Source organism: Mesorhizobium sp. M8A.F.Ca.ET.165.01.1.1 (genome assembly GCF_004792065.1).
GTDB lineage: Bacteria > Pseudomonadota > Alphaproteobacteria > Rhizobiales > Rhizobiaceae > Mesorhizobium.
Genome location: NZ_SRTH01000018.1, coordinates 1 through 57,671 on the forward strand (window position 1 = coordinate 1; position 57,671 = coordinate 57,671).

Here is a 57,671-nt window from a genome sequence, read left to right on the forward strand (position 1 = left end):
CTCACGCACCCAGGCATGCTCGCAAAGCCGCGCCGCGATCTCGCCCGGCTCGATGCGGAAGCCGCGGATCTTCACCTGCTCGTCGTTGCGGCCCAAAAACTCCAGATTGCCGTCCGGCAGATAACGCCCCAGGTCGCCGGTCTTATACAGCCGATCGCCCTCCACAAAGGGACTGGCGATGAACCGCTCGGCCGTCAGCTCGGGCCGGTTCAGGTAGCCACGCGCAACGCCTGCGCCGCCAATGTAAAGCTCGCCCACCGCCCCGAACGGCACGGGCGCGCCATGGCCGTCAAGCAGGTACACCCGCGTGTTCGCAATCGGACGGCCGAGGGGAGGCAATTGGGGCCAACATGATGGGTCAGCCGCAAGCCGGTGCTCGGCAATGACGTTGATTTCTGTCGACCCGTATTGATTGATCAATCTCGCCTTTGGATGTGCTTCGAAGAACGCCTTAAGCCCTGGAGTAGCCTGCAGTTGCTCACCCGCTGTATAGATCTCACTTAGAGAGGGCAGTTGCACTTGCTGCCCGCCCCAGACCTCCGCAAAATGGTTCAATGCTACGAATGGAAGGAAAAGCCGCTCGATCGCCTCCCCCCTCACGAACTCGAGCAGGTCGGAGAAGCTCTTGCGGGTTTCTTCCCGCAAGAGCACGAGCAGTCCACCCTCCTTCCAGCAAATGAACAATTCCTGGGAGGACACATCGAAGTTCAGGGTCGCGAATTGAAGTGTGCAAAGTTTTGACGTGCCAACCCCCGCGAGCGAGTTCACAAGCGACCCGTGGGACATTTCGACGCCCTTTGGCGTTCCGGTAGAGCCTGAAGTGTAGATTACATAGGCGAGATGGCGTGATGTGAGGCCAAGCGTGCGCGGGTCCGGGTCCGAAGGCGCGCGCTCGGCCCAGGCCGGGGTGGCCGTATCCAGATCGACCACCGTCACATTGGTCAGCACCTCGGGGCCGAGTGCTGCCCGTCCGGCCCCATCGCAAACTAGCAGCCGCGGCGCTGCATCGTCCACAACCTGCCGCAGCCGCGCGCTGGGATAGGCCGGGTCCAGCGGTAGATAGGCGCCGCCCGCCTTCAGGATCGCCAAGACCCCCTCCACCATCGCCAGGCTGCGCTCCAGGCAGATCGCCACCGGCTGATCCGGCTTGACCCCAAGGGCGATCAGATGATGGGCCAGCCGGTTGGCCCGCGCATTGAGCTCGCCATAGCTCAGGCGCTCGTCGTCGCAGACCACCGCCACCGCCTCCGGCGCCTGGCGCACCTGCGCCTCGAACAGCTCGTGGATGCAAAGATCCGACGGATAGTCCGCGTCCGCCCGGTTCAGACCCTCCAGCAGATAGGTGCGCTCGGCGGCCGGCAGGATGTCAATGCGGCCGACCGGCTGCCCCGCATCGGCCATCACGCCACACAACAATGTTTGCAAATGCTGCGTCATACGGTCGATCTGCGTCGGTGCCAATCGACTTGCATCAAAATGCCATCGAAAGCTCCCATCCAGAGTGCAAGGCTCGAATGTCAGCAAATCACCGGACAGGGTTGTCTCAGAACTCGCGTTCGAAGCTAGATCGCTAGCGGCAGAACAGCTATCTGTAACCGTAATGCCAATCGACCAGGGCTGGTGTGATCGTAGTGCCTCCACACCTCGCAATGTCGGGCAGCGCGCGATAAGATCCCGCGCGAAGCTGCCGTGCTCCGTCAGCCGAGCGAATTCGGCCACCACCGCCCCGCGCACTTCCTCAAAATTATGTGCAAGATCAATGGTAACTTCGATCGGCACGACAGAGGCGATAAGCATCTCCACCGCTTTCGAACTGGCTTGCGATCTATCCCATGCAGGCGTGCATCCCAGTTGAAGCTCTGCTTCTCCCGTGATGCGGGCGAGATAGATCAGCCAAGCCGTTACCAAGTATTCCGTGCGATCGAATGGCGACAGCTTGGCCAAAGCACTTGGAATGACGCCCGAACTCGACTGCCATTTGGGCGCCGTCTTAGCCACGGACGACGACACGAAGGGAAGCTGCGATGTTTTAAACTGCTCTAGCCGCTGTCGCCAAAAATACTCTGAAGGGGCCAGCTTCTCATGGGCGGCAGTTATGCTCCGCACCTCATCATCGCTTAATATCGGAAGGCGACCACCTTCATCAAGATTGCAGTGTCCCGCCAAGCTCCCTCCTTCACCAATACCGTCGCCGACAGTATCGCAGTTGCCACCGTTCCCTCGTCTGAGTTTCCGGTGAGCGTGGTCAGCGGACGACTTCTCCTCAGTCCGTGCCCCTTGTTAGAGGATCACGCATGCATCGTGCCAAAGGCGAAATCGTTCGCAATGAACATGATAGCAAACACTGCTATGTGGCTTATCCGACATCGCCGGACATCGTACCTTTGAGCGCGCTTTCAATCGGCACAAGCCTTCCAAAATCTCCCCGATGTGTTCGCCGAAGCAAGCGGAGCTTGGAACATCTCACTGTCCACGCGGGCTGCGGCCGCGTAGGTAGGGACTCTTCGTGGAAAGCCCCCGTTTATCAATGAAGACCAACGAGAGGGGAGCCCATGTGAACGAGATAACAAACAATTTTTCCGCTGAGGTCGGCGGAATGCAGTGCGGATGGTGTTGGGTCGCTAAGGTGGATGTTCCTCGCATTGAGCGGCGGTTTGATATCTGTCGTTGGTTTATTTTGTTCAATATGCCGAGCCTGCCGGGTCGTTGAGACTGTGGCGCTCGGTTCCGTTGAGGGGCGGGTTGAAGATACTTACGAGGATCAGGTCCTTGTCTCGGCCCCCGCGCAGAAGATGCTTGTCATGCTTATCAAGTACATAGATGTCCCCCTTGCGAATGGGGAAGACATTCCCGTCCATGTCCTCGACCTCGCCCTCTCCGGCGATGCAGTAGCAGGCTTCGAGATGATTACGGTATTGCAGAAGCGAGACCGTGTTAGCGCGCACTACGGTGTGGCAGATGCTAAAGCCCATGCCGTCCTTGTCGGTCAGAAGGCGGTGGCTAGTACCATTGCCCCAATCGACGAAGTGATCGGTCGCTTCAACATCCTGCAGGCTACGCACAATCATAACACTATCCTTTCGTATTCCGCGGCCGAGTCGGAGGCGCGTACTACCGTGATGTTGCCACTTCTGCGCGGTACTGCCGCCTGCGTTGCATGTTCAGAATGCCCTACCGGCCCACATAAAGTGTTTTCGGTCGCAAATCTGGCAAGTTGTTTCCTTCCTTCGCTGTGCCTCGCGACACGAATACAACTCCGCAGCCTGTTAGCTATTGAAGCAAATCTCGTGCCACCCTGGTAGAGAAAGGGGAGAGAAGTTGGGGCTGTTTTTTCAGATAATTAGAGAGTGGAAGGATTAGCAGGGCAGTGAAGCCAATCTTACAAAGGACTTTGCGGCACATCGATTACGTTCAAATGAATAAGTTGCTGCCCTGCGAGGTCGTTTCAGCGCATCTCGACTGGTGGGTCGGCAAGACAATGGGGAACGGGAATGATCGCAGGCGTAAAGGGACGGCTTTGGGGCCGGAAGCTTCGGGCCGGGAAAACCGGACCCAAGTTGGGCGCAAGCATTGTTGGCCTCCGCTCGGTCAGGCATTCACCGGCTCGGAAAATGCCAATTGATTCTGCTCAACCGCGGCATGCCTAAACGGCCACCTGCGTCCCGATCTCGACGACACGTCCGGTTGGGATCTGGAAATACTCCGTCGCATCGGCCGCCGAGCGCGCCAGGCCGATGAACAGCTTGTCCTGCCAGACCGGCATTCCGGAATTGGGCGATGCCTTGAGCGAGCGCCGCGACAGGAAGAAGGATGTCGTCATGATGTCGAACTTCCAGCCCTGCTTGCGGCAGATCGCCAGCGCGCGCGGAATGTTAGGCTGCTCCATGTAGCCGAAGATCAGCGTCACCCGCATGAACAGCTCGTTGACCGTCTCCATCTTGACGCGCTCGCTGTCGGGCACGACCGGCTGCGGTGCCGTCACCACCGAAAGGATGACATTCTGCTCGTGCAGCACCTTGTAGTGCTTGAGGCTGTGCATCAGCGCGGTCGGCGCGCTCAGTGGATCGCTGGTCAGGAACACCGCGGTGCCCGACACCAGATGCGGCTTCTTCTTCAGCAGGTTGCCGGCAAGGAAATCCAGCGGGATCTCGTTCCGGCGCGTCTTTTCGAACAAATAGCGGGTGCCGCGGATCCAGGTCCACATGGTGAGCACAATAACTGCGGCAATGGCAAGCGAGGACCAGCCCCCTTCAAACACCTTGACTATGTTGGCGGCAAAGAAGCCGGTATCGACGAAGGCGAACACCGCCATCAAGGCGACCGCGACGCCGAGCGGCCACTTCCAGATGCGCGTCATCACAACAAAAAGCAGTATATTCGTCACCAGCATGTTGCCGGTCACCGAAATACCGTAGGCCGAGGCCAGTCTGCTCGATTCACCGAAGCCGACCACCAGCAGCATCACCACCAGCGCCAGCAGCAGGTTGACGCGCGGCAGGTAGATTTGGCCCGACTGTTTTTCCGACGTATGCAGGATCACGAAACGCGGCAGCATGTTGAGCTGCACCGCCTGTCTGGTCAGCGAGAAGGCGCCGGAGATCACCGCCTGGCTGGCGATCACGGTCGCCGCCGTCGCCAGCACGACCATCGGGATAAGCATCCAGCCTTCGTTCATCTCGAAGAAGGGATGACCGACGACACCGCCATTCGCCAGCACGAAGGCGCCTTGCCCGACATAGTTGAGCAACAGGCAAGGAAACACGATTGCCAGCCAGGCAAGCACGATCGGCTTGCGGCCGAAATGGCCGAGGTCGGCATAGAGCGCCTCAGCGCCGGTGACGGCGAGAAAAACCGCACCAACCGTGACGAAGGCGACATCGGGCGAGTTGACCAGGAACGACACGATGTAATGCGGGCTGATTGCCAGCAGGATTTCCGGGTCGTCCATGATGTGGTTGAAGCCGGAAAGGCCGATGGCCAGGAACCACAGCGCGGTAACGGGCCCGAACACCAATCCTACGCCGCCGGTGCCAAACCGCTGTACCGCAAACACGATCGCCAGGATGGCCAGTGTCAGCGGCACCACATAGGGCTGGAATGTCGGCGTGACGACATTCATACCTTCGACCGCCGACAGTACCGAGATTGCCGGCGTAATGACTGCGTCGCCGAAAAAAAGCGCCGCGCCGACGATGCCGATGCCGAGGATCACCGCCGAGCGGGTCGGGAAACGGTTGCGCGCCAGCGCCATAAGCGACAGCACTCCGCCCTCGCCTCGATTGTCGGCGCGGAGCACGAACATGATGTATTTGATCGTCACGGTGATCGTCAGCGACCAGATGATCAGCGACAGCACGCCGAGGATGTCGCCACGGTTGGCGACGTTGCCACCGGCTGATGCATGCAACGCCTCGCGGAATGCATAGATCGGGCTGGTGCCGATATCGCCGTAAACGACACCGAGTGCGCCCAGCATCAGCACCTTGGTGCTGTGCTGCTCGACCTCAGAATGGCTCGATTGTTCGACAGGTTCTGCCTCGTTACCAGCATTGGTAAGGGCCATGGACGACACTCCGATAAGCGCGCGGTGCTCTACGCTTGCTGCACTGCAATATCAAGTGCCGCAACGTAATGTCTGCCGGCATCGCCTGTCGTTGCTCGCCTTGGCAGACTCGCCAGCCCGAAGCCCTACCGACGAGCAATAGCGCACCGGCAAAACCCTCAGCGCCCAGATCAATGAATGGTTCTCGGCCACAGTGCCCCCCGCGATGCGACCGATGGCGACCAGGGTGTCGGGGCGCACAAGGATGGCGGTTTCCTGATGCCGTTGCTCCAGTGTGATCGCACCGTTGCTGCGCAAGCCATTTCCATTCTCGGGTCAAATTCCCCTGGGAATGCCGATCCGAACGCAGGTGGTTATTGGTAGAAGGCAGCGGTTTCACGGTGCCGTTTTGCGGGCGCGCTGCGCGCTCGGGCCCGTGGTACCGAAACGCGGCTCGAAAGCGATTAGACGCCAACCTGGTTTTTGCTGAGGTCATCCTTGAGTTCACGGCGATCGGCTACGCAGCGGGTGGCAAATGCGCAGCTCCTTTGTGATTCGGCAATTCGGATCGCCACGGGGCACGGCACGTGCTTCGATGCTCAGGGGCTGTCCCGGTCGCTGCAAGACCCATCGCTCAGCGGCGCTCAAGCCATCGGCTTTCGGAAAGACCGGCGACGCTTCGTCTCAACGACTATTCCGGTCGGGCGGTCGGCCGTCTTCTTCGCCTTGAGCACGGCCGTTCGCTTCGGTTTCGATTTGGGCGGGGCATCAGGCGCTGCCATTGGCTCAGGCGTTTTCTTGGAACCTTGCTTGTTCTTGCGGACGCACAGCAAAACCTTGGCGGTCGCCGCATCCGCATCCGAGACGACGCCGGCCGGCTCGCCATCAAGATCGACCCGCACAGCGCCGGCATCCAGCCTCGCCAAGTATCTGGGCATCGTGGCATAGGCGCGCAGGGCTCTCCTCAATTCATCCTCTGACAGTCTGCCGTCCAGCACGCGAATGTCATGATGGATGCCGATCTTAAGCGGCCTGGGCGCTTTCGTATTGAATGCCGCAGGCCACTTTGCCGACAGATGGCGGAAAAGCTGCGCGGGCGATTTCCCTCGGCTGGGGGTCGTCATGATCAAGCCTCGCCCGATTTGTTTTCGTTCCCAATTCGGATCCCTTGGTAGCGCCCATATATGCAATGATTATGGATGCCTGAAAAAAATGGGATTCGTCCGGCCGGGGCAAAGCAGCGCACCCTGGTTTCTAGATGAGTACCGTTGCCCTCCCTTTAGCCGTTCCGTTGCCGGCCGGCGGTAGGAGGCATGCTCTTCGGCAACTTTACTACGTCACGGTTGCTGTTCAGGGTGGGCAGCTTGCCCGCTCGGTAGCTGCTCTTTGAAGCGCGCGCGGGCGAGCTCAAGGAGCGCCTGGGCTATCTCGTCCTCGGTCCAGCCGGATTCCGCTGCGCGCTCAACCAATTGCTGGAGGGCCGGTTCCAAGGTGAGCTGGCACTGAAGGGAACGGTCCGGGTGGTCGACCGGGCAGCTTGGTTGCGCGACCGCAATGCTTGATCGCTTCATTGCAGGCCATGGGCTGTCGCCCCCCTCCTTTTGCCACACGAGGCGCGCCAGCTCACGTGTTGTTGTTGGTGTGCGCCACGGCATTCGCTTCATCTTGTCAACCAGCCGCTCCAGCGATCCCGCGCGCTCCAGCTCCGTGAAGAAATGATGGGGCGTGACGCTACCGAGCCGGTGCCGCTCGGCCAGCTTCCACACATACGGATAGTCGACCATGAAATCGGATCGAGGCGAGGCCTTGGACGGTTCAGCCTCGGTCACGATGCCGCCGCCCACGTGCCGATCGGCCCTCTCGATGATTTGGCGCACCCTCGTTATCGACAAGCCATGTTCCTGCGCCAGGTCGGCGAAGCGCTTGCCTTTCAGAAAGCCTTCGACCAGGGCGACGTTCCTATCGACGGTCGGGCTAAATCCCCAACAGGCACGCAGTTTTTCCAGCATCATTGCGTTCGTTCATCCGGTTTGTTCACGCCCCCCCACAAACCCTAGCCGGCCAAATCGGCGCTTGGAAGCCTCATCAGGCTCACCTCATGGCTCGCTGCGAAAGATGCGGGCGATCACCATGATCGTTGTCGACCGCCGACCTCGCGAATGTCGGCTTCGACCCTAGCGTCATGAGGCGCGGGGGGCTGGCGTTTCCGCAAGTCACGTTGCGAGCCGGTTCGGCGGCATTGATCCGTCGGATGGCGTCTGCAGTCCGCGAGGAACGCATGGCAAGGACCTTGCGACGTCGGTCGCTTATTGCGCCTTCGAAGCGTTTGGCAACCCTGACGATCCGGAATATCGATTCTGGGCTGTTTCTGAAACTTTCAAAAAAGAATCATGTCGGGTGGGCTTAGCCTATGGACGACCCTGTCGGACTTACGCGTATGACATTCAGATTCTCCTGACCGGCGAGGCAAGCGGCACGGCAAAACGCCTTATTCTTGGGCGTGAAGGTTGCCTGACAGGAGTCCATTGAAGTACGTTGCGCAACCCTCGTGGGGGCGCCTGCAGGGCAGGATGCCCCGAGATGGTAAGGTGATTTGGCAGTGACGGAACTCGCTGGCGTTGTTGACAAGGCCAATCTATCCGCATCGCACTAACTAATCGCCGATTATTGACATCCCACGGCGGGCGCTGCAATCGTCCTAGCATCGAAGCACACCTACGCGGGCGCGGCTGACCTGGACAACGACTGGCCTCAAGCCGGCCGTCTCACCCCTGTAGATCCGGCGGCGACAGGCCTCGCCCGCGCTTATTTCCTCAGGCGAAAGGTTCGCCTGCATTCCCGCCGATGTCGTATCAGCTATGTTTCGAATATCCGGTACCGTCGGTGAACTGCCGGATGAATATCATGCGAAATGGGCTTCAGGCGGACTATCCCAGGGTGGTGACCAAGCCTGAGTCAACTCACAATCGTTTCATTGATCCCGGATATGCTTGTTACAGTAACCCCGCCTGCTCGGCCTCCCGGCGCAGATTCTGGCGCGGGCGCGGGCCGATCTGCTGGATCACCAGCCCGGCGGCCAGTGAGCCGAGGTCGCCGCAATCCTTGAGGCTGCGTCCGGTGGTGTAGCCGAAAAGGAAGCCGGCGGCATAGAGATCGCCGGCTCCGGTCGTGTCGACCAGTTCCTTGATCTTCGTCGCCTCGATGGTGACGGTCTCGTCGCCACGCACGATGACCGAACCTTTCTCGGAACGGGTGACAGCGGCTATTCTGCAATCCTTGCGGATGGCGGCGAGCGCTTCCTCGAAGGAAGCGGTCTGGTAGAGCGATTTGATCTCGTGGCTGTTGGCAAAGACGATGTCGACGGTGCCCGAGCGCATCAGCTCGAGGAACTCGTCGCGGTAGCGGTCGACGCAGAAGGAATCCGACAGCGTCATCGACACTTCGCGCCCCGCCGCGTGCGCCAGCCTCGCGGTCTGCCGGATCGCTTCCTTGGCGCGCGGCGGATCCCACAGATAACCCTCGAAATAGGTCACCTTGGCGCCGGCCGCCTTGTCGGCCTCGACGTCTTCCGGCCCCAGCTCGACGCAGGCGCCGAGGTAGGTGTTCATCGAACGCTCGCCGTCCGGCGTGACGAAGATCATTGAGCGCGCCGTCGGCGGCTCTCCCTCGAGCGGCCTGGTGTCGAAGGCCACGCCCTGGGCCTGGATGTCGTGCGTGTAGATTTCGCCCAGCGCGTCGTTCGACACCTTGCCGAAGAAAGCGGCCCGTCCGCCGAGACTGGCGACGCCGGCGGCGGTGTTGCCGGCGCTGCCGCCGGAAGCCTCGATCGCCGGCCCATGCGGCTGTAAAGCAGTTCGGCGCGCTTGGCGTCGATGAGGTTCATCGCGCCCTTGATGATGCCGTTGGTCGCGAGGAAAGCCTCGTCGCATTGCGCGATGATGTCGACAATGGCATTGCCGATGCAAAGCACGTCATATTCCGGCATCAAAATCTCCGCCAAGAACCCACCCGGCTATCTGGCATGCCGGCCGCGCGCGGGTCTAGCGAGTTGAAATGCATTGCCGCATTCGCTTGAGCCAACGGCCCTCACGCAGCTGCCGGTCCTGCTTCACGCAGCAAGTCGTCGGCTCTGTCCGTCTTTTCCCAGGTGAACTCAGGCTCTTCACGGCCGAAGTGCCCGTATGTGGCGGTTTTGCGGTATATCGGGCGTAAGAGATCAAGCATCTTGATGATGCCTTTCGGTCGGAGATCGAAAAGCTCAAGAATAAGGCGCTCGATCTTTTTTTCCTCAATCCTTGCGGTTCCGAATGTGTTGACCATGACGGAAACCGGACTGGCCACGCCGATCGCGTAAGCAAGCTGAACCTCGCAAACCTCTGCAAGGCCGCTGGCAACGATATTCTTTGCGACGTACCGCGCCGCATAGGCGGCTGAGCGGTCAACCTTGGATGGGTCCTTGCCCGAAAAGGCGCCGCCGCCGTGACGCCCCGTTCCACCGTAGGAATCGACGATGATCTTGCGTCCAGTGAGGCCGCAGTCGCCGGCAGGCCCACCTACCACGAATCGCCCTGTTGGATTGACCAGAAATCTGATCCCCGTCGTATCCAGGTCGGGCGGCAAGAGCGGCTTAATGATCTCCTCAATGACGCCTTCGCGGACCGTGCCTTGTGAGACCGCTTCGTCATGCTGCGTCGACAGGACTATGGTGTCCAGCGCCACCGGGCGGAGACCCTCGTAGCGTACGGACACTTGAGATTTTACGTCCGGACGCAGCCAGCCAAGCTGTCCTGTTTTCCGGACCTCCGCCTGTCTTTTCGTCAAACGGTGGGCGAGCTGGATCGGCAAGGGCATCAATGTATCCGTCTCGTTGCATGCGAATCCAAACATGAGGCCCTGATCCCCCGCCCCCTGCTCGAGATCCTGCCCTCGTCCTTCGTCAACGCCCTGGCTGATGTCGGGCGACTGCTCGGTGAGAGCCAGAACGACGGCGCAACGTCGACCATCAAAGCCGATGGCATCGTCGTCGTAGCCAATATCAAGGATCGTATCGCGGGCGACTTGGCTGTAATCGATCTGCGCATGGGTGGTGATCTCGCCAGCCAGAACGACAATCCCTGTCTTCACCAACGTTTCACAGGCGACGCGCGCCTTCGGATCGGTATGCAGGACCGCATCGAGGATGGCATCTGAGATGTTGTCTGCCATCTTATCGGGGTGTCCCGCGCCGACGGATTCGGAAGAGAACACGAACTGCCTGGTCATGGATGCCCTCGCTTCAAGTGTTGGGGTTAGGTGAGGAGTTTGTGGACTGGCGTGGCTTATCGGTCGGTGATGCCGGGGACCTCGAACGCAGTGCAGAAGTTGGCAACGTCTCTGCGTACGCTCGCATGAACCTCCTGGTCATTGGGCCGGCGGCAGACCGAGTCGATGAAATCGGCGATCTGCACCATTTCCCCCTCGCGCATGCCCATGGAGGTCACTGCTGGGGTCCCCAAGCGGATTCCGCTTGTGACCGACGGGTCCCGCGTGTCGCCCGGCACCATGTTGAAGTTCGTAATGATGCCTGCCTTTGCGAGGCGCTCGGCATAGGCTTTGCCTGACAGCGGCCGGTTCCGAAGATCAAGGATCAGCATGTGATTGTCAGTGCCCCCGGTGACGAGTTCATAACCTCGCTCCACAAGCGCCTGGGCCAGAGCCTTGGCGTTGTTGACGATCTGTTGACCGTAGATACGAAAGGACGGGTTCGCTGCTTCCTGCAAAGCGACGGCAAGCGCGGCGATAGTATTCATATGCGGTCCGCCTTGCAGGAGAGGGAACACGGCGCGGTCTATGCGTTTGGCCAGATTGTATTGGCTGTTCGGATGATAAAGCGCCTGATAGCGATCTTCATTCTTCGACAGAATGAAGCCTCCACGGGGCCCGCGGATCGACTTATGAGACGTGCTGGTGACGACGTCGCAATGGGCCACGGGATTCGGATGCGCTCCGGCGACAATAAGGCCGCTGATGTGCGCAATGTCGGCCACGAGATAGGCGTTCGCCTCCGCAGCGATTTCGGCCATTGCCGCGTAATCAAAAATACGCGGATAAGAAGTTCCGCCGACCCAAATCAGCTTCGGGCGTTCCCGCCTGGCGGTCTCGCGCAATTGGTCATAGTCAATTTGCTGCGTCTTTTCGTGCAGCCTGTATGGAACTCGCTGATAATCGGTGCCGGAAAAGTTGACGGACCAACCGTGCGTCAGATGGCCGCCTTCGGGTAAAGGCAAACCCATGACTTTGTCACGGGGGCTCAAAAGCGCGCGATAGACAGCATGATTGGCGGGCGAGCCGGAATATGGCTGGACGTTCGCGTGTTCACAGCCGAATAGCGCCTTCAAGCGCTCGATAGCGACGTTTTCAAGCTCATCGACGATCTCATTTCCGGCGTAGTAGCGCGCGCCGGGGTATCCCTCGGCATACTTGTTGGTGAAAATCGACCCGGTCGCTTCCAACACCGCCGCGGAGGCAAAGTTCTCGGACGCGATGAGTTTGAGCGTCGTCCGCTCCTGGCGCTCCTGTCTTAGAAGCAGTTCATGAACGCGGTAATCGACGTGGACCAAGGAAGACCGTCCGAAAGTGTCGGGCTGCGCGATGGCACCCTCGGTGCAGTTGCTCATGGCAATTCGCGCTCCAATTGGATGGATCTATTCCCGAGCAAGCAGGCGGTCCCCTTGGACCGCCCGTCTTGTACCGCCTCGAGCCGCTCCAGGTCCCGCTTATGATGCCCATCCTCGTGAGGGAGGAGATCGACCAAGAATTGAACCAACCCCCCATCCTTGCCCCCTGCATTGAGATGATATGAGGACCAAGGACGTTGTCCGTTGCCGCAAAGAAAGTCGGCTCTGGCCAGCAGCCGGACGTGTCGCACGACGTGCTCGCGACGCAGACCCAGAATCTCTGCTAGCTCAGAGACAGTTAGGTCCGCATGCGCGCAAAGGCCCAGGATTCGAAGGCGATCAATATGCGCTACCGTCCTTAGGCGACTGACCAGTGTCATCATTGGACGGCACGACGCCAAATAGAAGAACCGAACCCTCGTCCTGCTGGCTTTGTCATTTCGGGCTCTCCGCAAAGGGTGTACTTATTATAAGCTGCGATAGCGGTGTTCTACACACTTGCCTTGAATGGGCCGTGAGGCGACGATCACCTCTTGGGTAGCGCCACCTCAGAGCCGAATGAGCGCTCCTCTTGCCCTTGGTGTTATTACCGATGTTGGGTTCCGTGCGGCGGTCCGGGGCGTACATCGGTATAAGCTCTTTCAGCCGTGCCTGACCTCAGACCTTACGTAAATCTATCATCGTCAGGGGTTTGCGTTCGCAAAGTTTTCGTAAAATTGGTTTGCAGGTTTTGTTGCAATGACCGAAATTTTCTCAAGATTGTTCGAGATGATATGGCTTGCAGGCATGCCATTCAGCCTGATCTGGGCATGCTATGGCACGCCTGCTTCACGCTCCATCCACCGGACGATCCGGCAGCGCGCGGGAAGCCTGCTTCCAACGCCGAGATGCGAGCGAGGTTGGCTTGCGGACAAGCGGGGCCAGTTCTTCACTGGCCCTGCGAGGGACACGCGGGCCAGCATTGCCGAGATCGGCGGGGTCCGGCCGCTCCGCGGCGCGATAACGGCCTTGAAGCGGACAGCCGCCAGGTCAGAATCGCCGGATTTCAGGTCGCGCCGTATTGGCGGCCGTCCCGGTGACGCCAACGGAGCTCGTCCAGAACGGTGTGATCGTCAAACCCCGAAACCATCGGCTAACGCTTTCCGCACCAGGTCTCGGGCGGCCAGCTGCGCGCGTGATGAGGGCGATGGCGCTGTGCTCCGAGCCGGACCTGATCGTCTTCGACGAGCCGACGACGGCGGTCGACGTGACGACGCAGATCGACGTGCTGGCGGCGATCAAGGATGCCATCCGCGACACCCATGTGGCGGCGCTCTACATCACCCACGACCTTGCCGTCGTCGCCCAAACGAGATCATGGTGCTGCGCCATGGCCGGCTGGTCGAATGGGGCGGCACAAGGCAGATCATCAAGGAGCCGCGCCAGGAATACACCAATGCGCTGGTCTCGGTGCATGAGATCGAACACTCCGAGCAGAAGCCCGGTGTCACGCCGTTCCTGTCGGTCAAGAACGTCACCGCCGCCTATGGCGGCGGCCAGGTCAAGGTGCTGAAGAACGTCTCGGTCGACATCTATGCCGGTCAGACGCTGGCGTGGTCGGCGAATCCGGCTCCGGCAAGTCGACGCTGGCGCGCGCCATCACCGGACTTTTGCCGCCTGAGCAAGGCACGGTGACTTTCGACGGGCGGCCGCTGGCCAACCTTGGCTTGCGGACCGACCGAAGGAAGATCTGCGCCAGTTGCAGATGGTCTACCAGATGGCCGACGTGGCGATGAACCCGCGCCAGACGTCGGCACCATCATCGGCCGGCCGCTCGAATTCTATTTCGGCATGCGCGGCAGGGAGCGCGACAAGCGCGTCGCCGAACTGCTCGACGAGATCGAGATGGGCAAGGGCTTTGTCGACCGTTACCAGGCCGAGCTTTCCGGCGGCCAGAAGCAGCGCGTCTGCATTGCCCGCTCGCTCGCGGCAAAACCAAAGCTGATCATTTGTGACGAGGTGACCTCGGCGCTTGACCCCTTGGTGGCGCACGGCATCCTGAAGCTGCTGCTCGAAACGCACAAGGAGGAGAGCGCCGCCTATCTGTTCATCACCCATGACATGGCGACGGTGAAGTCGATCGCCGACTCAATCGCCTTTTGTATCGAGGCGACATCGTCCGCTACGGGTCGAAAACTGCTGTGCTGCAACCGCCTTTCGATGCCTATACCGACCTCCTCCTTTCCTCGGTACCAAAAATGGGGAGGGCTCGGCTTGATTCACTTAGGCTGGCAAAGGGATGACGCCCCTCACGATACGAGGATCACGCAAGAGCTGACAACCAATCTGCGGATTTGGCCCGACTTTTGAACTCCCCCTCGTTGGGCGGCGGAAAGAATGCCGACCGATTGCGCACAAAACATCTTCCAGCGACCACTTTGTTGGCGTTGACAAAACATTACGACCTTTCCACCGAGAGTCGGTCGTTTGATCGCTGCAGGGAGCCACAACCAATGTAGTTGGAGCGCCGAAATAGAGTGCCCGAACGGTTTTCTTGTGCCTCAACAATGCCTTTACCGAACACCGCTAAAGAAGGTGCCGGGGTTGAATTCTGTCGATATCTCGCCTAATGGTGTTGCTCAACCTCAAGAGCAGCTCTGCCGCGATCCAACGACTATGCTAAATTACCCTAACGAATGGCAGAAACGATATTTCGATGGGTATTACAAGATAGATCCCATCATCAAGAAAATCCGACAGCGACTCGGTGCCGTTCATTGGAAGGACGTTGGCTTCTCAACGGCTTTGCCGCTGAGCTTTTTCTTGAAGTCGACCATTAGCCCGCCCCTATCCTCAACGTGAACCGATCTTCGTCAATTTGTCCTACCAAGGACGCCTTGCCAGATCATGAAAACGTGGAGCTTTCTGGGTCTGCCACAATTCTCCCGGGACCATTACACATCCGCTTACCGGGTAGTTTGCTAAAATGGGCCCTTCCGCTTTCAACTCCGATCAGGCCATCGGTATCTCACTGACACGGTACGACGGGAAAGGCAGTTCCAGGGCCGTCAGCAGGCCAGTCCGCTTTATCGGCGACAGCTCACAAAGTCGCTACCCTAAACCTCCACAGTCTGCTTACTCGCGCCCGAAGGTGGTAGGGCTGCCAGCAGCGATAAGGCTAGTTCAGCTTCGTGGCCGCGAGAAACAGTGACTGCCGGCACCGATTTAGCGTCTGCCTTATAATGGCAGCCGGTCTGCATCGCCGAGCATGTCATCCGCCAAAGAGGGCACTTCTCTCAGCGAGTCGGGTATGATACCCGTTTTAATGGTATCGTCTCCGGACTAGAAAGGTGAGTCGGTGCGGCTTGTCACAACGCGCAGAGCGACGAACCTGACCGGGTTGTCGACCGAGCAACTCCGCGAATGGTCGAGCCGGCGGGCATTGATCCCTGCCGACATCCAGAACCGCGGGCGCGGCTCGCAGGCTCAATATGGCTGGCAGGCGATTTTGCTGCTGCGCATTGCGCTGCTGCTCAAGGACCGCTTCCATGTCGAGCTTCACGCACACCGTGGATTGTTCGCAGCGCTGCGCAAGGCGCTGGGCACTACGTCGTTCATTAAACTGCGGGGCACGAGCGTTGCAATATATGATTGCGAAACTTGGGAATTAATCGATGCGGACGCCGCCGACGAGAGCGCTGATGCTATCGTCGTCCAACTCGATCCCCACCTTGCCGTGCTGGCGGCAGAATTCACCATGCCTGGCCCGCCGCCGACGGGGCAGCTCGAACTTTTCACTGCCCGGCTGGTGTCGGCGGAACCAGCCTCAAAAGGCGATGAAATGGCTGCTGAGGTCCTACAGCAGCCGTCGCGACGCCGGGCATGAGTTCCGACGCTTTCATCAAAGCGCTGCAGGCGACGGGATATCTCGGCCCCGAGGGACAGCTCGCCCCGGGCCTTGTGACCAACGACGCGCCGGAAGCGACACGCCTGAGGGTCGTCCTCAAAGACACGCGCGTCGGGTTGAAGGCAGACGCGGTTTTCTCGGCACAGAATATGCCGACATCGATTTTCAAGGACGCCGGCGATTCTGCGCCCAGCGAGGAGCAGGTCGGTCAATGGCACGAAGCGGCTTGGAACATCGGGGTGGCGCCGCTGCTTTGGATCATCACCCCGACCGAAGTTCGCCTTTACAATTGCTACGCGTCGCCTTGGCGCGGTGCGGACCCCGGCGTTGCTGCGCCGCCGCTCGACCGCTTTGACCTGGCCGCCGACGATCGGCTTCGCGCACTCGATGCAATGTGCGGGCGATTGGCGACTGAGACCGGAGCCTTCTGGTCGAGCCTGATCGGCAACAAGATTGATCGCCAATATCGCGTCGACCGCGAATTGCTCACCGAGATCAATGCGCTCGAAGGGCGATTGACCGAACTGCCGCCAGCTCAGAGCGCGGCACAGTTGGACGGCGCGGATGAAATCGCCGCCGCTCGTGATTTTGCGCAGCGGCTCATCGGCCGCTGCATTTTCACCTGGTATCTGCTTGACCGCGGCATTGCGCAGCCGTTTCTTCCAAGCTCGTTACCCGACGACCTCGTGGGGATGATGGCGACGCCCACAAGCGCCTTCGACCTATTCGCTTGGCTGCGCGACACGTTCAACGGCGATCTCTTCCCGATGGACGACCCCGGTGCCGAGCATATGCGATTGGGTCCGGCTCATCTGGCATTGATGCGGGATTTCATTGAGGGCCGCAGCCTCGTCCCCGAAAACCATGGCCAGGGACGCCTGTTTCGGTTCCGCTTCGATGCAATCCCCGTGGATCTCGTCAGCTCGATATACCAGCAGTTCGCACGATCGAGTGCCGAGAAGAAGGCGCGGGTGCAGGGCTTGCACTACACGCCCGTCGAGCTTGTTCATCTGACCCTTGATCCAGTTTTCGAAGATCTCCCAGCGACCGCGCGGGTGATTGATCCGACATGCGGCTCGGGCGCCTTTCTCGTCGAGGCGTTTCGCCGGCTGATCTGGAAGCGCTGCGGCGACGAGCAGGCATCCCGCGCAGTCGTGCGTGAAATTCTCTACCATCAGCTCTTCGGCATCGACGTCAACCCTTCCGCACTCGGGATCGCCGCGTTCAGCCTTTACCTGGCAGCGCTCGAATTTGATGAGGAGCCGATCACCGAGATCGCCGAGCTGAGATTCGACCGGCTGATCGGAACGACGCTGTTTGAAGCCGATACGATCGGCGAGAATTTGCCGACCACGCTCGTCGGGCGTCCGTTCGAGGCTGTCGTCGGCAACCCGCCGTGGACCTTCGACAAATCCATCAAGGCGAAGCCGAGGAAGAAGGGCAATGCGCACTCGCTGCGGCCGCGGCGTAGCCCCGACTGGGCGTTTCTCGATGTGGCGGCTGCGCTCGCTGGCGAGAAAGGCCGCATCGGCATGGTAATGAAAGCATCGCCATTCTTCTCCAAGGATGAACATGCAGTCGAAGCGAGGGCGGCGCTTCTTTCCCGCCTGAAGCCAGCGGCACTGGTCAATCTTTCGGCGCTGCGCAAGGAGCATCTGTTCCCCGACGCGACCGGCCCGGCGATGCTGTTTTTTGCGCGCTGCTCGCTGATGCCGGAAGCGGACCAACTGCTTGTCGGCTCGATCCCCTGGAGACCTGACTTCGTTCGCAACGGCCTTTTCCATGTTGGGCCGGGTGAACTGCGCGCCGTCCCGCTCCGCCGGATTCTCCGCACGCCAGCGATGCTTAAAGCGGCGACCTTTGGCACCGTCCGCGACAGTTGGCTTATCGAGCGGCTGGAGCGGGAATTTCCAACGCTGGAGAAGACGCTCAATTCCTTGGGTATTCTTGCCCTCGAAGGCCGGGGACAGGGCTATCAGGTCGAAGGCGATCCCAATGTTCCGCCGCCCTATTTCTATGAGACGGCAGCCCTGAGCCCCGACAACTACCAGCCGCTTCGCATCGATTCCGATGCGCTTCCGCTATTCGCGGAGCCGAGGTTGCACCGCATTCGGAATGAATCAATCTATCGCGGTCCCCTGCTCCTGTGTCCGAAGGCGAGCTTTAAATCGAGCCTCGAGGAGGGACGCTACAGTGCCGCCACAGCCGCGGATACGCTGCTCTACACCGAGAGCTTCTATGGGATCTCGTTCGCGGACCATGCTCCCGAGCTGGCGCCGGTCCTCTCTGGGATACTCAATTCCTGCGTGACGACGTTTCAGCTTGCCTATGGCGGCGGGGCTTGGGGGCTCGAGCGGTCGACTGTGGAGCCGAAGGATCTTCTATCGTTACGTGTTCCTGATCTCCGCAAGGTCGACGCGGCGACCCGTCGGCTCATCGCCGAGGCCGAGGCTGCTGTAGCTCGGGAGGCCACCTCCGAGCATCTTCAAGCCCTCGATGCTGCCGTGGCGGAGCTTTATGAGTTCGACAGGCACGAACTGGTCCTGGCGCGTGAAAGCGTCGAACGCGCGCGGGTGCTGATCTTCGAGGGTCGTAAGCGCCGCCGGGCATTCGTGAAGCCCCCCCAGCGTGAACCGCTCCAAGCGTATGCTACAACCGTCACCAGCGTTGTCGATGGCTATTTGCGGAGCCGAGGCACTCGGCACCTCGAAGCAGCGGTTTATTCGCGCCCGCTGGTGAGCGCGAGCTGGGCCGATGGCGGTGGCGGCCTCACGGCCGTTCGCTTCCGCATGGGCGCCGGAGCATCGCCGCGAGAGCCGGCTATCGCGCTGGGTGAGGATGCCGAGTTGACTGCACTCGCGGAACAACTGAAGGGATGGATGAAGTCGGACCTGCCTCCTTATCTGAATGAGCGGCGCAATTTGCGGCTCTACCTCGGCGACAGCCTGTTCATCGTGAAACCTTCGGAAGTCCGCTACTGGACTAAAACGGCGGGCCTCAACGATGCGGACGTCATCCTTGCCGATCATTGGCTCAAGGCGTCGCATGCAGCTTACGCCTGATCAACCAGCCGGCGTCCCCTCCTTCAACTTGGAGATAGATGAGATCGAAACGTTAGTCGATCTTATCTGTCAGGGTGCCCGCGAAGCCCGTCAGCACATGACGCCTGGCCTGCCCGAAGTGCCAATGACCGTCATCGTGCGGAAGGCCATGAGGAGGATGAAGCGCAATCTCGGGCTGACCAATCTGGAGGTCGCAGGCGAGGTCGAGATCGACGATATGGCGACCGATGGCGCTGAACTGCTGGGACGCATCGACATCACCTTGAAGTTCCTCCGACAGTTTGGGAACGAGGACGACTATGTCGGCGTCGAATGCAAGCGTGTCGGTGCCGGAAGCGCATTCAGCCAGCTCAACTCCCGCTATGTCACTCAAGGGGCCGAGCGCTTTATAAATGGCCAGTATGCGACCGGCCACGCCTGGGGCTTCATGTTGGGCTATGCGCTGGCGCTCCCGGCAGACGCCATTGTTCAGGCGATCAACAATCGTCTGCAATCGGATTATGGAACAGCCGCGGCGCTGGCTTCGGCCGCGTTGCACGATGATGCGCTCGCCATTCATGAGGGAGCACTTCAACGCCCGGATGGATCGTCTATCCGCCTGCGGCACATCATCGTCGATATGGCCCCAGCGGCACCCGCGAACGACTGAACAAACCATGGTTAAGATTGAGGCGAGCGGCCATAATGGGGCATCGCGCCTGATCATCAGGTGAGAGTGGAACGGCATTCTAGGAAGGTAAACCAAGCAGCGAATGTCCTAAGCAAGTGCGATAACGTTTTCCGCGCGGGAGCATAGTGGACTCGTTCAGCCTTGACGGCTTGGGGCCGCGAGGTCCGACTTGCGTGAGAATATAAATCCCGAAGAGCCGAGACCGTTTGACAGGCTCGGTTCGCGAAAGCCTGGTCGGCTGGAGACCGACGCAGACAGTCCCGGAACCTGCTTTTACGTCGTAGAATGTTGGAGCCGTACCGGAGATAAAGATGGACGAACTCTCACCAGATGAAGGCGAGGATCCTTACGCAAACGACCCCTTCTTCAAGATGGTGCACGATGTTGAATGGAATGCCTGCATCGGCAGGCAGGGTGAAGGGGTCGGAACAAGAGCAGTGCGAAATCGTACGCTAAGGGCGAACGAAGCGGGAACTCTAGGCAGCCCGCCGCAGCCCACCTGGAAGGCGAAGCGACCGGAAACCTTCCAACAGATGATGCTCGCTATCCCAAGTGTAAATGCCGGTCAGATTGATGTGCACCCAGCTCAGCGGCGAGATGTGCTTGAGCAGGTGATCCGGAATCTCGCGACGCATGTTGCGTGAGTGGTAACGGCCCGTTCGATATAGACCGTGTTCCAATGGACGATGGCGCTGACGACGAGGTTGAGGCCGGATGCGCGGAAGGCTTGGCTTTCGAACGATCGGTCGCGGATTTCGCCGCGCTCGTGGAAGAAGACGGCGCGCTTCAGTTTATGCGCGGCCTCGCCCTTGTTGAGGCCGGCCTGGCAACGCCGGCGTAGCGCTGGAATTGAGTACCACTCGATCATGAACAGCGACCGCTCGATGCGACCAAGTTCGCGCAACGCCTTTGCGAGCTGGCTTTCCTTCGGTGATGCTGACGGCTTCTTCAAGATCGTGGACGGCACTACGGATCGCGTTGTGATCGACGCCGCCAGATGAAGCAGATCGTCCCAACGGTCCAGGATCAGGGTGGCATTGATCGGCTGCGCATTTCGCAAAAGCCGGACAGGGGTTCCGCTAATTCCCGGACAGCGATTTCGCTAATGTCGGGACAGTTTGGCGGCGACGGTCCTCGGGTGCCTTGTTGCGTTCATGGATGATTGATTTCGCCGTTTTCGGTGCCGGTCAAGAGGGGCGCTGGCTTTTGCTTTCGCATGCTGTCGCCCTGGAGCACGATGCGGTGGGCGTTGTGCACGATCCGGTCGAGAATGGCGCCGGCGACGGTGGGGTCTGCGATCAGGTCATGCCATCTGGCCACCGGGACCTGGGTGGTGATCAGGGTGGATTTGCGGCGATAGCGTTCCTCAACGATTTCGAACAGATGGACGCGCTGTTGGTCGGTGAGGCTGTGGGTTCCGAAGTCATCGAGGATGAGCAGTTGCGCGCGGGTGAGTTTGTCGATGAGGCGTGGGAAGCGGCCATCGAGACGAGCGAGCGCCAAATCCTCGAACAGGCGCGGCACGCGCACATAGAGCACGGAATGATCGAGCCGTGCCGCTTGCCGGCCGAAGGCGCAGGCCAGCCACGACTTGCCGGTTCCGGTCTGGCCGGTGACGATCAGGTTCTCATGCGCTTTCAGCCATTCGCCCTGGGCGAGCGCCATGGTGCTGCGCCGGTCGAGTCCGCGCGGCGCGGCAAAGTCGATGTCCTCGATGCAGGCTTCGGGAAAGCGCAGCCTGGCTGAGGCGAGCCGGTCCGGACGCGCTTGTCGGCCCGCATGGCGACCTCGCGGTCGAGCATCAGGCCGAGCCACTCGTCACGGCTGAGCTCGTTGGCGTTGTTGCGTTCGGCCAGTTCGCGCCAGGCGGCAGCCATGCCGGCCAGACCGAGGGCCTGCATCTGATCGAGGGTGGGGTTCGTCAGCATTCTTTCTTCCTTTCCTTCTGCGGAGCTGGCCCGGTCGAGGCCGGCTTTGAGGATGGCGATGACGGAGGAGTAGGCGATCGCGTTGATCAGCAGCGCCCGCTCGCAGGCGGCATCGAGACGCTCCGGCCCATAGCGCGGCGCCAGCGACAGGATGCCCATGGCCGAGCGATATCCCTGTTCCGGATGCGGCCGGTCGCGCATCATGCGCTCGACCAAAATGGCGGCGTTGGGGCCGATCCCGGCCGCCCGGCTGATCAGGCTGGCCGGCGTGGTGTTGGCGTAGCGCTGGTGCGCCTTGGGCATGTGTTCGTTGACGGTGACATGGCCGGAACGCTGTGAGCGACGCACATGGCTGGCGACACGCTGGTGATCGTGGAAGATCTCGACCACTCGATGCGTGAGCCGCACCTCGACGGTGCGCCCGATCAGCCGGTGCGGCACCGAGTAGAAGGTCTTGTCGGCCTCGACATGGTAGTCAGGACGGACCTTCGCCGACTTCCACTCGGCGTATTCGAACGGTGCCGCCGGCAGCGGCTTCAAGGCAGCCCGCTCGATCTCTTCGAACAGTTCGCGGCGGCTTATGGCGCATCGGCCGGTTGTTCAACTCCTCGAGCAGTTCGGCGATCGCCGCGTTGAGCTCGGCGATCGAGAAGAAGAATCGATTCCTCAGCCGCGCCAGAATCCAGCGCTCGACAATCAGCACCGCGCCTTCGACCTTGGCCTTGTCGCGCGGCTTGCGGCTGCGGGTCGGCAGGATGGTGGTGTCGTAATGCTCGGCCATGGCGGCAAAGGTCGCGTTCAGCGTCGGCTCGAACCACAGCGCCTTGACGACACCGGCCTTCAGGTTGTCGCACACGATCGCTCTGGTGACGCCGCCGAAGAAGGCGAGCGCTCGTACCTGGCCCTCGATCCAGTCCGGTAGCTTTTGACTGGAGCTGGCAAAGGCGAAGGTCAGATTGGATGCGCCCAGCACCGCGACAAAAATCTGCGCCGGGTAAAGACGCCGGTCGCCGGATCGATCACCGGCACCGTCTGCCCGGCATAGTCCGTCTGCATCACCGCGCCCGCCGCATGCCGATTGCGGAATGTCGCGCTCGTCCGGCGCCCGAAAGCGGCGAAGTGCTCGCAGAACCAGGTGTAGCCGTAGCCGTCGGGATGGGCGGCGCGATACTCCTGCCACAACAGCGTCAGCGTCACCCCCTTGCGCTTCAGCTCCCTGGCGATCAGCGCAAAGTCCGGTTCGCTCAGGTCTTGCGGCGGACGACCGGCACGGCCAAACAGCAGCCGCTCAAGTGTCGCGTCGTCGTGGCCCGGCGGCAGAGGCCAGCATGACAGCCCGGCCTCCCGCGCCCGTAGCAAATAGGTCGATACTGTCGTCTTGCTGATCTTCAGCCGTTCCGACACTTCACGCACCGAAAGACCCTGCTCATGGGTCAGGCGCAAGATCGCTTGGATGTCCCTCACGCTCGTTCGTCTCGCTTGCTTCCGTGTCGGCATGGCCCCTCTCAACGTCATCGTGAGAGGCCAAACTGCCAGAACGGCGCAGCCGAGAACCGACCGTTAAATCCGCTCCCGAAAACTGTCCGGGATTTAGCGGAATCGCTGTCCGCGAATTACTGAAATCACTGTCCGGGATTTAGCGAAAAGGGTGTCCGGGAATTACTGAAACACGCAGATCGGCGCCCCGATGTGGTTCGACAGTGCCGGATATGCATCGCCTTTCTCGAATGTGTGGAATTTCCGATCTTTGAGATTGCGCAGCCGAGGCGCAAAGCGTTTGCCGAACGGCGGGCTCGTGGATGCCCTGCACATACGGATCGGCGGCGCGCTGCTCCGGCGTGAGCATCTCGCGCCGGATTTGTTCGCCGTCGAGCGCCTGTGTGCACACGAGACAGGGAGCCCCGGCGCGAGCATCTGGGTGCGGCCGGTCCCGTGTGTGATCGCGTTCTCGCGCACGGTGATGCTGACGCCCATGTCGATGCAGGGCAGGAGAAACTGATAGGCGAGCTGTCCGACGACCGCTCGGCTCGCGTGCGAGTCGGTGCACAGGAACAGGAAATCCGCGCCATAGAGCGCAGGCAAGGATGCCTCGTCGACAATGTCGGCCCGGAGAGCCGTGATCTCCGCCTTAGAATTGATGCTGCGGATATGACGCGCTGCGACCTCTGCCTTGGGTCGGCCGATATCTGCCGGCGTTGCACCGACAAGCCGGTTGAGTTTGGTCATCTCGACCACGTCGGGGTCGATCAGGATGAATCGGCGAACGCCGAGATGCGCGAGCTGCTGCGCGACCGCCGAACCGGTACCGCCAAGGCCGATAATGGCCACGGCAATGTGACTGATGATGGCTTGGCCGCGCGGGCCGAAGGCGCGGACCTGCCGGTCGTGGGCCAGGGTGCTGATTTCGGGCAGTCCGGGGTAGGCCAGAGCCCGTGCGCACGCGCCAATCTCCCAGACTGGGATCTCGTGGGCGATGCCGAGGCGCCGCGCGCGGCAGCCGTCGGGCCCAATTACCAGCGCCAGATGGGACGCTGCAGGCACACGCCGTCCAAAATAATCTGACAGGGGTTGCTCGCCCGCGTGGTCTACAGTTGAAAAACAGGGTTGTGCCAGTCAGTCAACAACGCTCCATCAGGTCGTCGATCTTCGTTGCCTTGATATAGCGGGCCGGGTTCGGATCGATCTCAAGCGCCTTGAAGTGAGCCTCGCCACACATGATCTTCGCCGCTTCGTTATCGCGAAGATCGTCGGTAAATAAACTACCCTTCGTCTCGATCACGAAATAGAGACGCTCCTCGCCGCTGACCTCCACCAGCACCGCCCAATCGGGATTGTACGTACCCAGCGGCGTCGGCACTTTGAACCACGCCGGAAGCTTGGCGTAGATTTTCACCGACTCGTTCTTTTCGAGCTGCTCCGCGAACGTCCGTTCGACGCCGCCGGAATCATAGACAACGTGCTCGAAGACTGACTTCGTTGCGTCCTTGAGCATGTTCCTCAGATAGCCCGTTAGCTCTTCCTGCTGGAAAAGTTCCTGAGCGTAGTAGTGCTCGTCACCGATCCGCTGGTATTTGATCCCATCGACCAACGCCAACCGCTTGGTGCGGTTGATCACTTCACCCGCGATCTCGATGAAGGCCTGCGGATTGCGCTTGAAGTCCTTCAACCGCCCGCACTCGGTGAGGATGCGGACAAGGCTCTTGCGCGTGAGTTGGGTGCGATCCTGGAGATCGGTGAGCACGTCGGGCAACGCGATGTCACCCTCCTCGATCGTGACGATCGTCCCGCTGTTCTTGTCGCGCTCCGTGGCTTCAACGCCACCCTGGCCGATGGAAAGATCGGCCTTCCTGATCCGGACACGCGCCTTGGAAACCGGCGGGCCGTTGGCGATTGCCTTGGCGCAGTCGGCGATCAGCTTTTCATTGTCGAAGTGAACGCGATAGGTCGTCTTGTGCTTGATGCGATCCCAAAGCGCCTGGAACTCCGCGCTTTCCAGAATGGCCTGCCGTGTTTTGACGACGACGCGCTCGTCGGCGTTCTTGATATCGAGCTTGCCGGCGACCTTCTTCAGCAGCTCGCGAACCGCCGCAACATGCCCTTCGAGTTCTTTCGGCAAAGCGAAAGTGCCGTCCTTCAGCGCCGCGCGCAGCGTGTCCTGAACCTTACCCTTCGGGTCAACGAAACCTTGCGTCTTCAAGTGCTCGAAGATCGCGGCGGATACGTCGAATCCCAGCATGCCCGTTGAGCCATCAGCCTTCGCCACTGGAATGGCGGCGAACTGGTGCTTCTCGACAATCCCGAACTTAATGCCGGTGTCCCTCTCGATCTCTTTTTGCAGATTCTCGGCGAACTCCTCGTAACTTTCGGTGGCGACGACGGTCAGCGTATTGACCTCGAACCCGCGTAACCGCTCGCCTTGCTGATTGACGCAGAGGCGCAGGCCTCGGCCAATCGTCTGGCGACGCTCGCGTTCCGTGCCCATCTCGCGGAGCGCGCATATCTGGAAGACGTTCGGATTGTCCCAGCCCTCCTTGAGGGCCGAGTGGGAGAAGATGAACTTGAGCTTGGTCTCGAAGCCCAGCAGCTTCTCCTTGTCCTTCATGATCAGGTTGTAGGCGCGTTCGGCGTTGTCCCGGCCTGCCTGGTTATTGTCGGCCGTATCGATCCAGCGCCGCGCCTTGTCGATCGAGAAGTAGCCATCATGAACCTCCTCGGCTTCCGAGGTGAGATCGACCTCCTTAAACAGGCTCACGAACTCCGGGAGCTTCGCTGCGCGGCGGTACTCTTCCTCGAAGATTCGGGCGTATTTGCCCTTCGTCGGATTGCCGTCCTCGTCATACGACCGGTAGTGCTCGACGGCATCGATGAAGAAGAGGCTCAACACCTTGATGCCAAGCGGCGCGAGGCGTTTCTCTTTTTCCAGATGCTCCTGGATCGTGCGGCGGATCATCAGTCGCTTCATGGCGTCCGCGTCTACATCGCCAACCGCCTCGCCGGGTGAGAGGAAGGTTTCGCCACCCGGAAGCTTTACTTCCAGGAGCTGGCTGTCCTTCGCGGCGCAGATCTCGCCGATCCGGCAATCGGCATACACGGCACGCTTTGTCAGTTCCTGAAGATCGTCGCCGTCCTGAACGACCACCTCTTTGCGACGCACCGCCTTGCCATCCTGAACGTCGATCTCGACGAGCGCCGTCACTGGTCCCTTGCCGTTGCTGGCCGAAACAAAGCGCACATATGCCTTGTTGTACCCGCCCTCGACCTCCATCGACGCAACTTCGATCTGCTTAACAAGCTTGCGCTCATAGGCATCGACCGCATCGAGGCGAAATACCATGTGGTGCTTGTCGACATGGGTGGCCGAATAGCGAAGCGTGCAGAGCGGGTTCATCTCCGCGAGAGCCGAACGCCCGCGGCCTTCAAGACCACCATCAACGCTTTGCGGCTCATCCACGATCAGGATCGGCCGTGTGGCGCGGATCAAGTCGATCGGGCGCTCGCCACCGGTCTTCTCGCTGTCCTTATAGAGGTTGTTCACGTCCTTCTTGTTGATGGCGCCGACCGTCACCACCATGATCTGAATGTTCGGGCTGGTCGCGAAATTGCGTACCTGCCCCAGCTTGCCGGAATCGTAGAGGAAATAATCGAAGGGCTGGCCGGAATAGAGGCCCTTGAAGTGCTCTTCGGTGATCTGAAGCGTCTTGTAGACGCCCCCCTTGATCGCGACCGAAGGCACGACGATCACGAACTTGGTGAAGCCGTAGCGCCGGTTCAGCTCGAAAATGGTACGCACATAGACGTATGTTTTGCCTGTGCCGGTCTCCATCTCGACTGTGAAGTCGCCGGAAGTGAGCGCCGTTGACGGCGCGAGGCCATTGCGAAGCTGGATGTCGTTCAGATTTCCGATGATCTCGTCATCGAGCAGCGTCAGGCGGTTGCCGATGCCGAGTTCGCTTTCAACCAGGCCTAGTTCGCCTTGCGCGCCCAGGAAGCCGCCAAGATCGAGGCTGCCTTGCCCGGTGCGTTCGGCCAGCGGGCGGCGCGTCACCGTGAACTCGGTGCGGTTGATCTCCTGGCCGCGGAACAAATCAGCGACGGACTCGATCGCCAGCTTCTGGTAGTCAAGATCGGGTTCGAAATGCAGTTTCATCGAACCCCTCCTACAGGCTGCGAACGTCGGTGATGCCGTTCTGACTGAGGATCGCCGCCATGTTGGTTTTGGCGACATCATCGGCGAAGCCCGAATCCTTGAACACGACGCGCGTGTCGACGGCAGGTGCAAGCGCCGTGCGCCACGTCACGATCCCCGAAGCTAGCGGCTCGACCACGTCCTTGCTCAACCCATCGGCAAGGCAGACGATCAGCGCACCCCCACCGATGGAATTCACGGACTTGCCGGCGATGCTCTTCGTCTTGATCGGCACGCAAAGATCGAGCCCGAGCTTCAACAGCAGCTCATAGAGCACGTCCTGCTCCTTGCGACCTTGGACGAGATGCTCAGCATTCTTCAGCAGGCTCCTTTCGAGATCGGCTGCGACCGGCTCCCAAGCGCGGATATTCGATGATGCAAGCTTGAAGACGCGGAACCCAAAATCACCCTTGAAGAGGGGATTTTCTTCATCGATCCGCGCTGCAGAACGCCGGAGCCTTTCTTTAGTTAGTTCGGCTATAGTGCGAGGCTTTCCCAACTTATCGCAGAAATCCGATGCAACCTTTTGTTCTCTGTTACTGGGGTCGAGAGGCTCGGGAAGTTGGACAAGGACGTATCGGCGCTTTAGGTTCTCCGCAGCATTTTGCTTCAAAAGGGCGTGTCCGGTCGTTCCCGACCCGGCAAAAAAATCCAGAACGATATCACCATCCGCGGCGACCTGCTCAATGAGACTCGCAATCAGCGCTGTCGGTTTTGGGAACGCAAAGAGGTCAACGCCGAACAGTGAGCGTATCTCCTGGGTCCCATCTGCTGTATGTACACCATCAATAATCGACCGGAATGCAATGAACTCCGATCGCATCTCGCTCCGAAATTTCTTCTCGCGAGGTCTTCCGTCATCATTCCTGGGAAACAGAACTTTTCCCTCGGATATCAGCTCCGCCATCTTATCTTTCGAATATCGCCATCCCGTGGAGGCATTCGGGGGGAACACCCTTCCAGTCAACGGATCGACGACGTCGTAGTGAAGGTTTGGTCGCTGATCTCTCGTAGCAAGGCCGAGCATGCTACGGCTCATCCAATCCCCACGCGGATCACCGTCTGGATTTCCGAATTTCGACTCATCGCGGCCCACACCCTTGAGCGAGAAGCCATCGTCCCGGGCATAGGCGACGATGTACTCATGGTCGGTTGATATGTTTGTGTTTGCGCGCGCATCAGTAAACTGACGAGCCTTCCACACAAATTGCGCAACGAAATTTTCCTCACCAAATATGTCATTCAATATAGCGCGGAGATTCGCGACTTCGCCGTCGTCGCACGAAACTAGAATTACACCATCTGAATGGAGAAGGTTTCTTGCGAGCTTCAAACGCGGATAAATCATGTTCAGCCAGTCGGTGTGAAACCGGCCAGACGCTTCAGTATTCGACGAAATCTTTCGACCGCCTTCAACCTGCCCCGTAAGCTCAAGATAGTTCCTGACATTGTCGCTATAGTCATCAGGATAAACGAAATCCTTTCCCGTGTTATAGGGCGGATCGATGTATATAAGCTTCACCTTGCCAGCGTAGCTCTTCTGCAAGAGCTTAAGGACTTCGAGATTGTCGCCTTCGATCATAATGTTCTGGGTAGCGTCCCAATCGACGCTTTCGTCCGGGCATGGCAGTAGCGTGCCGGTGGACGGCGTCAGCGCGATCTGTCGCGCACGGCGTTTGCCATGCCAGTTCAGCCCGTATTTCTCGTCGCGCTCATCAACGACAGCACCCAGCAGCTCCCGGAGAACCCCGAGATCAATTCGCCCCTCCTTGAATGCCTCCGGGAAAAGGGACCTTAAGGACTCGACGTTGTCCGCTACAATGTCGGCACTTTTGGTGATTGAGCTCCCTGGGTCGAGCTTCTCGATATTGGCCATCGTCACGCCTTCCATTCGCAGATGTTCTTCTTGTGTTGGGAGCAGCTAAGGGTGGAAAAGTCCGTAGTGATATTCGAGCGCTGCCACACTTGGGTGAAGGGCGGCCTTGGCCGGCAGCACGGGATGCTTGCCGTCGAGAGCTTCATACATCGATCCCTCTAGAAGCTTCGAAACTCTAACGACTAACTTCGTGGGCTCGATGGCAACGAGGGCGAGGTCGAAAAGTGTATGAACATCCGCTCGAAGCAAGAGCCCATTAGAAACCGCGTTCGTCTTCATCCCCCGATATGGACTGATATGCGCAGCTTCCAGAACCCAGGGCGTCTTGCAGCATGTCAAGGCGCATTGTCCGCTGTACGCGGAGATCAATTTGCGGCGAAAAGTCTGTTGCCCCAACCGCCGGATCACCGAAGCGATTATGCGCTTACGACCATCGGAAATATTCTTCGGATCGAATTCTTCTGCGACAGTCGCGTCCCTTTGTATCTCAAATTCATCCAGCCTACTTGTCTGTGGAACAAGTAGCGAATTGACAAACTCATGTGGCGCTATCGCAATTCCGATATTGTTGGAAAAAATCCCCTTTGGTCTGCTCGCAGGCTTCATCTTTCTCAAGCTGCTTTCAAGAGAAAACCGCGCGTGAAATGATTTTCCGCTCTTGAATACCAAGATGTAGGGCGGATCGCTGGCATCGTAAGTTGTGGGGAAACCGGCGGTCGATGCCCATGCGGGGTGGCGGTTGCTGTACTGATCACGGATTCGCCATTCACCACCTCTGCGCTTTGGATTTCCGCTAAAGGCTAGCTCTCCCACCTGTGTTCTTTCACGATCGGCGGCAGCTGAGATGGTTGCATCGGTCTTCCCCGAGGCACCTAGGAAGTTGTCGATGGGAAATTGGGCAGTGCGCACGCCAAGGGCTATGTGCATGGCTCCGCCTCCGCGGCCATACGGCGAAGCATTCCCGTTGATTGCCCTAAAATCTGTCGCACTAAGCCGCCGCCAAAGTACCGTGGAAGTCATGTTGCCCCTCAGATCCATTCTCGTATTCGGATGTCCACGCGTTCCGTTCTCAAAGTTTTTTCTGCTGGGCTGCGATCTCGGCCTCCAAGCGCTGGATCTCTAAGTTGAGATCGACGCGCCGGTTCAGCTGCTTCTCGCGGGTGGCCTTGGCGCGAAGACCGATGATCTCGCGCATCAGCCGGGATTGGGCTTCGAGGGCTTCGCGGCGGCGCTCGATCGTCACGGCGTCATCGCTCGCTGCAAAGGCGCCGCTCAGCCTGGCGGCGCTGAGCGCTTCGATTCGGACCAGCCAACCCTCATACAAGGTCCATAGGTTGCGGCGGGACTGCTTGGCAAGGGGTAGACTTTCGAGAAACGCCTGTTCGTTGGGATTCAACGGTTCTTTGGTAATTCCAGCAATCGAAACGACGCGCTCGATGACGACTTTACCTGCTTCGTTTTGCGCATGGCGCTTGTGCGCCACCGATAGCGCGACACCCTGTTCGTCGGAGGTAACGAGAACCACTGGGTAGGGAATGGCGCGGTGGATCAATTCGATCAGACGCGCGGCCTTCGCATCAGGCCGAAAGGCACAGGCAACGACCGCGATCTCAAGGTATTCCCGCGTATCATCAGCGAAGCTCGGCACGCCGATGGTGGTTGGCTTGCAGGCGGCAAGCCATTGCAGCTCGTCGATCCCGTCCTGAATGGCACGCTTGTCGGAGGCGGTCGGCGCGCCCTGTTCCACGAGAAGCTTCTTCGGCACCCGCGCATCCACGCGGGCTTCGGGCGGCAAGCCCAAAGCCTCGACAACTGCGAGGATGCCGGCTTCCGTCGTCACGCCGCTGCACCCTCGGCGTCCGGAAGCACCACAAGAAACGCGACAACCTCGAAGTCGTTGACCCCGGCAAACTCGCCCTTCATGGCGTGGGTACCGCCTGGCGAAAAGAGGCTCGCGACTGCCCGCTCTTCCTTCTTGCCAACGACGGACGCGACAGCTCGGGCGAGCAGTTTCTGAAATGGCTCCATGTCCCTGCCGAAGCGCGTCGCCTTGTCGAACCGGATGCTAGCTTCGGCGTCGGGCAGATCCCGGCCGAGGCTGAGCTTCTTCAAAGCATCCAGCACCTGCTTCGCCTGTGTGTAGGGAAGCTTGATCTCGCCGTCCTCGCCAACATGCACGACGTAGTGCGGGCTCAAGGGATAGCCCGGCTCCGGCGATTTCAGCGCCGCGTCGCCAACCGCGCGAAGGCAGAAGATCACGCCGGGCTGAATGCCCGTGTCGACGCTCGCGGCAGTGCTTCGCGGGGCCGACGTGACCGCATAGGTCGCAAGCGGCAGCGCTTCGAGGCGCTCCTTATTCTCCCGCAGATAGCCGGAAAGATCGATGCGGAAATCGTTTAGCGTGAGGTCAGCAATCGAGACGCCGCTCGACAGGTCTTCGAGGTCGATCACGGCGTCTTGCAGCTTCTGAAGTTGGGCGCGGCGGTATTCCAGATCGTTCATCTGGTTGCCGGCCTGAAACTCTATGACGTTCTCCTCGCCCGTCGCCGAAACGTCCAGCAGCACCATGCGACCGCTCACGCGGGATTCGAGATCGAGATACTCGTCCAGCTCCATGTTCGGCCAAAAGTTGACGAGCTGAATCTGCGTGTTCGGAGAACCGATCCGGTCGATGCGGCCAAACCGCTGGATGATCCGAACGGGGTTCCAGTGAATGTCGTAGTTGATCAGAAAGTCGCAATCCTGAAGGTTCTGGCCTTCCGAAATGCAGTCGGTGGCGATCAGCAAATCGATCTCGCCTTCGACCGCCATTTCCCCGGGCCGCTCCTTCGAGCGCGGCGAAAAAGCGCTGAGGATCGTGCTCATATCGCTGCGCATGCTCGGCATGGTGGTCTTGTTCGCGCCAGTGCCAGTGACCACCGCGGCGTTTAATCCCAACGTCCTTTTCGCCCAAGGCGCCAGCTCGCGGTAAAGATAATCCGCGGTATCGGCGAAGGCGGTGAAAAGAAGCAGCTTTCGATTACCGTCGTTGATCGGCTCGTGGGCTTTCTTGGCGATCACCTGCTTCAGTGCTTCCAGCTTTGCGTCCCGATCAGCCGTCACAGAGCGGGCCGCTGATAGAAGCGTCGCGAGGCGGTTACGGTCCTCGATGAGGTCCTGCCGCCAACGCACTCGGTCAACGTCCTGAAGCAGCACCTTCACCTTTCGCCCGACGAGCAGAGACTCGAACGCAGAGTCGTCAACGGCGATGTCGTCGATCGTCGCTTCTTCAACCGACTCATCGTGCGCGTCGATCTTCGAAAGTAGGCCCTCAACGTCGGCGAGCTGCCGCTTGATGGTGAGAGCGAATGAGGCAACCGAACTCTCCATGCGCTTCAGGATGTTCACCCGAAGAAGGTGGATCAGGCTTTCCTCGCGATCGACCTGCCGAAAGAAGCTCTCGCCGCCGCGGATTTTCGTGCTGTATTTTTCGTCGTAGGCCGCCTGCTTGTGCGGAAGCACGTAGCGCAAGGGCGCATAGGCGCCGAGCGTCAGCCGCCGGATCTCATTGTTGATCTCGCGGATGGGCCGGAATTCGCCTGCCAGATCGACGTCCGCCTTGATATTGAAGGGCCGAAGCCGCTCGGGGAATTGCCCGGTCTCGGCCGTGCCGTAATAGCGCTGAACGTGCTTACGCGACCGCGCGATCGTCAACATGTCCAGAAGCTTGAAATAGTCGAAGCCCAGCATGTCCATCAACCGCGCAGGACGGCGTTCGGCCTCCGGCAAATCGAGCCAGCGGTTGAACTGCGCCTGGGCTTTCCTGATCGTCGCCTCGATGCTTGGAACACCGTGGCCGATCAGCGCTAGATCGTTGCCCTCGGTCATGAACGCGATCTGGTTCTTCAGGTCCGCCAGGCGACTGTTCACCGGCGTCGCGGATAGCATGAGCACCTTGGTTTTCACGCCGGCCTTGATCACCCGCTTCATCAGGTGGTCGTAGCGTGTGTCGCGGTCCTTGTGCGTCGCCTTGTTTCGGAAGTTGTGGGACTCGTCGATGACGACGAGATCGTAGTTTCCCCAGTTGACGTGGGAGAGGTCGATATCTCCCGACAATCCGCCATCGCGGGATAGATCGGTGTGGTTCAGGACATCGTAGTTGAGGCGATCCTCGGCCAGGACGTTCCGCCGGTCGTTGGCCTTGTAGAGCGTCCAGTTGTCCCTCAGCCGCTTCGGGCAAAGCACGAGAACCCGATCGTTGCGAAGCTCATAGTACTTGATGACCGCCAACGCCTCGAACGTCTTACCGAGGCCGACGCTATCGGCGATAATGCAGCCGCCGATGCGTTCTAGCTTATCGATGGCACCCACTACGCCATCGCGCTGGAACCGGAACAGCTTCTTCCAAACGATCGTGTTTCGTATGCCGGTCGCGGACTTGATGATCCGCTCTTCATCGAGCTCGTCGCCGAGATCCTTGAATAGCTGAAACAGTATCTGGAAATAGAGAAGCGACGGCGCGCGCTGGGAGCCTGCCTCTTCGAGCAAACCGACAAGTTTGTCCTTTGCCGTCGAGCCCGCCTTGATGCCATCCCAGTTCGCCCGGAACCAGTCGGCAAACGCAGCGGCTTCCTCGTCCTCGTCCGAAGCCTGAACCAGCCCGAGTTGACCGCCTGGCGTGATCCCGAGGCCTTCCGTGGTGAAGGAGCAAGTGCCGAGCAATGCCCGTCGCGTTCCCGTCCCCTGAACGACGATGAGCGACTGAGGTGGCGCCGAAGGAGCGCACCTGACCTCTGCACGCTTCTTGATCCAATCGGCAGCGAGCCGTGCAAGCCAACGGCCATGAAGCTGACCGCGAAAGGCGATATCGGCAGGGCCGCCGAAAAGCGCCTCCGCGAATGCCGTTTCATCACCCAGCAGCAGGCGGCACTTCTCTGCCTTCTCGATGAGCTCCCGAACTTCCGCAAACGCGTGCACGGAAAAGCTCGGTGACATCAAATCAACAGACACGTCCTGGACAAGCCATTCGCGCAGTCGATCGACCACCCTTTCGTTGCCGCTATTCCGAATGAGCTTCATGCACACACACCCGATCAGGCCCGATCGAGCGAACACCTGCGCACAAGGCTAACTAAGGTGCCTCCCTCCCAGGCGAAAAGCAACTATAACGAAAACACGCTCCAGCACGACCCCTTTCGATAAAGTTTCCGCAGATCCCTGCGACGGCAGGCGGAATAAGTCTTGGAAAACGGATCTTCAGGTAACCGGTGTTACGGGGGCACCTTCGGCGATCAGCCTGAGGGGCGATGGAGCCTTTGAGGGCTTCGACATATGACGATTTCAGAGCCTAAGTTCACATGATGGGCATGGTTGACGTGGAGAAATTCGTCGCCACGCGGCTCTCAGACCGGTGTTGGGCCATCGCGGTCGTGTTGCCGATACTTGGATAGCTATCCGGTTTCTGTGCCTGCCCATCAGGCCGCACGGCTTTCCAAGACGAGCGGCGGCGCCAACTCGTGTATGCGCGCATTGGGACAAACCCGCCTGGCGATATCACAAAGATGCTGGTGATGCGTCAGGTAGATCACCTGACCCACTTTCGCCATGTCGGCGAATAGCCGGAAGGCTTCCTCGGCACGGAAGTCGTCGAACGTCTCCATGATGTCGTCGGCGATGAAGGGAACAGGGGTGCGAGATTGGGCGAACTCGTGGTAGCCGGCCACTCTGAGCGCGAGATAGAGTTGGAAGCGCGTTCCCTTTGACATTTCCTGCGCCAGCTTGGAACTCCCATCAGCCCCGATGCCAATAAGCACTTCGGTGTCCTTGTCAGGCTGGGTCGCCAGACCGCGATAGGCGCCGCGGCTGATCACCTGAAAAGCCTCCGAGGCGCGAAGCATCATCGAACTGCGATGCTTGTCGCGGTACAGGCGCAAGGCTTGCTCGGCCGCGACGATGCCGGCCCTGAGGCGGAAGTAGCTGAACGCCTTATCCTCGATTTCCAGGAGGACCGTGCGCCGTTGCTCTTCAAGAGCAGCCACGGCACTCTCGCCGTCGACGGCATCCACCTCGTCGGACGCTTTGCTGTATGCCGTAAACAGCTCCCGTACGCGCCGATCCTGATCCTCAAACCGGGCCCTGAGTTCTACCTGCTCGACCTCCAGCGCAGGCCGATCCGCGGCATCAAGCATCTGTTCGACATCGGCCATGTCCTGGATTGACAGCGCGTCTCGGATTTCGCGTTCGATGGTATCGGACCGCCGGCGCAAGTCTCTCCTCTGCTCGATCATGCGCAGCTTCTTCTCTACCTCCTGCAGCGAAGATACTCCGAACAGCTGCGTCATTTCAGATTTGCGGCGCTCGCAAATCGCGATTTCAGCCTCCAGGTCCCGGTTTTTGAGAATCTGATCCTCGAGAGCAAGGTGCTTGGATTCCCTTTCTGCCTTTTTCGCCCGAGCCTCTTCCACTCTGGCGGACATCAGCGCCCAGAGTCTCAAGGCACTGTCTGCTGATCGGTCCAATCCGAGTTCCGCAGCCATGACGGACAGTTCGCGCAAGAAGGCCGCCTGATCTTCCTCCATCTTGACGATGCGATCTGCCAAGCCGGCTTGCCGTTGAGTGGCCGGGCCAAGCTCGGCAAGTCTGTCCAATACCTCCTTGACGGTTGCGAGGCTGGGGATAGTTCCTCCTGCGCCGAGCCAACAGCTCTTGCAAACCTCAGCCCATGACGCGTCCCATTGCGCCTCGTCGGCAGTTGCCGTTTCAAGGGCTGACTGGCGGGAAGCCTGCTCCCTTTCGCAGCGTTCAAGTTGCTCCCTCAAGTTCTTGTGTTCAACTTCAAGATCAACGGCGAACTGGGCCCTGGCCAAAAGCGCTTCGTAGGAGTCAGAGTGATCCTGGGAAACGGCTGCCGCCGATAATGCCGCCGAGAGCCGGTTGCGCGCCGCCGAGCCGTCCGCTTCCGCCTGGCGTAAGTCACCTTCGGCCTCCCGGAGCAAGTCGGCTGTCGCGAGGACCATTTCGCGGCGTCCCAGCCATGCCTCAAGCCCACCTAGCTTGATCTCGCCAGAAACGGTCAGAGCCATTTTCCGAGCGGACTCCAGAATTTCGGCCCTGATAGCTTCGCGTTTCGACTTCGCCGCGTTCAGCAACTCCGCTGAGCGATCCAATTCCGCTTCCGCGACGGCGAGCCTCTGATAAGTTTGATTCAGCTTCGCCAGGTCGCTCATCTGTCCCAGCCGTACGCTGGTGATCAGGTCGTCTTTCCGCAGCTCGATCTCAAACGCCGCAGCGGTCGATTCATCGAGCGCGTCACGATGCGTAGCCCATGCCGCTTCACGCGCTGATCGCGACGTCGCTGCCTCAAGATCGTCCACGACGCCGGTGATATTCTTCAGTGCATCCAATTCGGCTCGCAAACACCGCAGCTCACTCGTGAGGCGCCCGCTGTCATCGCTGTAGCGGTCGATCTCGGCTTCCGCTTTAGAGAGAGCTGATTTCCAGGCCTCCAGCTCAGAAGGTGCCGGCACCCGCATTTGCCGTACCTGGTCAACGCTTTCACCCCACGGTCGGAGTTCCGACATCTGCTGCGCCAGTGTTTCTTTAAGATCCACACGGGAGCGTTCGGCGACGCGGCGACGGGCGGCATGATCGTTCTCTCGAAGAGCCGAGAGCTCCCTCGCCAGCGCCGCAATGGCTTTGCCGTTTATGGAGGCAGCGGCTTCGCTCGACAGCTTGCTCCGCAACTCGATCAGACGGCGGTTCGCCTCTTCGGCTTCGCGCTTCGCGTTTTGAAGTGTCGCGTCGATACCGGAGCGGCGTTCAACGAGATCTCTGATGCTCCCAGAAATGCGACTTCCGAGCATCAGGCTGCTCGGCTCGTCTCCTTCAGGGCGTTCGAGAAGCCGCAGAATATTCGCAATTTCCCGGTCGACTTCCATCAATTGCAGGCGACGGTCCGGCAGATCCCTTTCAGCGGTGACATAACGGGCGTGCAGCTCGCCGATAGCGTCCATCCTTTGCCCCAAGGTGAGCGCGATGTCGTCAACGGCAATGGCATTGAGCCCTTTCTCAATCTCGGCGATGGACGCTTTCGCCGTCTCCCGCTTCACGGCAAGCTCGATGTCTTCCTGATGAATTACCGGAAGTTGGTTTCCCCACGAAGGCGGCGCTTCGGGAACATCTTGCAACTCAGCGAGACTGCCGCGGATGTCCCGCAATTCCGCCAGTCGTGGCAGTGCGGTCAGCAGGTTCTTAATCTCGTCAAGCCGAAGCTGCGTCCGGGTTCGGTCAGCCATCGCTTCGTCATAGTGTGCCAGTGACCGCTCCTTGGTTTCCACCATCTGGCGGTAATGGGTGGCGAGCGTGTCAATCTGCTCTTTTCGCTCCTTCAGATCGGAAAGCCGACTTTTCAAGTCGCCGATTTCACTGCTTCGGGCACGGAGTTTGAAAAGGCCGTCGGCCTGCGAACGCAATTCAACAAGTGTCTGGCTTAGTGCGGCCAAGCCTGTGCTTGCCGAAAACAGAAGCTGCCCGAGATCACCCTTGCTGGCCAGGATGCTCTTCCCGCCTTCCTCAAGGGTGTCATCGTCGAGGGAAAACATCGCGCAATAGACGTCCCACTCAACCCCACCAAGCTCGCCGAGTATCAAATGCTCGCCGATCGGCTGATCGCCCGGACCGAGCAGACTGCTTTGGGGCTTCTTGATCCGGACTAGCTCACGGGCAACACCACCGATGTCCAAGGCGGCCCCGATGCGCATCGTTGAGTAAGGATGGAGGAAATCATAGCGGCTGCGGGACTCGATGCCGAAGAGAAGGTCGAGGAATGCAGATAGGGCGGTCGATTTGCCCGCCTCGTTCGGACCGTAGATGATATGGAGATCTGGACGGCCCGGCTCCACAGGCCCGAAGTCGATGTGCTTGTCGGTGAATTTGCCGTAGCGGGTAAGGTCAAGCCGGTTGATGCGCATCATGCTACCTCATCCTGTTTCCGACGATGGAGCCGTGCGAGCACATCTTCGACTCCCTCCTGCGCGAGCAGGCGCAACGTCGCCCGAAACTCCTCCTGATCAGCACCGAAAGTACCTCTGCTTTCGGGTGGCAGATGACCACGAAGCTCCTCCCCAATATCGATGAGCGCCGCATGGTAAGCTTCCGAACCGATGATCTCGCTTCCGACAAGCTCTCGAAGTTCGACGAGTGGATCTCCGTTGGTCCCATCCGCAGAAACGAGGTCGGTGCACTGGATCTCCACTTTCTCGATCCAGGTCCGGCCAATGACAGATGCCCTGTGCTCGGCTTCGGTCTTGATGAGGTCGACATCGTTACGGAGCTGCCATGCGAGCGGCGTTCGTCCGGTGAAGGAAAGCCGGACCACAAGGTGATCGGAATTTGCAGCTTCCCGCGCGGCCCCCAGGTTGCCCGCTACCGTGGTCACCATGTGACGCCAATCTGCGATGCCGTCGAGGTCGATCACGACGCGCTCGAATTGGGCGATGCTGGTGAACCTTTCCTCAATGTGGACGGTTCGGTCATCAGCGATCGTAACAAGACTCACCGATTTCGGACCAGATTCGTTGATGTCGCGCCCCTGGGGCATGCCAGGCATCACGATCGTGCAGCGTCCGTTACTGATTGATCGCTTGTGAATGTGACCGAGCGCCCAATAGTCGAACTCTGTCGCCTCCAGATCCGAGACGTCGCAGGGTGCGTAGGGATCGTGCCCCCGGGTTCCTGCGAGGCTGGTGTGCAGAAGACCGATGTTAACAGCGCCCTCGATCCGTGGTTTGTACTTTCCCACCAGATTTTCGGGACACTGGGCCTGCGCAAAGCTAAGCCCGTGAATAACCACAGGGGTCGCTTGATCCAATTCGAGCGAGATAGCCTCCGGGCGCCCACCGTAGACTTTTACGGTTTCCGGGTACGTTAGTTCTCTGGTGATCTTCGACAACGCATCGTGGTTGCCTCGGATGATGAACACCCGCACTCCGGCTTGGTCCAGTCGGCGGATTTGCTCGGAAAGGAACCGCGCAGTTTTCATGGAGGTCTGATCGCCATCGTAGAGATCACCCGCGAGAAGAAGCGCGTTGACCTGCTCGGATAGGCAGAGATCGACGATATTGACAAAGGCACGCCGCGTCGCGTTGCCAATCAGCTCGCCTAGTTCCGGGTTGCGCAACGCCAGCGACCGAAGAGGCGAATCCAGATGAACGTCCGCCGTATGAACAAATCGAAAAGCCATGCCCTCACCTTTTGCCTTCGCGTGAGAAGGCTTTGATTCCCCGAACAGATACTGGGCTGCGCTTAGGTTTCTGGCTAGGCTGCCAATCCCTCACGATTTCAGGTTTCCACAGGCTAATGACAGAACCTGTCACCAGCCGCGGATCGTGTAGTTCCCGCGGTTCAAAGCTGTTTGGGAAAGCGCATTCTAGGGAAGCGAGGGAAAGTCAGAGCGCTGGTGCGTCTCGACCATTCTGCGAAGGGCCTCCGGCGCGATGACCTCTACCTTGTCTCCCCACATGTAGAGGTGCCAGCACATCTCCATATGACCGGACGCCCAGAAACGCACGATCAGTGAACCGTCAGACTGATCCTCCAGGATCTGAGCCGGATGGAACAGGAACGTTCGTGCGTGCGGCGCCGCGTCAGGCTTGAACTTCCAGATGACTTCGCCAAACTCACTGTCGTTCTGAAAAGCTCCGAACGCCTTCCGCGCGTGCGCATGAATGTCGAAGTCGGGATCACGTTCGAAAACCTCGCCGGTCAGTTCCGCCCGTTCGATCCTCTCAGCCACGAAGTGCCGGAGCGGACCCGCGCGATCGGTTGTTGGCCTGGCCACCAGATAGCGTCGGATTCCGATCAACACACCGTAAGGTTCGACCACCCGCTCGGTTGATGTCGCTGACCCGCGGGACTGGTAGGCGATCTTCAACCGCTGCGATCCCTTTAGCGCCGTTGCTATTGTCGGACCCACATGCGGCGCCAGTCTTGTCGTAGGCCCCGGGCGAGCAGCGAGACCCTGCGCCTCAAGCAATGCTTCGTGGTCAGTTTCCAGACGTGCGATCCGATTGCGCGGCACCAGCGCCAATATTTTTTCTCGGAGAGAACGGAGTTGCTCGGCCTCCAAACCTTGAGCATTCCGTTCCAATGTCTCGATCGAGAGATCCAGGGCCGCCAGTTCATCGGGAGTAAGCGTGAGCAGATCGCGCAAGGCTCCCGTCTGCAATCGCCAACGTTTACGTCCATCGTCTTCGAAGGTGGGTTCGGTATCGGGAAATTGACCTTCGAGCGTATGCAGCATCCGCTGCGCCGTGCGTTTGGATACGCCAAACCGCTCCCCGACATCGTCAACTGTCACGCCCATTCTTCGGGCTGCAACATACGTTGCAAGCTCAATCAGCTGCTGCGCCTTCTCAAATGACATCGATCTTCACCAATCCGGGTGACAGCTATTGTCACGATCAGTGCTTACGGTTCTATTATGCGTTGGGTGGGGGAGTGAAATGAAACTGGAAGGCAAGAATATCTTGCTGTCCGCATCGGACCTGATGCGGTTCATGGGCTGCGTTCATGCCACGGCGATGGACTTGCGCTACTTACAGGGCGAGCCGTTGCTGCCTGCGGAGGACACGGAGGATGCGAAGATCCTCCAGCATTACGGTGACGTTCACGAAGCGGATTATCTCTCGAAGCTCCGGAACAACGGTTTGCGGATCATTGAATTCAGCCGGGAAAAAGACCTAGCTGTTGCGGCTGAGGCGACCCGGGAAGCGCTATTCGAGGGCCCTGACGTCCTCTTCCAAGGAGCCTTTTTCTCTCCGCCGTGGGGCGGCTGGTCCGACTTCCTCATCAAGGTGGACAAGCCCTCGCTGCTCGGCCCGTTCTCGTATGAAGTGGTCGACACCAAGCTGAAGCGCAAGCCTGACCCGAAACATGTCCTGCAACTTGTTCTGTATTCGGACCTGCTTGCAGAGGCCCAAGGGGTCGAGCCGGAACATGCGCATATCCAGTTGGGTAATGGCGAGCGTTTTTCCTTCCGGCTCCTGGAGTATGCTGCCTTTGCTCGCCATGCACGCAAGCGGCTGGAAGACTTCGTGGCCGATCCCCACGACATGTCGCCCGATCCGGTCAAGATGTGCGGACTTTGCCGCTGGCGTGAAGACTGCACCACGCACTGGCAAGAAACGGACAGCCTGGCTTTGGTGGCCGGCATCTCAAGGACCCAGCGCAACAAGCTGACTGCGGCCGGTATCACGACAATGGCCGCGCTCGGTCAGTGCGATACTCGGGTGCCAACACTTGCCGAGGCAACGCTATCGAAACTGAGGACCCAGGCTCGGCTGCAAACGGCTCGACGAGCTGGGGGCCCGCCAACTTTCGAGTTGAAGCCCTACGATCCCGCTCGTGGCTTGGCGCTGCTTCCGCAACCGGACCAAGGGGATCTTTTCTACGATATCGAAGGCGACCCGTTCTACGAAGGCGGCTTGGAATATCTGCATGGGGTGTGGTTCGAAGAGCATGGTACCGGTACTTTCCAGGACTTCTGGGCTCATGATCACCCACAAGAGAAGGAAGCACTGCGGCGGCTGATGGCATTCTTCGAGGATCGGCTCCGCCGGTTCCCACGGGCGCACATCTATCACTACGCCGCGTACGAAATTTCTGCTCTGCGGCACCTGACCAGCACTCATGGTGTCGGCGAGGCACTGCTGGATCAAATGCTGAGGGAAAACAGGTTCGTCGATCTCTACAGCGTTGTCTCGGGTGGATTAATAGCGTCAGAATCGCGCTATTCGCTCAAGAACCTGGAAGTTTTCTACATGGAAGCACGCACCGGCGAGGTGAAAACCGCCGGTGGCAGCGTAGTCGCCTACGAAAAATGGCGCGAGACGGGCGACCAAGGCATTCTCGATGAAATCCGCGACTACAACCGGGTTGACTGCATCTCCACGCAGCTGCTCCGCGACTGGCTAATAGCCGAGGTGCGTCCCCCAAACATGGAATGGCGGGATCCCGGTGGGGCGGGCGAAGGCGCCGGCTGTAATCTTGAGAGAGTTGCTGCCGAGCAGGCGGCCGCGGACGAACTGCGGGAAAGGCTCCAGCCAGTTCGTGCGCAACTAGGGGATCGGCTGGCCGACTTGCTATTTGATCTGAGCTACTTCCACCCGCGAGAGAAGAAGCCGGCCTGGTGGTCGATCTTTGACAAGATAGGGAGGGAGGCGGATGAACTGGTGGATGATCTCGACTGCCTCGGTGGGCTGGAAGCTGTCTCGGTAACGGCTGTTGTCGGCAGCTATTGGCAGCGCACCTACGCGTTTCCGGTACAGGAGACGAAGATCGACGTGGGAGATTGCCATATCGAGGTGGACGGCCTGCCGTCTTCTGCGAAGCTGATCGAGATAGATCGAACTAGCAATCGCGCGGTCGTGCAGTTTTCAATGAACCGCTACGATGATGCACCCGAATCGACGTCCCTGGTTCCTGCAGGACCGCTGGATACCCGGACCATCGAAGGCGCCATTCAACGCGCGGTGGCCTCAATCATTCGGGATGATCGGCAGTTCCCGGCAATCCTGGATTTCTTACAGCGTTCCAAACCTCGCTTTCTGAGCCAGGGTAGACTGACGAACATCATCGATCCGTCTTCAGATGTCGTCCCGGAAGTCGTTATCACGGTCGGAGACCTCGATCGAAGCGCAGTGGCCGTCCAGGGACCACCCGGCACCGGAAAGACTTACGTCAGTTCCTGCGCTATCCTGGATTTGGTCAAGCGAGGGAAGCGGATTGCAGTCGCCTCGAACAGTCACAAGGCCATCGACAATCTGCTGTGTGCGGTGGTCGACAGAGCCAACGAAGCCGGCACAGCCGTCGCTATAGCAAAGAAGGGGGGAGATGGCTTCGACGACCCGTATGGCTCCATCTACGTCACGTCCAAAAATGAAGACAGTCAGTTGATCACGGCCTCAGTGGTAGGCGGGACGGCTTGGCTGCTCTCAAGGCCAGAATTCCAACAGACTTTCGACTATGTATTTGTCGATGAGGCTGGCCAGGTTTCGATGGCGAACATCGTTGCGATGGGCACCTGTGCCAAAAACATCGTGCTGGTTGGCGATCCTATGCAGTTGCCTCTGCCGATTCAGGGTGCGCATCCTGGAGAAAGCGGGCTGTCGTCCCTCGAGTATCTGCTTGCCGGGCATAACACTGTTCCGGCCGACATGGGCATTTTCTTGCCAATATCACGCCGGATGCACCCTGACGTGTGCCGGTTCATCTCCGACATCGTTTATGAAAGCCGGCTCGCCTCAGATGAAGGCGCCGCCAGACAAGCGATCATCTCAGATGCCAATCGATCCCCAGGTGTTCATTTTGTGGAAGTTCCGCACACCGGTAACAGACAGGTCGCTGTCGAGGAAATCGATGCTATCCGCCGCGAAATGGACCGCCTCATCGGAGTGAGGTTCCGTGATCGTGATGGCAAGGAAAGAAGCCTGAGGCTTCAAGACATCCTGATCGTTGCGCCCTACAACGCACAAGTGAACGCCCTGAGAAGATCGCTTCCTCCTGGTTCACGGATCGGAACCGTCGACAAGTTCCAGGGGCAGGAAGCTCCTGTCTGCATGGTGTCCATGACCACCTCGTCGGCGGATGAAATCCCGCGTGGCGTCGATTTCCTCTTCAGCCTCAATCGGATCAACGTCGCGGTTTCGCGGGCGCAAGTGCTTGCGTTGGTTTTTGCGAGCCCACGGCTCCTTGAGGTCCAATGCAACAACGTTCACGAGATGCGGCTCGTAAGCACGCTTTGCGCCCTGCGGGAATACAGCAGGCGTCAGATGGATTCAGGATCCCCGATCACCTCGAAAGAGCGAGCGGCATGACAGGAAATGGCACCCCCCACTCCTATCCTCCAGGTGACCAGGGAAGGAGGATAGATCAATGTATACGCGCCATGCAGAAGCCCGCTGTCAGCAGCGGGGGATCAGGCCGGAAGTCGTTGATACGCTGCTGGCCTACGGGCGCCGGAAGCGCCGCCACGGGGCGGATGTGTATTTCATGGACGGCAAGGCCCGATCTCGCGCCATGGCCGAGCTCGGGCGGAGCTATGCTAAGGTGTCCGACCGCCTCAACACTTATCTTGTTATCAGCGATGATGGCCATATGATTACCGCGGGAAAGCGGTTGGGCCGGCTGAAATTCTGAATGAGAGTTTATAGATGAACCCGCAGCCCGCGTCCGAAATTCTCCCGCGCCTTTACGAACGTGACATCGACGTGCTGTTGCAGGAGGAACTTCTATTTAACTCTGGCGTCCAAAATCTATTCACACGTGCGCTGGATTTGCATGGTCTCGTGCGATTTGTTGATTGCCGCTTATCGGTGTTTGACGAATCTGGTGAAACCGATGTGCTCGCAGCAATTGAGATAAACGGGCAAAAAGGGGTTCTTCTAATCGAGAACAAAATAGATGCCTGTTTCCAACCTCGCCAGGCGGAACGTTATCGGGAAAGAACGCAGGCGTTGGAAAGCTCCCACGGTATGGCCCGTTGTGTGCTTGCGGCGCCTAAGTCCTACGCTGCAAGTCTAAATCCTTCCGTCTCCGCATTTGATGCCAGTGTCTCTTACGAGTAAATTGCCGCAGCAATCGAGCAGGAGGGTACCCCCCGGGGCACTGCACCGAGCATCTCTGATCAGGCGAGCCATCGAAAGAGCCCGATCCTCGTACATTCTTGTCGAAGCGCCTGCCGTGACATCACTGTGGGAGCGTATTTACGGTATTGCGAGCAGTGAATTTCCTGCCTTGGAAATGAAACCTCCGACCGGGAAGGGAAGCAATTCAAGCTGGGTCATCTTCAAAGGCGCTCTCCCGCCGAAAGTGACAATCGATTGGAAGATCAAGAAGGCCACAGTTGATCTGTCGTTCTGGCCCGGCGCTTCGGCTCGCGCTATTGAGGACGGTGATCTGACGCCAGACGCAAGGACCAAGCTGAGCAACGCGGTGATTCGGACGCTGGGCTCCACGAGAGTGCTGACCATGCCTGTTTCGCACGCTCCGTCGGATTTCAGCCGCATCACTGATGAGGGAATTAGAGAGGCTTTGACCGCCGCAACTTTGTTGCTCAATTTCCTGCTGCAACGGGAGGCAAAGGTCACGGCAACTGGTAGATAAAATGGTCTTGTTGCTTGCTCGGCGGCTCCCAGGGTGCGCCTGAGGGAGCCGACTGATACAGACTAAAAATTTGCGGGACGAATGAGAGGGTTAAGTGAGGGAAGAGGCATTCAAAGCGTGGCTTGAGACTGGTGGCGCAAAAACAGAGACTGGACGTAACACTCGCGCCTATGCCGTTCGTACGATCGAAAGCAATCTAGCAGCACTCGGCTTGCCCCATGCCGACCTCGACGACGCGTGGAAGGCCGATCGCTTTGAACAACTGCGCCAGAGGCTCAAGGATATGCGCGAGGACTTCGCCGCCGGCGGCACCGAATACAAAATTCTCATGCCTAAGTCGGACAAGCCCTATGACCGGCTATCGAGCTGGCGATCCTGGCTCGGCCAATACGGCCAGTTCTTGAGCGGTGAACCACGGGGAGAACGTGATGCCGATCGTATCCGCCAGTATGTGCTTGAACACTATATTGAAACTGCACGGGAACGCGATGCAGAAACGGTCGATCTGTTGGTCCGCGACGTCAATGAGGCGCTTGGCCTCAATCAAGCATGGCCGAACATCTGCCAAGCTATTACCGGCCCGAAGTTCTTAGAAATAGCAGACGTCGAGCCGCCCGAACGGATCGGCGCGAATCAAAGTTCGGCGACGGTATTCCGATTCCGCTTGAACGAAGCGGGTAGCAGGGACGTCGGCCCCGCTAGAGGATCGACTAAGCCTTTTGTCTTGTTCGATGCAGTCGGAGCTGCCTTCAAGCCGGTCTTGAATCACAATCGCCAAACGGGGCGCTCCGCCTATCGGATCAAGCCACCGGGTGCGAGCAACAAGGCGGACGAGGCCGTAGAAGTCACCACCATCGCCGAGGTTGCACGCGCCATGCTCGTCGACGGCCGGCCCGCGAGAGTCCAATCCGTCAGCGGCGGCACGGTCAACTATCTCGCATACGGAAAACAGAAACTTGTACGCTATGAGCTTGATCCGACAATCGCCAAGCAAATCGGAGTTCCACCGCAGGGTGAACTTGGGCAAGCGACTAATCTCAGTCGCGATATGTTCAAGCGACCTGAACCTCAAAATGAAATGGACCAATACGTGGCTCAACCAACGAATCTGATTCTTTGCGGGCCACCTGGTACCGGCAAAACCTTCGCTACCGCAGCGGAGGCCCTCCGACTTTGCGGTGAACCAGTGCCCGAAGACCGCGAAGAACTGATGGTGGCCTACCGTCGCTTGTCGGACGCCGGTCGCATTGAGTTCGTCACCTTTCACCAGTCGATTTCGTATGAGGATTTCGTCGAGGGGCTTCGGCCAACGCAAGCGAGCGAGGATGGCACCGCCGGTTTCGAGCTGAAGCCTGAGCAAGGAGTATTCCGCCGACTTGCGCGGCGTGCGGAGACGAGCACGGGACCGGGCGATGTGGAGTTCTCCATCGGTAGCCGCCAAGTATTCAAGATGTCGATTGGGGAGGCGGCCAACCCCGAGGATGCCCATCTGTTCGAGGAGGCGATCACGGGTGGATACACACTGCTCGGCTTTGAGGATATCGACTGGAGCGATGATCGCTTTGCTGATCGCAACTCCATCATCGAGGCGGTGCGCTCACAAGGCGTCCGGGAAGGTGGCGAACCCAACGCCATGAGCGGTCGAGTCCAGATGCCGTTCATCTTTCGCAACTGGGTCAAGCCCGGCGACATCATGGTTGTGTCCAAGGGTAACAGCCTGTTCCGTGCAATCGGCGAGGTGACCGGAAACTATCAGTTCGTTCCGCGCGAAGGTGGGAGTTACGCACATCGTCGCGCGGTTCGGTGGCTGTGGGTGGATCGCGTCGGTGTGCCCGTGAGCGAGATCTATGCGCGCAACTTCACGCAGAAATCGATCTATCTGCTAACCGACGCCGACCTGAACGTACCTGCGCTCGAACGCTATATCGCCAGCCAGCAGGACGCGGGCACCGACGCGCCCGAGCCGTTTGTGCTGATTATAGACGAAATCAATCGTGCCAATATCTCCAAGGTGTTCGGAGAGCTGATCACGTTGCTCGAGCCGGACAAGCGCATTGGCCAGCCCAATGCGTTGAAGGTTCGACTGCCTTACTCGGGTGATGTGTTCGGTGTGCCCGCAAATCTCCATATCATCGGGACGATGAACACCGCGGATCGCTCGATCGCGCTGCTTGACACCGCCCTCCGGCGCCGATTCGAGTTTCGCGAACTTATGCCGAACGCTTCGTTGCTCCACACGGTGGAAGGCATTGACCTTCGAATGCTACTCGCCTCGATAAACGAGCGCATCGAGTATCTATTTGATCGTGAGCATCAGATCGGCCACGCCTATTTCATCAACTGCAAGTCCCGCGCCGATGTCGATGAGGTGATGCGGCACAAGGTTATCCCGTTGCTCACCGAGTACTTCTATGAGGATTGGTCGAAGGTCGCCGCGGTCCTCGGTGACGGGCACAACGGCGAGGGCGACCGTGACGGTGGTTTCATTGATCGGCGTCGGCTAAAGCCACCCAAGGGAAACGCGAGCGATGAGGATGTCGCGCCTCGCTATCGGTGGAGCGTCCGCGATGCTTTTTCCTATGACGACTTCGCAGCCGTATGATCCGCCGCACAATCCTCGAATGGCAAACGATAAGCTACGGCGAGGCGGCCGATGAAATCCCAGTCCAGGCAGCCGATCGTATAGCTGCGATTGCGGCGGCATCGCCGCTCGCGGGCCGGGGCGGCGGCGGTGTCCTTGAGTATGGACGCAAGCAGCTTCGTGCGAGAGGGGTTGTCGGCGTAATTGCTGCCGAAGGCTGTGCGATAGAAATCTTGCCCAAGATCGACTTTCCAGGCGAGGATGGCCCCGAGATGACCGGCAGCATCCGCCGTCGTCTCGTCCACATGCTCGCCGTCGCACTGGACCTGAAGATCGATGCAGGGCAAGTCACGACGCTTGACTGGCAGCAAGAGACGCTGCTCGAAATCTTGATCCGGTTGTTTTCTGAGAAGCTGGTCGATGCTGTCCGGCAGGGTATGCCGCGGCGCTATGTCGAACACGCAGATGATCTGCCCGTGCTACGCGGAGGACTCGACGTGACGCGGCAATTCACGATACTCGCCGCCGAACCATCGCGGTTGGCTTGTCGCTATGACTCCTTGACCGCCGATACTGCCCTCAACCGGATCATGAAGGCTGCTGTTGCCCGGCTCGTTCGCATCGCACGGACCGCCGACAACCGGCGCCGATTGCGCGAGTTAGCATTCGCCTATGCCGATATATCGGATGTGCCTATCTCGGTCCTGCGCTGGGACGAAGTTGTGCTTGATCGGACCAACAGCCGCTGGCGCGAGTTGCTCAATCTCGCTCGCCTGCTGCTTGGTGAGCGATTCCAGACGACCTCTGCCGGTAGCAGCGACGGCTTCTCTCTGCTGTTCGAGATGAACACCCTGTTCGAGGAATATGTCGCCCGAATGTTGAAGTGCGCGCTGGTGGACACAGATCTCCGCGCGGTCAGCCAAGGTGGACGGCTCTACTGCCTCGAAACCGAAGACCGACGTGGCCTGTTCCAGACGCGGCCGGACATCCTGGTCAAGCGCGGCGACGAGGTCGTGCAAATCATCGACACGAAATGGAAGCGAATCGCCGCCAGCATTGATGATGCTAGGCAAGGCGTGTCGCAGGGTGACGTATATCAAATGATGGCTTATGGCCAGCTTTACAAATGCGATCGGCTGACACTCCTCTACCCTCATCACGCCGCTGTGAAAAACAGCGAAGGAGTGCACGCAGTGCACCAAGTCACCGGATGCAGCAACTGGCTGCAAACCGCTACAATCGACATTGGAAGAAGCGAAATGTTGAGCGAGCGGCTGAGGGCAATTACTGACTTCTAACGGGAACGCTGACGGCTCTCCGTCTGAGCTTGGCGTCCCTCATATTTCTGCACATTAGGTTAGGCCCAAAGCGCCCTCTGTAAACGTAGATATCTTCTCCCGTATCCGGGTGCTTGCCCCACAAACCGTCTCAAGTTAACACTCCCCACACTCCTCGATGGCTTTCCCAAACCAGACAAAGGTTTACCTCACCGTCTCCAAAAGCTTTTCCGCTTGCGTTATTATTCGCATTGGCTTTCTGTTCGAGGGTCCGAAACGGCAACGCGCTGCGATCCCCGCGACATCGTGCGGGTTCTTGGTTGGCTAGGCTCGCACCGTTTGGTTCGCTAGGCTTGGGCTGGCAACATCACCAACGGGATTGGCCGGCATGGGCGTAATGAATATCGAATACGGAAGCGAATTTCACCTGCTTCGGTATATGGGACGCCATCGAAACAGGCTGAACGAGGCGGTTGCCAAAGCAACCGGAGCCGAAGAGATCGAGTGGCTAGATGCTCCACCTGACACGGGCAAGCCGTGGAACGACGGCGAATGGAAGGGTCTCCGGTTCCTGGACGATCGCGAGGATTTGCAACGTGCCTGGCGTGCAGTCTGGCCGGCTCGTGGCAATCCGCCCAACTGGGATGCTCTCGGTAAGGTCCGCACTGCGGGAGCATGGGAATGGTTGCTGGTCGAAGCGAAAGCCAACGAGCAGGAACTGATTTGATAATGCACCGCATCGGACAGGGGCGGCCGCCATCTCATCGCATCGACCATCGACAGGGCGAAACAAGCGCTGCGCGTGCCGAACGAGAGGAATTGGCTCAACGGATATTACCAATTTGCCAATCGCCTCGCCGTGTTGAATTTCCTGCACGAGCAGCAGGTCGCGGCTCGCCTGCTGTTCATCTACTTCATTGGTGACAAGGGAGACGCACGCCGTTCCTGTCCTGCTTCGGAAGCGGAGTGGAAGGCGCCCCTGCTGCGCCAGAAACAGCATCTGGGGCTCCCGTCGGACCATCCGCTGCACGACCGGGTGCACAGCATCTTTCTGCAGGTCGACAACCGCTTGGCCGCCGCAGCCATCTTCGAGAATTAGCAAACGACCTGGGCTGGGGCGGTCGGATGGACGGTCGCCGTCTCAAGCGACGACCTCGCCGAATTTGGCTGAGGCAACCTCTGCGAGAGCTGAACGGTGCGAGGCCGGCCGACCACCGCATTGACGATGGCACACTTCAGGCCTGCCTTCGACTACTTCCCCCGAAAGCCCAGCGGCAGCTGCGGAGCGTCGGCCACTCTCCATTTGGCGCGATCGGCAATCTCTATCAGAACCTCGTATTTCGGTAGAAGCTCGATCGCCATCGGCTCCCTGGCGCCCCTGGTTCGTCAGGGGCAAGAACGATAGAACGATAGAATGATAAAGCGCCTTACGGTCTCACAGGCGCTGGGCGCACTCGCGCACGAACCTCATCGTAGAGCGCAATCTGCCCCGGCATGGAGATCGTGACCGCAAGCCCGAACGGAACCAGTTCGTCGATGTTCTCGCCCGTGCCCGGCTCGCGCTGAATTCTCAGCGGAAGGAGCATGTTTGCCGTCACGACAGCCGCACGGTCGCCACTCCAGCAGCGTGTGCAGACTGTTCCGCGATTGATTTGGTTTCCGTCGGGCTGGTTTCCGTGCGCGGCAACGCCCAAGCTATCGATATCAGCCGGGTCCAGAATCTTCATGCGAACCGCCCTATAGGCCTTGCGGCCAGGCAAGACAGGCGTGAGCCAAGCAAGCGTTGCCGCAATGTAGTGCGGCTGCGTCCTCCCGCCGATCGCGGCTGGTATCGGAACCGATATGTCCAGGCTTCGCTCGTCGCCCAGCGATCCAACTGCCCAGAAGGTGGCCCGGTCGGCAGCGCAAGCCACCGCGTCCTCCGGGTCGAGGGCTCCATAGCCGATAAAACGCCGAATATTATCCTTCTGACGCGGCGCTTGCCCTCTTCCGAAGGGCCCAAGAAGATCCCGAACAAGCGATGCGGTTGAGTCGGGCCAGCGCGCGGGATGTACCAACAGGGCCTTGATCAGAACTGCGCGCTGCGCGTTCGACAGCTGGAGAAACTCCTGGCCGTATTCCTGCTCAAGCGCATCATGAATCCTGTGAGCCGTCCTGGAAGCCAGAGCGGCGGCAGCGCTCGTCCCATTGGTGTATGCCTCGGCGCCCTCGACCCCCGCCAAAGCTGGAGGCGCGGCAACCTTCAGACCAGCTCCCCTGCTTGCTCGGGCTGGAGCCACCACGATCTCGCCGCCGCCACTACGCATCACACGAAGATGCTCGCGAGCGCCAGGCATGAGGATGTCCGGCTTTACGGCATCCGCAAAACCCGGACCGAGCGCGCTCGATGGATTCGAGGTGTCGAGTGCGGGGAATGGATTGATATTCGCTCGCGCATGCGGCCTGTCGGCTTGTGGCACCCAGTCAAGGTTCCGAGCACCAATCGTAATCCCATTCACCGTTTCCGCCGGGGACAGGAGCCGGCGGTCGGCCTGAATGTCGGCGAGCGCCCGAACGACGGCACGGGCTCGGGCGTCATCGAGCGCATTCTCGAAATCCAGGCTGGTAGCAAATGCACGCACGGGAAATTCGTCGGTGACATTGCCGGCGCTTACGAGGAAGAGAATCCCGAGCTGGAAGGCGAGTCGATCCAGAAGTCGGGCCCACGGCGACAGGTGTCCATGAAACGGCCGGCGAGCGTTGCCGAGCGATATGTTGATGATGATTACGTGCGGCGCTGAGGGGTCGGCTGGACCTCGCATGCGCAGCACTGCCTGATAGATCAGGTCGACAATAAGCCGGTCCGGAGGAAAGCGATCGGCAGCACCAAGCACCGGAATAAAATGTATCTGCCGCGGTAACGGGGCCTCCGGTCGGTTGCGGTCGCCATGCACGATAAGGGAGGCCATCGCCGAACCGTGAACACGTTGTGCCACCAATGTGTTTGGCTCAAGGCCAAAGAGATCCTCGACACTGATATGTTGTCGAAGAAGTGGGTGGCCTACCACCGGCACGCCGTCGAGCACCGCCAGGATTGGATCGTTGACGACGGCCGGCTGGGGAGCAACGGTGGCAAGCGGAACCGTATCGGCGACATCGATTCCGGAGACGACGCTTTGAGGCCGGATATACATGACCTGCTCGATCCCGGCCAAGCTGGCAGGAGATCTCTCTACAATCCGCCTGATGGAGGCGACCGGCAGTCGTGCCAGAATCGCGTGATAGGCGATATCGGCCAATCGTGCCCGGCTGAGGATTGTCCCTCCATACGCCCCGATCGCCCGCGTGACGGCAGCCTCATTCACCGCAGCGGCGTCAGCATTCGGCCTGAACACGATCTCTATTTCGAGCGGGATCTGCTCGTCGTCCTCCTTGCCGAAGATCTCCTCGTCCAGGATTGACGCATCCACCCGCTGCACCCGATCTTCCGGGCTCCACGGCCGCAGATCCCTGAGACAGGCAAAGACGTCGCGCCAGGCGGTGTGTCCCTCCGGAAGGTCCCTTCCGGAGACCCAGGTTCGCCAAAGGCTTTCGATTTGCCGCAAGGCCCGTACGTCGGGAACAAGCAAGTACGCGACGGGCGCCGCGTCTTCATCGCCTGGCAGTTCCTCTTCGTCGATCAACTCGAGACCCGGAACCCTGCTCACCGCCTTGGCGAAAGCAGCAATACTCCCCCTCACTTCAAAGACGAGAAGCCGCTCGGGAGCCAAAGCCGCGGGATCGGCCCGTAACTCAAGAGCAGCCGGGTCTCGCGCCAGCACTTCAGCCAGGCGCGCGAACCTTTGGCCGAAGCGCTGCTCCTGATCTGCTCGTGGATAGGCCTCAGGCCGCGGAATGACCGCGCGTCTTCCCGGCAGCCTTGGCTGGGGTTGACCGGGATTTAGCCTGAGAAGGGGTTTGGTCGGATCGCTCGGCATTTGTCACCTCTGGTCGCACTCGAGATGCCCAGAGATCTAATTCCGCCCGCAACGCGTCATCGATCGGAAGCTCCCCCAAGCCCAATATTTGTCGTCGTCGAACATTCTGGCAAAAATCGATTGCCTCTGCGTAGCTCACCAGACCGAGCTTGCTTCCGACGGAGCGTACCGGGAGACGCGGTTGGTCGGGCCACTGCGACATCACGCGATCGAGGAAAATCTCGATGTGCTTCTTGTCAGGAGCAGGAAAGCCAAGGCGAAGCTGGAACCGGCGCCAGACGGCGCGATCGAGGAGTTCGGCGTGGTTTGTTGCTGCGATGACGATCACGTAGGTTGGAAGCTGGTCCAGCTGCATCAAAAGGAACGATACGACCCGCTTGATTTCCCCCGTCTCGTGCGTGTCGCCGCGCTCCTTTCCGATGGCGTCGAACTCATCGAAGAAAAGCACGCTTGGCCGGGTGCGAATATAGTCGAAAAGCTTCCTGAGACGCGCATTCGTCTCACCGAGATAACTTCCGATGAGCGCATCGTATCGCACCATGAAGAAGGGCAAACCCAGCGCCTCTGCAACCGCCTCGGCAAATGACGTCTTTCCGTTTCCCGGTGGCCCTGAGAGGAGAACGCGATGGCGAGGTTCATAGCCATGGGCCCGCAGCACATCGGCACGGACGTGCTCCTCGATCAACTGCCGGCCGCCCTCCTGAACAGGCAACGGTAGAAGCAGTTGCGACATCTGCGTCCGAGGTTCGAGCTCAAGAATCGCATCCTTCCCGGCACCGGCCAAGGTGGCAGCACTGGTCAAGGCGGGAGGCGTAACCGGAACGGACGATAGAGCCCTTTCCAATCTATCTGCCACAATGTGGTGGTTTTGGGCGCGCTCTTCGGCCACGATGGCCTCGGCGGTCGACCTCAGCATCTCTCGGTCGCCGGTAGCACCGGCGCGCACCAAGGAAACGAGGAGGTCACTACGAGCCATAATTCTCTACGGTCTTTCGCCATTTCTCGGAACAGAGGTCCATCGCCGAATCGTACATGAAAAGTTCTTAACTGTCTTGCAATGGGACGCACCAATGCGGGTACTGCTGACCGAAATCAACCGCTTTGCGGCCTTTCGCGAGTTCATAGTATCCCCCATGCACGAAACCTTCCCCTGCCCGTCATCTCGCGCAGCCCAAGCTCACCGACCAGATTCAGCGCCCCCTGTTTTGTCACTTTTAGTCCCTTCTGAACCATGCCAGTCGAGACAAGTGGCCGCGACAGCACCAGCTCGATCAGGTCGGAAAGTTTTGAACTGACGCGCCGCTCCCGCAGCCGCCGTTCCATCTGGCTTTTCGCCATCACCAGCCGGTCATGCTCTTTCAACCCGGCGAGCGCTGCCTCGTGGATGGCATCGACAAAAGCCAACAACCGATCCGAGCGATTGCGCGCCCGCCGCCGCTCTCGTGGAATGTTCTTGGCGCCGAGCTGCAGGCTGACGAGATGGTTGGCGGCAAGACCCTCCTGCCGCAGCAGCGCGGCGACGAACAGCGGCCCGAGCCACGTGGCATGCTGCAGCACCTCGATGTCCGACCAGGCTTCGAGTAGGACCGCGGCGCGCAGGATGACCGGCAGATCGCGGGTCCTGGCCATCACATCCCGCCATTCGGCCAGCCGCTCTTCTTCATTCCAGTCGAGATCGTAGATCAGGTCCGGCCTCTCCTCAGAGCGCTGTGTTCTCGCCGGCACCTCGGCGCCGCTGAGAACCGTTGAGGAGCGCGCCAGGACGGCATCTATCTCGGCAAATTCTTCAGCCAGAAGATCGTCCTCATCATCCCGACCATCGGCTTCAACAGAGCTGGCTCCGGCCCACTCCCCTTCCCGTTCCCGGTTTTTTTGTTCCGCCGCCATGGCGCCGCCCCGACCAGTCAGGGCCAAAAAACCTCCTCGGCTGAGTGCCCAGTCCGGCTTCTGCGCAAAAATTCGCCGGCGGGTTCGCAGCACGGCGTGCGCGCGGGTGAGCTCGTGGGTCGGGGTGCGGATGTCCATGTGGGCGTCGTGCAGGACGAGGTCCTCGAGATGGACGAGCTCGCCCTCGAGCCAGAGCGCTGCGGCCGAATCGGCGAAGTGCTGGCGCTCGACAAAACCCTCGCGCACCGGCGAGCGAGCCAGCCGCTCGTCAAGCCGCGCCAAAGCCTCGGTCGCCTTCGCGATAGGCGCGATGAGAGCGCCGAGGGACAATTCGCTGATGTCGTAAGCCATTGTTTTCATGATGACTGATTCGCCGTAGTCAAGCTATCTGGCATTTAGGTTGACTTGCCGGGGATTTTCTCTGGCGGCCTTCTAACTATCGATAATGACCGCTTATCGATAGTGATTGATCTTAGCCCGCAAATCAGCGAAAATCCTCACCCTGGATCGCTGGACAGGCCTGGAAACGTAGGGTTTCGGCGCTTGTCGTCTGGCTGGTTCAGTGGATTGGTTCGTCCCGCTTGCGTGGACGACCTCGCGCGCAAGGGACGCCACTATGACCGCAGAGCCGATCCGCCTGCCCGATACCGCTTCCGTTCAAGCCGTCCTGAAAAGCCTCGAGCCGGTATCGGCCGACGCCGAGCTCGCCCCTGCTCTTGCCAACGCCTTTCCCGGTTTTGATTTCACCGAACTGTATCTGTTTTAAGCGAGCACCATGGACCTCCGGCTGCCAAAACCCGCATCCGACCAAAAGCTGCGCCGTGCGGAGGCGCTCGACGCGCTGGATTCGGTGCTGCCCTTCGATCGGCGTGATTTCCTGGCCGAATTGCTCACCGACGACGACGTCGCCACGTTGCGTCATCTCGCAAAAGAAGGCATCGGCGATAATTCGCTTCGGGCGCTCGCTTCCGACCTTGGCTACCTCGAGGCTTGGTGCCAGGCGTCCACCGGCGAGCCTCTGCCCTGGCCGGCGCCGGAAGCGCTGTTGCTAAAATTCGTCGCGCATCATCTATGGGATCGAGCCAGGCGCGAAACCGATCCAGCGCACGGCATGCCTGGCGACGTGACGGTCGCCCTTAAGGAGGCAGGGCTTCTGCGAGTCGACGGTCCCCACGCGCCCAGCACGGTTCGCAGGCGGCTGTCGAGCTGGTCGACGTTAACTAAATGGCGTGGCCTGAAAGGAAACTTCAACGCTCTGGGGCTGCAGAGCGCCGTAAAGCTTGCCGTGCGCGCCAGCGCCCGACCGCGCGGCCGCAAGAGCAAGAAAGCCGTGACCGCCGACATTTTGACCGTGCTCCTAAAAGCCTGTGCCGGCGACCGTCTCGTCGACGTCAGGGATCGCGCGATCCTCATCACCGCCTTCGCCTCCGGCGGCCGGCGTCGCAGCGAAATTTCGGCGCTGCGCGTCGAGCAGATCGTCGAAGAAGAGCCGGTACCCACCGATCCCAAGGCTCCCCACGGCGAAAAACTGCCGTGCCTGTCGATCCGGCTCGGCCGGACCAAGACGACACAAGCCGACAGCGACGACTTCGTGTTGCTGATCGGCCGTCCGGTGCGGGTCCTGCGGGAGTGGCTGGAGCGTGCGAACGTCAGCGAAGGCGCCGTGTTCCGCCGCATCGACCGTTGGGGCAATCTCGAAAAACGCGCCCTGACGCCGCAGGCGGTGAACCTGATCCTGAAGCGCCGCATAGCTGAGGCAGGCCTCGACCCGCAAGCCTTTTCCGCGCATGGCCTGCGCTCGGGCTACCTCACCGAAACCGCCCGCCGCGGCATTCCGCTGCCGGAAGCCATGCAGCAGTCGCAGCATCACTCGGTCCAGCAGGCTTCGAACTATTACAATGACGCGGAGCGGACGCTCGGCCGGGCGGCGCGGGTGATCATATAGATCCGGATGATGGTGCAGGTCGCTCGCGGCGGGCGCATGCCGTTTCGCGCGGAACGCACGGTGCAACAAGCTAGCTCCCGCCCTTACGCTGCACGGAGATGTCGAGACCGAAGGCAGTGCCCGGCACAAAGTCCACAATGATCCCAAGGCAACTGACCGCCGAAAATCGAACCCCGGATCCCCACCCGGCAGATCGGTAATAGGCGCGTCGAGGCGCGGGATCGAATTGAGCAGGACCGCCTTGGAAAAGGTCGGCACAAGCGGAGTTCCGCCAGTGCCGTTCGCGCCGCGATGCCGGTCCTTCAGCTTCATACCGACACCCTTGAGACCGTCCCCGTGCTCACCCCGCCATCCTCGCCGTGGCGCCGTTCGCCTTCAGCGCCGCCATCAGCATCGGTCCGACCGAGAACGCCCCTGCCCTGGCCTTGTCAGTCAGCACACGCAGGTATCCGCCGGCGGAATTGATGTGCTGAGCGCGTTGCAAGATGCAGGCAATCACGATCGCGGCGGTTTCCTGGCCCATCGCATGGCAGGCCTCCTCATACGCCGACGGCGAGACGCCAAGGTAGCCCCGCACCT

The 57,671-nt window shown here is 59.8% G+C and carries 35 protein-coding genes and 5 pseudogenes (1 of these 40 running past the window's edge); 15 read left to right on the forward strand and 25 right to left on the reverse strand.

The window, feature by feature from the left end; genetic code table 11:
- The 9 genes and pseudogenes from EN808_RS30470 to glyA form a co-directional block, all read right to left on the reverse strand.
- Positions 1-2,166, reverse strand: a 2,166-nt coding sequence (locus EN808_RS30470) for an amino acid adenylation domain-containing protein (protein ID WP_135917751.1), incomplete at its 3' end; no start/stop codon positions are given.
- Positions 2,167-2,681: 515 nt separating this feature from the next.
- A complete protein-coding gene (locus EN808_RS30475) occupies positions 2,682-3,068 on the reverse strand; it encodes an ectoine synthase (RefSeq protein WP_127300955.1) in 387 nt (128 codons plus the stop codon).
- 575 nt (positions 3,069-3,643) lie between these two features.
- Positions 3,644-5,563 carry a potassium transporter Kup gene (locus EN808_RS30480; protein ID WP_135917753.1) on the reverse strand — a complete coding sequence of 640 codons (1,920 nt, stop codon included), beginning with the start codon at positions 5,561-5,563 and terminating at the stop codon, positions 3,644-3,646.
- Positions 5,564-5,614: 51 nt separating this feature from the next.
- On the reverse strand, positions 5,615-5,860 hold the full coding sequence (locus EN808_RS36525; protein ID WP_189524195.1) for a hypothetical protein: 246 nt from the start codon (positions 5,858-5,860) through the stop codon (positions 5,615-5,617).
- A 326-nt stretch (positions 5,861-6,186) separates the two neighbouring features.
- Positions 6,187-6,732: a ProQ/FinO family protein gene (locus tag EN808_RS30490; protein WP_245525152.1), complete on the reverse strand. Its 546-nt coding sequence runs from the start codon at positions 6,730-6,732 to the stop codon at positions 6,187-6,189.
- 147 nt (positions 6,733-6,879) lie between these two features.
- Entirely contained in the window at positions 6,880-7,554 is a 675-nt protein-coding gene (locus tag EN808_RS30495) for a hypothetical protein (RefSeq protein WP_135917755.1), read from the reverse strand.
- A gap of 981 nt (positions 7,555-8,535) precedes the next feature.
- Positions 8,536-9,527 (reverse strand): annotated as a pseudogene (locus tag EN808_RS30500) (adenosine kinase).
- A 101-nt stretch (positions 9,528-9,628) separates the two neighbouring features.
- Positions 9,629-10,804: a methionine adenosyltransferase gene (gene metK / locus EN808_RS30505; protein WP_135917757.1), complete on the reverse strand. Its 1,176-nt coding sequence runs from the start codon at positions 10,802-10,804 to the stop codon at positions 9,629-9,631.
- Positions 10,805-10,860: 56 nt separating this feature from the next.
- Positions 10,861-12,198, reverse strand: a complete 1,338-nt coding sequence (glyA, locus tag EN808_RS30510; RefSeq protein WP_135917759.1) for a serine hydroxymethyltransferase — start codon at positions 12,196-12,198, stop codon at positions 10,861-10,863.
- A 1,115-nt stretch (positions 12,199-13,313) separates the two neighbouring features.
- On the opposite strand from glyA, the pseudogene EN808_RS37700 reads away from it, so the two are divergent.
- The 5 genes and pseudogenes from EN808_RS37700 to EN808_RS30540 all read left to right on the forward strand — a co-directional run.
- Positions 13,314-14,480 (forward strand): annotated as a pseudogene (locus tag EN808_RS37700) (ABC transporter ATP-binding protein); the annotation flags it as partial.
- 292 nt (positions 14,481-14,772) lie between these two features.
- Positions 14,773-15,039 carry an autoinducer binding domain-containing protein gene (locus EN808_RS30525; RefSeq protein ID WP_281041849.1) on the forward strand — a complete coding sequence of 89 codons (267 nt, stop codon included), beginning with the start codon at positions 14,773-14,775 and terminating at the stop codon, positions 15,037-15,039.
- A 496-nt stretch (positions 15,040-15,535) separates the two neighbouring features.
- Positions 15,536-16,063: a hypothetical protein gene (locus EN808_RS30530; RefSeq protein ID WP_135917763.1), complete on the forward strand. Its 528-nt coding sequence runs from the start codon at positions 15,536-15,538 to the stop codon at positions 16,061-16,063.
- Positions 16,060-19,146, forward strand: coding sequence for an N-6 DNA methylase (locus EN808_RS30535; RefSeq protein ID WP_135917765.1), 3,087 nt, complete (start codon positions 16,060-16,062; stop codon positions 19,144-19,146). Before EN808_RS30530 ends, EN808_RS30535 begins: the two co-directional genes overlap by 4 nt.
- On the forward strand, positions 19,130-19,795 hold the full coding sequence (locus EN808_RS30540; RefSeq protein ID WP_127253854.1) for a hypothetical protein: 666 nt from the start codon (positions 19,130-19,132) through the stop codon (positions 19,793-19,795). Before EN808_RS30535 ends, EN808_RS30540 begins: the two co-directional genes overlap by 17 nt.
- A gap of 497 nt (positions 19,796-20,292) precedes the next feature.
- On the opposite strand, the pseudogene EN808_RS30545 reads toward EN808_RS30540, so the two are convergent.
- From EN808_RS30545 to EN808_RS30600, 12 genes and pseudogenes are all read right to left on the reverse strand, one after another.
- Positions 20,293-20,861, reverse strand: a pseudogene (locus EN808_RS30545) (Tn3 family transposase); the annotation flags it as partial.
- A gap of 107 nt (positions 20,862-20,968) precedes the next feature.
- Positions 20,969-21,744, reverse strand: a pseudogene (gene istB, locus EN808_RS30550) (IS21-like element helper ATPase IstB).
- Positions 21,745-21,774: 30 nt separating this feature from the next.
- Positions 21,775-23,241: pseudogene (gene istA / locus EN808_RS30555) on the reverse strand (IS21 family transposase); the annotation flags it as partial.
- Between the two features lie 162 nt (positions 23,242-23,403).
- Positions 23,404-24,285, reverse strand: coding sequence for a ThiF family adenylyltransferase (locus tag EN808_RS30560; RefSeq protein ID WP_189524196.1), 882 nt, complete (start codon positions 24,283-24,285; stop codon positions 23,404-23,406).
- A gap of 76 nt (positions 24,286-24,361) precedes the next feature.
- Positions 24,362-27,391, reverse strand: a complete 3,030-nt coding sequence (locus tag EN808_RS30565) for a DEAD/DEAH box helicase family protein (RefSeq protein ID WP_135917769.1) — start codon at positions 27,389-27,391, stop codon at positions 24,362-24,364.
- A 10-nt stretch (positions 27,392-27,401) separates the two neighbouring features.
- On the reverse strand, positions 27,402-29,321 hold the full coding sequence (locus EN808_RS30570; RefSeq protein WP_210235469.1) for a site-specific DNA-methyltransferase: 1,920 nt from the start codon (positions 29,319-29,321) through the stop codon (positions 27,402-27,404).
- A gap of 30 nt (positions 29,322-29,351) precedes the next feature.
- On the reverse strand, positions 29,352-30,233 hold the full coding sequence (locus EN808_RS30575; RefSeq protein ID WP_210235470.1) for an HNH endonuclease: 882 nt from the start codon (positions 30,231-30,233) through the stop codon (positions 29,352-29,354).
- A gap of 142 nt (positions 30,234-30,375) precedes the next feature.
- Positions 30,376-31,146, reverse strand: a complete 771-nt coding sequence (locus tag EN808_RS30580) for a DUF4391 domain-containing protein (RefSeq protein WP_135917773.1) — start codon at positions 31,144-31,146, stop codon at positions 30,376-30,378.
- Positions 31,143-34,364, reverse strand: coding sequence for a helicase-related protein (locus EN808_RS30585; RefSeq protein WP_135917774.1), 3,222 nt, complete (start codon positions 34,362-34,364; stop codon positions 31,143-31,145). The genes EN808_RS30580 and EN808_RS30585 overlap by 4 nt, the downstream gene beginning before the upstream one ends.
- A gap of 395 nt (positions 34,365-34,759) precedes the next feature.
- Positions 34,760-38,257, reverse strand: coding sequence for an AAA family ATPase (locus tag EN808_RS30590; protein ID WP_245525155.1), 3,498 nt, complete (start codon positions 38,255-38,257; stop codon positions 34,760-34,762).
- Complete coding sequence (locus tag EN808_RS30595; RefSeq protein WP_128298499.1) at positions 38,254-39,525, reverse strand: DNA repair exonuclease; 1,272 nt, start codon at positions 39,523-39,525, stop codon at positions 38,254-38,256. Before EN808_RS30595 ends, EN808_RS30590 begins: the two co-directional genes overlap by 4 nt.
- A 186-nt stretch (positions 39,526-39,711) precedes the next feature.
- Entirely contained in the window at positions 39,712-40,707 is a 996-nt protein-coding gene (locus tag EN808_RS30600) for a WYL domain-containing protein (protein WP_135917775.1), read from the reverse strand.
- A gap of 79 nt (positions 40,708-40,786) precedes the next feature.
- Here EN808_RS30600 and EN808_RS30605 point away from each other — a divergent pair, with 79 nt between their 5' ends.
- The 8 genes from EN808_RS30605 to EN808_RS30645 all read left to right on the forward strand — a co-directional run bounded on the left by EN808_RS30605 (position 40,787) and on the right by EN808_RS30645 (position 50,403).
- Entirely contained in the window at positions 40,787-44,158 is a 3,372-nt protein-coding gene (locus tag EN808_RS30605; protein WP_135917776.1) for a TM0106 family RecB-like putative nuclease, read from the forward strand.
- Positions 44,159-44,216: 58 nt separating this feature from the next.
- The gene (locus tag EN808_RS30610; protein WP_135917777.1) at positions 44,217-44,480 is read left to right on the forward strand and encodes a DUF4258 domain-containing protein; all 264 of its coding nucleotides are present in this window, start codon (positions 44,217-44,219) and stop codon (positions 44,478-44,480) included.
- 14 nt (positions 44,481-44,494) lie between these two features.
- Entirely contained in the window at positions 44,495-44,908 is a 414-nt protein-coding gene (locus EN808_RS30615; protein WP_135917778.1) for a PD-(D/E)XK nuclease family protein, read from the forward strand.
- 115 nt (positions 44,909-45,023) lie between these two features.
- Complete coding sequence (locus EN808_RS30620; RefSeq protein WP_135917779.1) at positions 45,024-45,446, forward strand: hypothetical protein; 423 nt, start codon at positions 45,024-45,026, stop codon at positions 45,444-45,446.
- Positions 45,447-45,540: 94 nt separating this feature from the next.
- Complete coding sequence (locus tag EN808_RS30625; RefSeq protein WP_135917780.1) at positions 45,541-48,048, forward strand: AAA family ATPase; 2,508 nt, start codon at positions 45,541-45,543, stop codon at positions 48,046-48,048.
- Positions 48,045-49,325 (forward strand): restriction endonuclease, encoded by a 1,281-nt coding sequence (locus tag EN808_RS30630; protein WP_135917781.1) that lies wholly within the window; start codon positions 48,045-48,047, stop codon positions 49,323-49,325. The genes EN808_RS30625 and EN808_RS30630 overlap by 4 nt, the downstream gene beginning before the upstream one ends.
- A 367-nt stretch (positions 49,326-49,692) precedes the next feature.
- Entirely contained in the window at positions 49,693-50,031 is a 339-nt protein-coding gene (locus tag EN808_RS30640) for a hypothetical protein (RefSeq protein WP_135917783.1), read from the forward strand.
- A gap of 75 nt (positions 50,032-50,106) precedes the next feature.
- Entirely contained in the window at positions 50,107-50,403 is a 297-nt protein-coding gene (locus tag EN808_RS30645; protein ID WP_135917784.1) for a hypothetical protein, read from the forward strand.
- A gap of 328 nt (positions 50,404-50,731) precedes the next feature.
- Here the strand turns inward: EN808_RS30645 and EN808_RS30650 are convergent, their stop codons facing one another.
- The 3 genes from EN808_RS30650 to EN808_RS30660 all read right to left on the reverse strand — a co-directional run bounded on the left by EN808_RS30650 (position 50,732) and on the right by EN808_RS30660 (position 55,498).
- Complete coding sequence (locus EN808_RS30650; protein ID WP_245525156.1) at positions 50,732-53,260, reverse strand: S8 family serine peptidase; 2,529 nt, start codon at positions 53,258-53,260, stop codon at positions 50,732-50,734.
- Entirely contained in the window at positions 53,166-54,149 is a 984-nt protein-coding gene (locus EN808_RS30655; RefSeq protein ID WP_245525157.1) for an ATP-binding protein, read from the reverse strand. Before EN808_RS30655 ends, EN808_RS30650 begins: the two co-directional genes overlap by 95 nt.
- Positions 54,150-54,379: 230 nt before the next feature.
- Positions 54,380-55,498 carry an RHE_PE00001 family protein gene (locus tag EN808_RS30660; protein WP_348630947.1) on the reverse strand — a complete coding sequence of 373 codons (1,119 nt, stop codon included), beginning with the start codon at positions 55,496-55,498 and terminating at the stop codon, positions 54,380-54,382.
- A 265-nt stretch (positions 55,499-55,763) separates the two neighbouring features.
- On the opposite strand from EN808_RS30660, the gene EN808_RS36530 reads away from it, so the two are divergent.
- Both EN808_RS36530 and EN808_RS30665 read left to right on the forward strand, forming a co-directional pair.
- Positions 55,764-55,913, forward strand: a complete 150-nt coding sequence (locus tag EN808_RS36530) for a hypothetical protein (RefSeq protein ID WP_189524200.1) — start codon at positions 55,764-55,766, stop codon at positions 55,911-55,913.
- A gap of 9 nt (positions 55,914-55,922) precedes the next feature.
- Entirely contained in the window at positions 55,923-57,092 is a 1,170-nt protein-coding gene (locus EN808_RS30665; protein ID WP_135917787.1) for a tyrosine-type recombinase/integrase, read from the forward strand.
- A 340-nt stretch (positions 57,093-57,432) separates the two neighbouring features.
- On the opposite strand, the gene repC is transcribed toward EN808_RS30665, so the two are convergent.
- Positions 57,433-57,671 carry the final stretch of a plasmid replication protein RepC gene (gene repC, locus EN808_RS30670; protein ID WP_135917788.1) on the reverse strand. 967 nt of this gene lie beyond the right edge of the window, so only the last 239 of its 1,206 coding nucleotides appear in the window; the start codon falls outside the window, past its right edge; its stop codon occupies positions 57,433-57,435.

What these genes read in the sequence shown, in the direction of transcription:
- EN808_RS30575 (WP_210235470.1), bottom strand. Translation starts at nt 30,233, where the DNA reads ATGCACATAGCCCTTGGCGTGCGCACTGCCCAATTTCCCATCGACAAC.
- metK (WP_135917757.1), bottom strand. Translation starts at nt 10,804, where the DNA reads ATGACCAGGCAGTTCGTGTTCTCTTCCGAATCCGTCGGCGCGGGACAC.
- EN808_RS36530 (WP_189524200.1), top strand. Translation starts at nt 55,764, where the DNA reads ATGACCGCAGAGCCGATCCGCCTGCCCGATACCGCTTCCGTTCAAGCC.
- EN808_RS30640 (WP_135917783.1), top strand. Translation starts at nt 49,693, where the DNA reads ATGGGCGTAATGAATATCGAATACGGAAGCGAATTTCACCTGCTTCGG.
- EN808_RS30495 (WP_135917755.1), bottom strand. Translation starts at nt 7,554, where the DNA reads ATGATGCTGGAAAAACTGCGTGCCTGTTGGGGATTTAGCCCGACCGTC.
- EN808_RS30615 (WP_135917778.1), top strand. Translation starts at nt 44,495, where the DNA reads ATGAACCCGCAGCCCGCGTCCGAAATTCTCCCGCGCCTTTACGAACGT.
- EN808_RS30535 (WP_135917765.1), top strand. Translation starts at nt 16,060, where the DNA reads ATGAGTTCCGACGCTTTCATCAAAGCGCTGCAGGCGACGGGATATCTC.
- EN808_RS30600 (WP_135917775.1), bottom strand. Translation starts at nt 40,707, where the DNA reads ATGTCATTTGAGAAGGCGCAGCAGCTGATTGAGCTTGCAACGTATGTT.
- EN808_RS30590 (WP_245525155.1), bottom strand. Translation starts at nt 38,257, where the DNA reads ATGATGCGCATCAACCGGCTTGACCTTACCCGCTACGGCAAATTCACC.
- EN808_RS30650 (WP_245525156.1), bottom strand. Translation starts at nt 53,260, where the DNA reads ATGCCGAGCGATCCGACCAAACCCCTTCTCAGGCTAAATCCCGGTCAA.
- EN808_RS30480 (WP_135917753.1), bottom strand. Translation starts at nt 5,563, where the DNA reads ATGGCCCTTACCAATGCTGGTAACGAGGCAGAACCTGTCGAACAATCG.
- EN808_RS30630 (WP_135917781.1), top strand. Translation starts at nt 48,045, where the DNA reads ATGATCCGCCGCACAATCCTCGAATGGCAAACGATAAGCTACGGCGAG.
- EN808_RS30585 (WP_135917774.1), bottom strand. Translation starts at nt 34,364, where the DNA reads ATGAAGCTCATTCGGAATAGCGGCAACGAAAGGGTGGTCGATCGACTG.
- EN808_RS30610 (WP_135917777.1), top strand. Translation starts at nt 44,217, where the DNA reads ATGTATACGCGCCATGCAGAAGCCCGCTGTCAGCAGCGGGGGATCAGG.
- EN808_RS30665 (WP_135917787.1), top strand. Translation starts at nt 55,923, where the DNA reads ATGGACCTCCGGCTGCCAAAACCCGCATCCGACCAAAAGCTGCGCCGT.
- EN808_RS30565 (WP_135917769.1), bottom strand. Translation starts at nt 27,391, where the DNA reads ATGAAACTGCATTTCGAACCCGATCTTGACTACCAGAAGCTGGCGATC.
- EN808_RS30540 (WP_127253854.1), top strand. Translation starts at nt 19,130, where the DNA reads ATGCAGCTTACGCCTGATCAACCAGCCGGCGTCCCCTCCTTCAACTTG.
- EN808_RS30605 (WP_135917776.1), top strand. Translation starts at nt 40,787, where the DNA reads ATGAAACTGGAAGGCAAGAATATCTTGCTGTCCGCATCGGACCTGATG.
- EN808_RS30570 (WP_210235469.1), bottom strand. Translation starts at nt 29,321, where the DNA reads ATGGAAGGCGTGACGATGGCCAATATCGAGAAGCTCGACCCAGGGAGC.
- EN808_RS30595 (WP_128298499.1), bottom strand. Translation starts at nt 39,525, where the DNA reads ATGGCTTTTCGATTTGTTCATACGGCGGACGTTCATCTGGATTCGCCT.
- EN808_RS30475 (WP_127300955.1), bottom strand. Translation starts at nt 3,068, where the DNA reads ATGATTGTGCGTAGCCTGCAGGATGTTGAAGCGACCGATCACTTCGTC.
- EN808_RS30660 (WP_348630947.1), bottom strand. Translation starts at nt 55,498, where the DNA reads ATGGCTTACGACATCAGCGAATTGTCCCTCGGCGCTCTCATCGCGCCT.
- glyA (WP_135917759.1), bottom strand. Translation starts at nt 12,198, where the DNA reads ATGAGCAACTGCACCGAGGGTGCCATCGCGCAGCCCGACACTTTCGGA.